Genomic DNA, 55,712 nt, shown 5'->3' with positions numbered 1-55,712 from the left:
CCAGATCTGCGCGGTAATCAGGTGCTCCTTGGAGGTACCGGCCTTGTCCAGCAGGGCATCGACGCGGGCCAGCACCTGTTCGGTCTGGCCGCGCATGTCCGCGGTGGGGTCGGTCGGCACCTGGCCGGCCAGATAGACGGTACCATTGTGCACGGTGATCTGGCTCATGCGGGCATTGCTGTCGTGATAGGTGACGGTCATGGCGTGGTCTCTCGTCGGGGTGTCAGTCAAGATGCAGTGTAGCCGCTCAGGAAGGCGGCCAGGTTGTCGCCCAGGTGCTCGGTGGGATAGCCACCCTCCTGCACCAGCACGGTAGGCAGCGCCACGGCGGCGAGGCGCTGACCCACGGCGATGAAGTCATCGGTCTCCAGGGCCAAACCGGCCAGCGGGTCGTCCTTGTGCGCATCGAGCCCCAGTGCGACCACTAGCGCTTGAGGGCGGAAGTCGATCAGGCGCTCGATCAGTTGATCCAGGGTGGCCAGAAAAGCTGCGCCGTCGCTGCCCAGGGGCAAGGGAAGATTGACGTTGGCCCCCTGCCCGTCCCCCTCGCCGTGCTCGTCGGCACCGCCCCAGAAGAAGGGATAGAAGTCGGCAGGATCGGCATGCAGCGAGCCGGTCCAGACATCGCCGCGGTGATAGAAGATGTCCTGGGTGCCATTGCCGTGATGGAGGTCCACGTCGATGATCGCCACCCGCTCGTGGCGCTCGCGAAGCACCGTGGCCGCCAGCGCCGAGTTGTTGAGGAAGCAGAAGCCTCCGGCCCGCTCGGGGCCGGCATGGTGACCCGGTGGCCGACACAAGGCATAGGACGAGGGCTCACCGGTCAACACAGCATCGGCGGCGGCCTCGGCGCTGGCGGCGCTGGCCAGGATGCCAGCAAAGCTGTCGGCGGTCATCGGGCAGGCCATGTCATGCATGTGCCAGCCCACCTGCCCCACCGGGTGGCGGGGATAGTGATACCCACCGCCGCAAGGATGGACGTTGGGCGCCACGATCTCCGCGGCGTTCGACAACTCCCTCCAGCGGCCATGGATGGTCTCGATGAAATCGAGATAGCGCGGGGCATGGATCCTGGCCAGGCGGTCTCTCAAGCGCGGACTGTCGACCTCGGTGGGCGGCGTCATGGACAGGCCCATGGAGGCCAGGCCCCGCGTCAGCAACTCGGCCCGCACCGGCCCTTCCGGAGAGTCCACCGGCCGGCCACGCAACAGGAAGGTCGGCGGCGCGTGGCGTTCTTGGTCGGGGTGGTAGAAGAGCTTCATGAAAGGGTTCCTTAACCCAGCAGGGAGGGGATCCAAGTGGAGAGCGACGGGAAGATAACCAGCAGCAGGATCACCACGATGAAGGCGACATAGAACGGCAGCGAGGCAATGATCGCCCTTTCGAAGGGCACATTGGCAATCCTCGCTGCCGTCATCAACGTCATCCCCACCGGTGGCGTGACGTTCGAGATATTGAGCACCACGATCATCAGGATGGCGAAATGCAACGGATCCACGCCCAACTGGATCATTGCCGGCACCAGCACCGGGGCCACCACTACCAGCGCCGGAAGCACATCCATGACGGTGCCGACCAGGATGAGCAGCGCGCAGACCAGCAGCAGTTGCAGGAAGGTCGAGTCGCTGAAGGTGGTGATCAGGCCCGCCGCGTCCCGGGCGATGCCGGAGCGGGTGACGAACCAGCCGAGCACCGCCGAGGTCGCCAGCAGGAAGAACACCACCCCCGAGAAGCGCACCGTCACCACCAGGGCGTGCCAGATCTTGCGCCAGGTCAGGCTGCGGTAGAAGACCACCCCGATGGCGATGGCATAGACGGCGGCGAACCCCGAGGCCTCAGTGATGGTGGTCAGCCCCGAGAGGATGCCGCCGAGGATGATCAGCGGCACGATCATTGCCGGCAATGCCATCAGGAAGGCCAGGGCCGCGGCCTTGAGGGGCGTGGGTGCTTGCTTGGGGTAGCCGCGTTTCCAGGCCAGGAAGAAGCTCACCGCGAGCAGCGCCAGGGCCATCAGCAGACCGGGGATGATCCCCCCGGCGAAGAGGTCGATCACCGAGATGTCGCGCAGCAGGGTCGCATAGACGACCATCACCACACTGGGCGGGATGATTGGCCCGATGATCGATGAGCAGGCGGTGATGGCCGCGGCGTACTCGGCGTCATAGCCCTGCTTCTTCATCTCCGGAATCATGATCTTGCCGATTGCTACGGTGTCGGTGATCGCCGCCCCGGTCAGGCCGGCGAAGAACACCGACACCGAGACGTTGACGTGCGACAGCGCCCCACGCACCCGACCGAACAGAGCGTTGTTGAAGGCGATCAGCTTCTGGGTCAAACCGCCCTGGTTCATCAGCTCGGCAGTGAAGATGAAATAGGGCACGGCAATCAGCAGAAAGCCCGAAACGCCGGCGAACATGCGATCGGCAATGATGCCGAGCATGCGCTCGCCGCCCATGGCGAAACCGCCGGCCAGCCCCGACATGGCCATCACCACGGCCACCGGGGCGCCAATCAGCAGAAGCACGACAAAGGCAATGATCGCAGGCGTCATGGGCGGTTCTCCCCGTCGGCGGTCTCGATGAGTTCATCGATCACGGTGTCGTCATCGATGAAGTGTTCCAGCAGGTCGAAGCCCTGTACCAGGTGCAGCAGGATGATGACCCCGCTGATCGGAATCACGATGGCGGTGAACTTGGCCGAGATCTGGATCTGGTCGGAGACCATGTAGACCTGGTTCGCCCCCTCGAAGAAGATCCAGCCGTACCAGACCAGCATCAGGCCAAACAGCGCGATGACGGCGAGACAGAGACCGGCCGCCACCGTCAGCAATACCCGCGGCAAGCTACGCACCAGCAGGGTCATGGCTACATGCTCGCCATAGCGCAACGAAATGGTCATGGAGAGAAAGCCAATCCAGGGCAGGAAGAGCCGGGCCAGGGAGTAGGTCCAGCTCAGGGTGCTGCCGGTGACCAGCTTGTAGACGAAGGCGGTGAAGGAGATGCCCAGCATGGTCAGGATACAGGCCACACAGAGCACGATGGCGACCTGATTGACCCCATCACTCAAACGACGAAGTGGTACGAGAAGACTCATGGATGACCCTCGGGGCACGCATCGTCCAACGGCACGCACCCGGCAGGTTGATGACCATCATGCCAGCGGGGAGACGCCGGCTTGCACCTCGCCTCCCCGTAGCACCATGTAACTGGATCTTCCGTGGCTTACTCACCGTAGCGGTTGACGTCCTGCTCGACCACCGCTTCGCCGACCCGCGCTACTTCCTCGAGAAAGGCATCGACCCTGTCGGCCTCGATGCCGAAGTCGTTGACGATCCAGTCCCTCCATGCCGGCGTAGCGATCTCGGCCATGCGCTGGCGCTCCGCGGGGGGCATGATGTAGCACTCTTCGAAACGCTCGCAGGACTCCTCCCAGCTCGCTGTGGCCAGCGCACCAGCCACCCCGTGGCCGATGGCGATGGCCTCGCGGGCGGAGGTCACGATCGCTTCCTGCTGCGCCTCGGTCAGGCTCTGGAACCACTCCTCGCTGACCAGCCAGGCGGCACTGTTGTAGACGTGGCCGGTCAGGGTGGTGTAGTCCGTCACCTCGTCAAAGTTGTAGGTAACGTTGAGCACCGGTGCGTTGAATTGACCGTCGGCCAGGCCGGTCTCGAGAGCGGTGATCACCTCACCCCACGGCAGCGGCGTAGCCGAGGCGCCCAGCGACTTCATGATGGCGACGTGACCCGGGTTCTCCTCGGTGCGGATATTGAGGCCTTCCAGATCCTCCACCGTCTTGATCAATCGCTCGTTGTTGGTGAAGGCGACGAAGCCGCCACCATCATCGAAGGTGCCCAGGTAGCGCATGTTGGTTTCTTCGATGGTGCCGGACATGAAGTCGGCGAACCATTCCCCGTCGAAGAAGGCCCAGGCCTGACGCCAGTTATCGAAGATGAAGGGGGCGGTCATCATCTGGTAATCGTCGTAGAAGGACGACATGGCGCCGGTGGTGATGATGGTGGACTGAAGGGTACGCCCACCCTGGACCTCGGAAGCGGTCTCCACCTCGGAACCCAACTGGCTGTTGCCAAAGATCGATACCGTGACCTCACCATCGGTGCGGGTCTCGACGAGGTTCTTGAAGTGTATCAGCGCCGGGTAGACCTCGTTGTTGCTCATGTTCTCGGGCAGGATGGTGGCGATGGCCATTTCCGTGGACTGGGCCTGTACCTGGGTGCTGGCGATGGCCAGGGGAAGTGCTGCCAGCGCCATGACGCCGGGGAGTGTCTTCGCTTTCATGGTCAACCTCTCGTCGTATTGTCATTGTCAGGAGTCTGTCTCGCTTTCCCTGAGGAGGACATAACGAGACAGCTGACCTTCAGACTAGGCCGACTCGGCTCCCTTCGCTTGCCCGGAACTGCGATGCTCTTGCCCGAGACTCGGCAATCCTTGGTCATCACAGCGCGCCCGGGAAGGCGAGACAGCGAAGCGTCGGCGGTAGGCACGTGAGAAGCTGCCCTGGTCGCGAAAGCCCACAAGGGAGGCGATATGACCAAGACTCAAGCCGCTGTGGACGACCAGGGCACGGGCGTGATCCAGGCGTCGCCGCTGAACATAGGTGAGCGGTGTCATGCCAGTCAGCTCGCGGAAACAGGCATGAAAATGCCCGGCGCTCAGGGCGCAGAGCGAGGCCAGCTGTTCGACACGGATCTCGTCGGCCAGGTGGTGATCGATCCAGACATCCAGTCGCGCCAGGTCGAGGCGCCCACTGAAGCTCGGGCTGGCGGCCACGCCGACATCCCCTGGCAGAGGCTCGGACTCGAGATGAAGATAAAGCGCTCGCAGCAGCAGTGCGGCAATCTCGCTATGCAGGGCCGGGCAGCACTCGAGCTGCTGCATCAGACTCGACGCCAGGCGGTTCAGGCGCGGCGGGACGGTAAAGAAGCGCGGCCGCTCGAACAGGCGCCCGATCGCCTCACCATCGCGCAGTGCCGGCAGGCTCGTCGCAGGAATGTCGAGCACGAAGGTGCGGTTGCGACCATCGCCCCGGTAGTCATGGTGGCGGCCACAGGGGATCAGGCAACCCCGTTTGCCGGTGATACGATCTCCCCGTCCCTCGATGGAGAGCTCGGTGGTCCCGCGGGTGGCGAGGATAAGCTGGTGGTGGTCATGGGCATGGGCGACATGCTCCTGACCCAGGGTGGCGGCACGAAGATCGAGCAATGACATCGGGAGTATCGCCTTCCAGTCGCCATTTACAGCGTCAAGATGGCGCGACGCATAGTTGAAAGCAAGCCGAGTGGCCAGCACCTCTCGACGATCCGAGGACCCCTCGATGCCCTCAACCACCTCGTCTCGCGCCACACCGTTTTGGTAATCGATGGCCTCACGACGAGGGGCCTGCTAGCTTCAATCGGGTGACTACCCATTGCCAACAATAATCGCCTCAACGGGGACAGCATCATGAAGACACCACTGGCCATCGCCATTGCCGCCGCGGCTATCACCGCTTCCTCCGCCTTCGCCGACGAGCCCAAGTACGGCGGCGTCATCGATACCATCATCCAACCCGAGCCACCGGGCCTAGTGCTGGGGATGATCCAGAATGCCCCGACCCGCACAGTCGCCGGTAACATCTACGAAGGCCTGCTGCGCTATACCACTGACCTGGAACCCCAGCCCCAGCTAGCCAAATCCTGGGAGGTCAGCGACGACGGTCGCACCTGGACCTTCCACCTGCGCGAGGATGTCACCTGGCACGATGGCGAGCCCTTCACCGCCGAGGACGTGGTGTTCTCCGCCGATGTCTTCCACCGCGAGCTCAACCCCAGTGCCCGGGCCGTGCTCCAGCATATCGAATCCATCGAAGCCGTCGATGATCACACCGTCGAGTTCACCCTGAGCGAGCCCTTCGGCCCCTTCCTGATCTCCTTCGAGGCCGGCACCTTCACCATGGTGCCCGAGCACATCTACGCAGGCACCGAGTTCCGTGACAACGATGCCAACAATCACCCCATCGGCACCGGCCCCTTCGAGTTCGAAAGCTGGGATCGCGGCACCGTCATTCAACTGGTGAAGAATGAGGACTACTACGAGGAGGACCTGCCCTACCTCGACGGCATCAACTGGCACATCATTCCCGACGGTGCCTCTCGCGCGGTCGCTTATGAAAATGGCACCGTCGACGTGCTGCCCTATGGAACCGTCGAGAACTTCGACATCCCGCGCCTCACTGAACTGGACAACACCTGCGTGACCCAGGAGGGCCACGAGTACTTCAGCCCCTTTGCCATGCTGTGGATGAACAACCGCGAAGGCCCCACGGCTGACAAGCGTTTTCGCCAAGCGGTCATGTATGCCATGGATCGTGAATTTGCACGCGACGTGCTGTGGAATGGTCTGGGCCAGGTACCGCTTGGCGCCTTCGGCTCCAACGCCAGGTTCCAGAACGAGGATCTCGAACCCTACGATCACGACCCCGAAAAGGCCCGTGAGTTGCTCGACGAGATGGGCTACGACGGTGAGGAGGTTCGCCTGCTGCCACTTCCGTACGGCGAAACCTGGACTCGCTGGGCCGAAGCAGTTCGGCAAAACCTGCAGGAAGTTGGCATCGACGTGACCATCGAAGCAACCGATGTTGGCGGCTGGAACCAGCGCCTCGGCGACTGGGACTACGACCTCGCCTTCACCTACCTCTATCAGTATGGCGACCCGGCACTGGGTATCTCGCGAACCTACCTTTCCGACAACATCGCGAAAGGCTCGCCCTGGAACAACGTCGAGGGTTACGAGAACGAGCGAGTCGACGAGCTGTTCAACCAGGCCGCGACGGCCTACCCGGAAGAGAAGCGCGAGGATCTCTACCATGAGGTACAGGAGATCCTCCAGGAGGATGTGCCGGTGGGCTGGCTGCTGGAACTCGGCTTCCCGACCATCTACCGCTGCGACGTCAAGAACCTGGTGACCTCGGGCGTGGGCGTCAATGACGGTTTCAAGGACGCCTGGCTCGACAGGTAAGCCGCGTGGGGCAGCCCTGGCGGCTGCCCCTGCGTCGTTCCACTGCATCTCTCGACGCCAGGGGGTAATGGCATGCTCTATGCCAGGTTGATCGTGTCACGGCTGTTCAAGGCCGTGATAGTGCTGTTCATGATCATCATCTTCAATTTCTTCCTCATCCAGATGGCACCGGGCGACCCGGCTGCCATTCTGGCCGGCGAGGCCGGGGCAACCGATGCGGAGTTCCTGCGCCAGCTAACCGAGCGCTTCGGCCTCGACCAGCCGCTCCATGTGCAACTCTGGCGCTATGTGTCCGGCGTGGCCATGCTCGATTTCGGCTTCTCCTACCGGCAGCAGGTGCCAGTGCTCGACCTGATACTGGCCCGCCTGCCGGCCACCCTGCTGCTCACCGGCACCGCCTTCGTGCTGTCGCTGGTGCTGGGCATCGTCGCCGGCTCGCTGGCCGCGGCCCGGGTCAAGAAGCCCTCGGGTTCTATCATCATGGCCCTGGCGCTGATCTTCTACGCCACCCCATTGTTCTGGGTCGCGCTGATGGCCGTGGTGCTGTTCTCGGTCTATCTCGAATGGCTGCCGGCCTATGGCATGTACACCGTGGGTGCCGGCCTTGAGGGTTTCGCCTTCGCCCTGGACGTCGGCAAGCACCTGATCCTGCCGGCCACCACGCTCGCGCTGTTCTTCATGGCCATCTACACCCGCATGACGCGTGCCTCGATGCTCGAGGCCGCCCAGCAGGACTTTGTCAAGACGGCGCGCGCCAAGGGCCTGAAGAACAGCGTCATCCAGCGACGCCACATCCTGCGCAACGCCCTGTTGCCGATCATCACACTGGCCGGGCTGCAGGCGGGCCAGATGGTCGGCGGGGCCATCCTCACCGAGACGGTCTTCGCCTGGCCCGGCATAGGCCGGTTGATGTTCGAGGCCCTGCAGCAACGTGACTACAATCTGCTGCTGGGTATCTTCTTCTTCTCTGCGGCCCTGGTGATCGTCTTCAACATCATCACCGACCTCGTCTACCGCCTGGCCGACCCGCGCATCAAGGAGACGTCATGAGCTTCTTTGCCCGCTTCGCGCAGAACCGTGGCGCCCTGGTGGGCCTGATCATCCTGATGGCGATCATCCTGATGGCCATCCTGGCCCCGCTGCTGTTTCCCGAATCGCCCTGGCGGATGGTCCAGCGTCCCTTCCTGCCGCCCCTCGAGACGGAAGGCTTCCCGCTGGGGACCGACACCATGGGGCGCAATGTCGCGGCTGGCCTAATGCATGGTGCCTGGGTCTCGCTGCTGATCGGCTTGGTCTCGACCACGGTAGCCTTGGCCATCGGCGTGCCACTGGGTGCCATCGCCGGCTACTACGGTGGATTGGTCGACGACGGCTTGATGCGTTTCACCGAGTTCTTCCAGACTATCCCCAACTTCGCTCTGGCCATCGTGCTCGTGGCGATCATGCAGCCCAGCCTAACCTCCATCGTGCTGGCCATCGCCATCGTCAGCTGGCCGCCGGTGGCGCGCCTGGTGCGCGCCGAGTTCATGTCACTGCGACACCGGGAGTACGTGGAAGCGGCTCGGCTGGTCGGCCAGGGCAACGCCACCATCATCCTGCGCCAAATCCTGCCCAATACTCTGTCGCCGATCATCGTGCTGGCCTCGCTGATGGTCGCCACGGCCATCTTGCTGGAGTCCGCCCTCTCCTTCCTGGGCCTGGGCGATCCCAACGTGATGTCCTGGGGCTACATGATCGGCGCGGCCCGCACGGTAATCCGTCAGGCCTGGTGGTTAAGCTTCTTTCCCGGTGTGGCGATCCTGCTGACCGTGCTGGCGCTCAACCTGGTGGGCGAAGGGCTCGACGACGCCCTCAACCCCAAGCTCGCCCGGGAACGCTAATGAACGGCGGCCAAGGAGAATCCCATGAGTGACACCCTATTGAGCCTTCGCCACCTGAGCATTGCCTTGCCCAAGGGGGCCGACCGGGCCCTTGCCGTGGAGGATGTCAGCTACGACGTGGCGCGTGGCGAGATCATGTGTGTGGTCGGCGAATCCGGCTCTGGCAAGTCGATGGCCGCCAATGCCCTCATGGGCTTGCTGCCCAAGGGGGTGCGGGCCACCGCGGGCGAGGTGGTCTTCGATGGCCAGGACCTGCTGCAGCTCACCGAGAAGCAGCATCGAGCCCTGCGCGGACTGCGTATCGGCATGATCTTCCAGGAACCGATGACCGCGCTGAACCCGCTGATGCGGGTCGGCGTCCAGATCGGCGAGGTCTTCGAGGCCCACAATCGGCTCACCAACGCCGAGCGCCAAGCACGCACCCTGGAGCTGCTGATTGAGGTAGGCATACCCCAGCCTGAGAAGGCCATCCGCGCCTATCCCTTCGAGCTCTCGGGCGGTCAGCGCCAGCGGGTAATGATCGCCATGGCCCTGGCGCTCGAGCCGGAGCTGCTGATCGCCGACGAGCCCACCACGGCGCTGGACGTCACCACCCAGGCGCAGATCCTCGACCTGATCGGCGACCTGCAGCGGCGCCACGGGATGGCGGTGATGTTCATTACCCATGATTTCGGGGTGGTGGCCGAGATCGCGACCCGGGTCTGCGTGATGCGCGAGGGACGCATCGTCGAACTCGGCGAGGCCCGAGAGGTGCTGGAGAATCCCCAGCATGCCTATACCCGGGCGCTGATCGAGGCGATCCCCAGCAACGCTATGCCCGCTGCACGCGAGGCCGACCAGACTGCCCCGTTGCTCGAGGTCCGTCACCTGCAGAAGGTATTCCGCTCCCGCGGTGGTCTCTTCAAGCCCTCGCGTGAGGTCCATGCCTTGGACGACGTCAGCTTCACCATGGCGCGTGGCGAGACGGTGGGCATCGTCGGCGAGTCGGGCTCAGGCAAGTCGACACTGGGACGCTGTGTGGTGCGCCTGGAGCGGCCTGACAGCGGTGAATTGCTGCTCGACGGCATAGATCTGACCAGCCTCAAGGGCGAGACCCTGCGCCGCGAACGCCGTCGGGTGCAGATGATCTTCCAGGATCCCTATGCCTCACTCAACCCACGCACCCGGGTCGGCTTGGCCATCGCCCAGGGACCTATCGCCAACGGCGTGAATCGGCAGGAGGCGCTCAAGGAGGCCGGCGATCTTCTCGACCTGGTCGGCCTCGGTGCCGCCTCGGCCGAGCGCTTTCCCCATGAATTCTCCGGGGGCCAGCGCCAGCGCATCGGCATTGCCCGAGCACTGGCACTCAATCCCGAACTGATCGTCGCCGACGAGGCCGTCTCGGCCCTGGACGTCTCCATTCAGGCGCAGATCCTCGAACTTCTGGAGGACTTGAAGCAGAAGCTTTCATTGTCACTACTGTTCATCACCCACGACCTGCGCGTTGCCGCCCAGATCTGCGATCACATCATCGTCATGCAGCACGGCCGCATCGTCGAGCACGGCACCGCCGAAGCGGTCTTCCTCTCGCCACAGGAGACCTATACCCGAGAACTGCTCAAGGCTATCCCCGGCAGGGCACACGTCCTTGCCACTGCCTGATCTACGCCATCCGGAGCCTGACCCTGTCATGGACGCCCTCTTGAAGGAGATTACTGCCATCGTCGGCGCGAGCAACGTCCTCACCGGCGAGGATGTCAGTGCCCGACGAGCTGACTGGCTGACCGGCGCGCCCTGCCGCGCCGGGGCCATCGTGCGTCCGGGATCGACCTCGGAGCTCGCCGCGGTGATGCGTGTCTGCCATGCTGCTCGCCAGCCGGTGGTGACCCACGGCGGCCTCACCGGCCTGATGCATGGGGCCGAGGCGGATCCCGACGAGCTGGCGGTATCGCTCGAGCGGATGACCGCCATCGAAGCCGTCGACCCAGTCAGTGCCACCCTCACCGTGCAGGCGGGTGCGCCATTGGAAAGCGTCCAGCAGGCCGCCGAGGCGGTGGGCCTGCAGTTTGCCCTGGACCTTGGCGCTCGCGGCAGCTGCACCATCGGCGGCAACATCGCCACCAATGCCGGCGGCATCCGGGTCATCCGCTACGGCATGATGCGCCAGCAGGTGCTGGGGCTGGAGGCGGTGCTGGCCGACGGCAGCGTGGTCAGCTCGATGAACCGCATGCTAAAGAACAATGCGGGCTTCGACCTCAAGCAGCTGTTCATCGGCAGCGAGGGAACGCTGGGCATCGTCACCCGGGCGGTGCTGCGCCTGCACCCGCCCACCCCGGATGTGCAGACAGCACTGGTCGCCTGCCCCTCCTTCGAGGATCTGACCGGCCTGCTGGGCCACTTGGGCCGCAGCCTGGGAGGCAGCCTGGCGGCCTTCGAGGCGATGTGGCAAAGCCACTATCGACTGCTCACCCAGGAAAGCGGTCGACACACGCCACCGCTGTCGCCCGAAGCACCCTTCTACGTGCTCTTCGAGTCACTGGGGAGCGACCCGGAGAGCCATGGCACCCAGTTCGCCCTCGCCCTGGAGCGCGCCCTGGAAGACGGGCTGATCAGTGATGCGGTCCTCGCCCAGTCCGACTCTCAACGCCAGGGCCTCTGGTCTATCCGCGAGGATATCGAGGGGCTGATCCAGGCCCTCTCGCCACTACTTGCTTTCGACGTCAGCCTGCCGATCCCCGAAATGCATCGCTATGTCGCCACGCTGGAGGAAGCGCTGGCCCACGACTGGCCTCAAGGGCGCATGGTCACCTTCGGCCATCTGGGCGACGGCAACCTGCATATTTCCATCACAGTCGGCACTGCCGATCCAGCGGCTCGCCGAGCTGTCGAGCATCTCGTCTACACACCGCTGGCAAAGCTTGGCGGCTCGGTGTCAGCCGAGCACGGTATCGGTCTGGAAAAACGCAACTACCTGGGCCTCTCGCGTACCCCCGAGGAGATCACGCTGATGCATACCCTCAAGCGAGCCCTCGACCCACACGGGCTACTCAATCGCCACAAGGTACTCGCCCCGAAGCAGGGCTGAACGCTCGATGGCACGCTTCCTCACCGACCGCCTGACACGCCTACTGGCCGCCAACCCGGCATTCGGTTCGCTGGCCTTGATCCTCGCCATCGGACTCTTCTGGGGGGGTAACTGGCCAGCGGTACGTTTTATCCTCCGTGATCTTCCGCCCTTCACCCTGCGAGCCATCGGCTTCACCGCCGGCGCACTGGTGCTGCTGGGTTGGGCCTACTGGCGCGGCCTGCCGCTTCGCGTGGCGGGCCGGGAGTGGCCGTGGCTCGCGGTCACCGGACTGTTCACCATCCTCGGCTTCAACCTTGCCACCGCCTTTGCCCAGCTGCGCATGCCGACCTCCCAGGCGGCGATCATCGCCTTCACCATGCCGTGCTGGGCATTGCTGATGGCCTGGGGACTGCTCGGCGAAGTTGTCAGGCCGCGCCAGTGGCTGGGCCTGGCCACTGGGCAACTGGGGCTTGTCGTGCTGCTCGGGCCCGCGGCACTGGCAGCGCGAACCGAAGACCTCATCGGGCCCGTTATCGTGCTCGGGGCAGCCGTTTCCTGGGCGCTGGGTACCGTGCTGATCAAGCGACGAGGTCACTGGGAAAGCCATCCGGTGGTGATCACCGGCTGGCAGTTCGCGATCTGTGCTGCACCAATGATCGGGCTCGCGGCATGGCAGGAAACCCCGCCCCTGCCCGGCGACTGGCTCGACACGACATGGCTGGCACTGGGTTACCATCTGGTGTTCTCGATCTGCCTGGCGCAGATGCTATGGTTTCGCAACGTCAACCGCCTCACCCTAGGCCAGTCCACCATCAGCACTCTGATCATTCCGGTGGTCGGTGTCGTCAGCGCCAGCCTACTGCTGGGCGAGCCGCTGACGCTGCAGGTCGTGGTGGCTCTGCTGCTGATCCTCGCGGCGATTGCCGTCGTCATGCTCGGCAAGCGGCGCCTTGACCACGACCCGCGCCTGGCCGACCGTGACACCATTCCCCCGGACCACACCTGACTGGGAGTTCACGATGCCCCGCTTTCCCGACCACTTGACCGGCGACGGTCCGACCAACCCCTTCCCCGGGATCCGCGTACTGGAGCGCCGCCTGGGCCGCGAGATCCCCCATCGCCTGGGTTCCAACGAGGGGCTCGACATGCCCCACCGTGCCCTGCGCGAACACTTCGGCGACGCCATGGTCGAGCATGCCTACTGCTACGGGGATTCGGAGGCACTGGGAATTCGTCAGCGGCTCGCTGAGCAGCAGGGCATCCCGCTCGAGGCCCTGCTGGTCGACGCCGGGGCCGACAGCCTGATCGCCCTCACCCTGCGCACCGTGGCCGAACCCGGCACTAGCGTGGTGGCCACCGGCGGCACCTACCCCACCTTCGGCTACTTCGCCCGGGGCCAGGGCTGCCGGCTGGTCGAGGTGCCCTACGACGAGGCGCCGGGCCGCCTCGCCCCCGACCTCGAGGCCCTTTCCACCGCTGCCCGGCGGGAGCAGGCCCGGCTGGTCTACCTGGCCAATCCCGACAACCCCGGCGGCCATCTGCACGACGACGCGGCCGTTCGCCGCCTGCGCGAGACGCTGCCCGACGACTGCTGGCTGCTGCTCGACGAGGCCTACCACGACTTCCGCGACGATGCCGAGTCGCCCTTCGCTCGTGAGGTCCTGCCCGGCGTGATCCGCCTGCGCACCCTCTCCAAGGCCCACGGCATGGCCGGGCTGCGAGTCGGCTATGCCATCGCGGAGCCCGAGACCCTGGCGATGATGATGAAGGTACGCATCCACTATGCGGTCTCGACGCTGACCCAAGCCGCCGCCGAGTTGGTCCTGGACCATCCCGACGAGACCCACGAGCACATCGCCGCAGTACTCAAGCGTCGCGAACGACTGGCCGAGCACTTCCGCGGGCTCGGCGCCGAGGTGCTGCCCAGCGCCACCAACTTCATCGCCATCCGGCTGCCCAGCGCCGAGCTCGCCGAGCGAGTCAACCGGGAACTGCTCGAGGACGGACGACTGATTGCCCGTCCGGCTCACCCGAACCTCGGGCACGTGCTGCGCATCACTGCCGTGGAAGATGCCCTGGTGCCGGGCCGGCTGGCGATCCTGGAGCGCGCCCTGAAGGAGGGGTGAGGCTAGAAGGAAACACTGAGATGCACCATCGCTGAATGGCACGCATGCACTCAGCGTTTCCTCGACAGCGCCCCTGCCTTCACAGGTCAGGCGGGCAGAGGTCGCCATGGCGATAGCGGTAACCGACCCCTGTCACCGTCTCGATGCGGCCCGCCTCATCCCGCAGCTTGCGCCGCAGTCCCACCACCACGGCATCCACCTTGTTGCTCCAGCCCGTATAGTCGCTCTGCCATACCTCCTGCAGCAGCCGCTCACGGGATACCGCTTCGCCTTCACGATCCAGCAGGTACGTGAGCACGCCGAATTCCAGCGGCGTCAGGGCAATGCGGCGGTCATGGTGGATCAGCTCGTGCGCCTGTCGATCCAGCCATTCGGTGGCGCCCTCCAGCCCTAGCTCCGCGGCAGCCAGCCGAGCCAGCCAGCCGTCCACCGAACGCGGTCCGAAGTCGAGCATCGCGGAGGCATGCTCGACTCCGTCCAGGGTGACGCGAGTCGGTAGCGGCCGGAACCCCAGCGTCTCGGCGACCGCCGCATAGGGGGAAAGGTCGGAGAGCACCAGATAGACGCGGCGCAGGGCCGGCCGCATCTCCATGTAATCGCGCTTGAGGGCCAGCCAACAGGCGGCCTGGACCTCGCCCGGGCGTTCGCCGTCGTCGCGTCCCAACCAGCGGCGAATGAACAGCACCCGCTCGCCGTCGGGCAAGGGCGAGGCCTTCAGCGCCTTGCACCAGGCCGCGGTGACGGGATCCTCGGCCAGGCACCTGGGCGACGCCTGGTGGGGATCGAAACGGCAACACAGGCCCTGGCACCGGCCTCCTGTATCGCGCACCACGAAGAAGGCCTCGGGCATCGCCTGCCACCATCGCCACAGGGCCCGCGCTCCTTCGGGACCTTCATGGCGATGGATAATGTCCTGAAGCGTGGGCACGTCACCCGGGTGTGCCGGCTCCACCACCAGCTCGGGACGGTCCGACGGGAAGAAGGCTTCGCGTACGACGGGGTTCTCGACCAGATAGAGCAGATCGGCGGTGTAACGCCACAACTCGCTGCGCCCCGATCCGGCGACCTGCCTCGCCAGGGCCTGCCAGGCCCGACGGCGATAGCGCCCGTGACGCTGCGGGTCCCGGGCGAGAAAACTCCGCTCCAGCGCCTCGCGCACCATCTCATGCAGGCCCAGGCCGTCTGGCAGGGCCTCGACGAGGTCGAGCGTGCGCAGGCGAGCATAGGCATCATCGGGCGAGACCTCGGGGAACATGGCCTCCAGCAGCGGTTCGGTGATACGGCGCACCACGCTGGCCCCCTCCAGCAAGCGACGCTGGAGCGGATCGGTGATATCCGCCAGGTAAAGCTCGGTGAGTGCGTCCATGAGCTGCTGCAGGGAGGCCTCTGGCAGCCGGAAGCCGGGGCGTGCGGGCAAGGTGGCAGCGGCCAGTTGGATCGCCAGCGGATTACCGTGCAGCCGCCTTGCCAGGGCCGTCGCCTGCGCACCGGAAAAGCCCAGGCTTTCCAGCAATCGCGTCGCATCGGAGATGGCCAGGGGAGCCATCGACAGCACTCGCACCCCCCGCCCCTCCGGCCCGCCGTGCCAGCGCGTTGCCGGCCGATGACGCCCGCTGAGCAGAAGCCGCACGCCATCGGGCAACTGCGGCACCAGCGAAGAGCGCAGCCAGGTGTCCAGCAGATGCAAGGCCTCGACGCCGTCCACGGCGATGATCAACAGCCGGCGCTGCTGCCCTTCCAATAGCCCCTCCAACAGGCCTTCCAGATCAGGCAAGGTCTCGAGGCGGGTCTGCACTGCCTCGCCCAGGGCGGTCAGGAAACCCTCGGGCGTAGGCTCGATACTGCCTCCTTCCAGGAACAGACAGCGAACGCCGCCACGCTCGGCGTTATGCACGAAACGGCCCACTAGGACGCTCTTGCCGATGCCCGCGACCCCGTGGACCCACATCACCCTCGGCCCCGCCTCGTCCAGCAGGGTCAACAGTTGCTCCAGCTCCGCTTCCCGGCCTGCCAGCGTACCGGCAGGGCCAGGGACCCATCGTTCCAGGCCTGCCATCGGTCCGTCCCGCTTGCAGTGACTCTCCTTCAGCCTAATCCAAGCTCACCACGTCGTCGCCTCGATATCGATTCTCATGGAATTCTCATCGCCTTCTCGAGAGCGGCACCCGACAAGGCGCTATACGTGTAAGACACGGATGGGAATGACACGACATCCAGTGACGACTCTCACCCACAGACAAAGACCCAGAGGAGATTCGATCATGACGACACAATGGCGAATCGAGGGCACCTACTTCGAGGCCTGCAACTGCAAGGGAGCCTGTCCCTGCCTGTTCGGCGAGGATCCCACGGAAGGCAGCTGCGACGCCCTGGTGGCATGGCATATCGATCGTGGGAGCATGGATGGCACCTCCCTCGATGGGCTGAATCTTGCCATGGCCCTGCATGCCCCGGGAAACATGACCGCCGGCGACTGGAAAGTAGTGGTCTACGTCGACGCCAGCGCCAACCAGCAACAGCATGACGCCCTGGTACAGATCTTCGGCGGCAGTGCCGGGGGGCATCCGGCCACCCTCGCCGGCTTCGTCGGCGAGATCCTGGCGGTCGAGTCCTTGCCGATGCGCTACGACATCGAAAGCCAGCACCAGCGGCTCGAAGTGGGCGAGATCGCCGAGGCCTCGCTGAATGCCATCGCAGGACAGAACGGCGAGGAAGTCACCATCAGCGGCCATCCTGTCGCGATTGCGCCAGGCAATACCGGGACGGTGGCGCAATCGGAGCAGGTCTCTCACCGCGGCTACGGCCTGGACTGGAGCTTCGGCGGCCGCACCGCCTTCTATTCTCCTTTCCAGTATCAGGCGGCGTAAGGACAACAGCAGGAGCGCGAGATGCGTGCCATTTCCCTGCACACGCTACGCCACGATCGTGCCCTGCTGGTGGGCTGTCTGGCGCTGGCCACCGTGTTGAGCTGGTGGTATCTGGTACGCATGGCCGGAGGCATGCCGGGCATGGAGGCCCCCATGTCCTTCCGGCCCTGGGCCACCTTCATCATGTGGATGGTGATGATGGTCGGAATGATGCTGCCGGGGGCCGCGCCGGGCATCCTGATGTTCGCCGCAGCGCGGCCCCAGCTCAGAACGGGGGCGTCGCTGCCCTACCTTTTTGCGCTCGGTTACCTGCTCGCCTGGGCGGGTTACGCGGCCCTGGCCACGACCAGCCAATGGGGGCTCCATGCACTGGGCCTGTTGTCGTACTCCCGAGCACTGAATGACAGCGTCCCGGCCGGTTTGCTGGTGCTGGCCGCCGGCGCCTTCCAGTGGACACCGTTGAAGCACGCCTGCCTGTACCGTTGCCGCAGCCCACTGGGCATGGTCGCCGAGGGGTTCCCTGCCAGCCGAGTTCGCGCCCTGCGGGCCGGCATCCTGCTCGGTCTGTACTGTGCGGGCTGCTGCTGGGCGCTGATGGCACTGATGTTCATCGGTGGGGTGATGAACCTGGCATGGATGGCCCTGCTCACCCTGGTCATTCTGCTGGAAAAGCTGGTCTCCCCCTGGAAGTGCCTGGCCGATGGGCTCGGCCTGGCCCTGGTGGCCTATGGTGGCTGGCTGCTGCTCATGGGGCTCGGGAGATGAGCGCAACCCTGACGCAAAACCCATCACGCCCGGCCTCCGTCGCCTAGGATGGCGGCCGGGTAACTGTCTCGGGACAGCGACAGTGGCAAGACGTGGATGATCGCGCGATAGTGGCTTGTCATTAGTCTGCAAACAGGTCTCTCCCCGAATGGATGCGCTTCGCCGCCACACCCTGCTGATCATCGTCCTGGGCAGCCTGGTCATCTCGTTGGCCATGGGCCTGCGCCATGGTTTCGGCTTGTTCATGGAGCCGATGAGCAGTGACCTGGGCTGGGGGCGTGAGGTCTTCGCCTTCGCCCTGGCCCTGCAGAACCTGATCTGGGGGCTGTCCCAGCCCTTCAGCGGGGCCCTGGCCGATCGCTTCGGGGCTGCGCGAGTGGTGGCGGCGGGAGGGCTGCTCTATGCCCTGGGGCTGGCCATGATGGGAGGGTCGGACTCGGCCCTGGGCATGTCGGTGAGTGCCGGGCTGCTGATCGGCCTGGGCCTGTCAGGCACCACCTTCTCGGTGATCCTCGGCGCCGTGGGGCGCGCCGTGCCACCCGAGAAGCGCAGCCTGGCCATGGGCATCGTCAGTGCCGCGGGCTCCTTCGGCCAGTTCGCGATGCTGCCCGGCACCCTGGGGCTGCTGGAGTGGCTCGGCTGGTCCGCCGCCCTGCTGGTGATGGGCGGGCTGGCGGCATTGATGGTGCCCCTGGGCGGGATGCTGCGCGACCGCCCCTCGCCCCGACAGGCCAGCGACCTATCGTTGCGAGCCGCACTCGACGAGGCAGCCGGCCATCGCGGCTTCTGGCTGCTCTGCCTGGGCTTCTTCGTCTGCGGTTTCCAGGTAGTATTCATCGGCGTCCACCTGCCTGGATATCTCGTCGATAACGGCATCGCCGTGCAGGTGGGTGGCACCGTCCTGGCACTGGTGGGGCTGTTCAACATCGTCGGCACCTACACCGCCGGCTGGCTGGGCGGCTTTCTCTCCAAGCCGCGACTGCTGACCTGGCTCTACCTGATCCGCGGCGTGGTGATCACCATCTTCCTCGTCGTCCCCCTGAGCCCGGCCAGCGCCTACCTGTTCGGTATCGCAATGGGCCTATTGTGGCTCTCAACCGTGCCGCTGACCAACGGCATCGTCGCCTCGGTGTTCGGCGTGCGCCACCTCTCCATGCTCGGCGGCATCGTCTTCCTCTTCCACCAGTTGGGCTCCTTCACGGGCGTCTGGCTGGGCGGCTACTTCTACGACCTCTACGGCGACTACGCTGTGGTGTGGAAGATCGCCATCCTCCTCTCGGTGGCGGCAGCGGCCCTGCACTGGTTCATCGACGAGGTGCCGGTGAAGCGCCAGGCCAGCACCGGGGCCGAGGCGTGAGCCGCACCCGACGGCAACTTCTCGCAGGGCCTGCCCAAGCGCAAGCAGGATCAGCCGCAGGCCTTCACCATCCCCTGCGGGGCAGGTAATCTCGACTCGAGACGCCCTTCGGCGAGTTTCCAACGACATCACCCCCGGTTGACACCAATCAAGGCAGACCACGCTGCCGGGGTGTGAAGTGTCGGAAACATGTCGCACTCGATGCTGGACGGGGAGACGAGTCCCATGCCACTTGCGCTGATCATCCTTCTACCGCTGACGGGCGCCTGCCTGCCCGCCCTGATGCAGGGTCGATCATCGCGCCTGCTGGCCTCGGTCTCGGCGATTCCCGCCCTATTGAGCCTGCTTCTGCTGCTGAGCTGGTTGCCACACGTCATGCACGGCGGCGAAGCCATCGTGCAGCAACTGACCTGGCTGCCGTCGCTGGGCCTCAACGTGGCCTTTCGCCTCGACGGCCTGGGTCTGCTGTTCGCCCTGCTGATCACCGGCATCGGCTGTCTGATCCTGCTGTATGCGCGCTACTACTTCGAGGGTAACGATGCATCGGCGCGCTTCTTCACCCTGATCCTGCTGTTCATGTCGGTCATGCTGGGCATCGTGCTCTCCGAGAACCTGCTGTTCCTGCTGGTCTTCTGGGAGCTGACCAGCCTGATCTCCTTCCTGCTGATCGGCTACAATACCGACCGCCAGGGGGCCAGGCTGGGCGCGCGAATGTCACTGGTGATCACCGGCGGTGGCGGGCTGGCACTGCTCGGCGGCCTGGTGCTGCTGGGCCAGGCCGCCGGCGGCTATGAGCTCTCCACGGTGCTGGCGGCGGGCGATCGCATCCGCGCCGACGAACACTACGGCCTGATGCTCAACCTGATCCTGCTGGGCGCCTTCACCAAGTCGGCACAGTTCCCCTTCCACCTCTGGCTGCCCCACGCCATGACGGCGCCCACACCGGTCTCCGCCTATCTGCACAGCGCCACCATGGTCAAGGCGGGGCTGTTCCTGATCGCCCGGCTGCACCCGGCACTGGGCGATTCCCCGGAGTGGTTCCATCTGGTGACCCTGACCGGCATGCTGACGCTGATGGTGGGCGCCTTCGTGGCCATGTTCATGCATGACATGAAGGGGCTGCTGGCCTACTCCACGGTCTCGCACCTGGGGCTGATCATGCTGCTGCTGGGATTGGGGACCCCCATGGCGCTGGCGGCGGCGCTCTTCCACCTGGTGTGCCATGCGCTGTTCAAGGCGCCACTGTTCATGATGGCGGGCTACGTGGATCGCGCCACCGGCACCCGCGACATGCGCCAAATCAACGGCATGTGGCGCTTCATGCCGGCACTGATGGTGCTGTCCGGCATCTCCGCCGCCGCCATGGCCGGCCTGCCTCTGATGAGCGGCTACCTGAGCAAGAAGATGCTGTTCACCGAGAGCCTGCTGGTGACGGCACCCGACTGGGCCATCGTGGTGATTCCCGCCTGGGTGACCCTGGCCGCGCTGTTCTCGGTGGCCTACTCGATCCGTATCTTCCACAACGTCTTCTTCAACGGCCGGCCGATCGATCTGCCGACCTGGCCGCCCAAGTCACCGCGAACGGCCGCGCTGTCGCCCATCGCGCTGCTGGCCTTGTCCACGCTGCTGGTGGGGCTGGTGCCGGAGCACGTCTACTCCGCCCTGGTCCAGCCAGCCTTCGCCGCCGCACGTCAGGTGCTTGTCGATCCCTATGATTTCTCGACGCTGGGCGGCAGCGTGCCCATGGTCATGAGCCTGATGGCCCTGGCCGGCGGCGCACTCTTCTACCACATGCGCGACCCGCTGTTTCGCCTGCACGCTCGCCTGCCGGAGGTGGACGCCAAGGAGATCTTCGACTGGCTCATGCGCAGCGCTATCGCCCTGTCCCAGCGCCGCGTCTTCCAGCTGGAGAACGGCTCGCTGCAGCGCTACCTGGTCTTCATCCTGCTCACCGTACTGGTGCTGGTCGGCCTGGAACTGCTGGCCGTCGACCACTGGCACGGCGGAGTGGCGCTGGCACCCCTCGACCCCTTGACCCTGCTGGCAGCCATCCTGCTCTGCCTGGCGGCGATCGGCGTGGTGGTCTACCACCATCTCCGCCTGCCGGCCTTGCTGTTGCTCGGCGTGACCGGGCTCTTCGTCACCGTCACCTTTGCCCGCTTCTCGGCGCCGGACCTCGCCCTGACCCAATTGATGGTGGAGGTGATGGCCGTGGTGATCATGATGCTGGCGCTCTCCTTCCTGCCGCAGACGTCACCCCTGGGATCGACACCCTTCCGGATGGGGCGCGACCTCGCCATCGCCGTGCTGATGGGCATCGGCGTAACGGCCTTCAGCTTCGCCATCCTCACCCGCCCGCAGGAGACGATCTCCGACTTCTTCCTGGCTAACAGCGTTCCCGGTGGCGGCGGCACCAACGTGGTCAACGTCATCCTGGTGGACTTCCGCGGCTTCGATACCCTGGGCGAGATCACCGTGCTCGGCATCGCCGCCGTGGCGGTGTTCGCCTTCACTCGCGACCTGCACCTCAAGGAGCGCGTGGTGGATACCAACCCCGGGCACTGGGTCGCCGAGCCCCATCCGATCATGCTCAGCACCGTGGCCCGCCTGGTGTTGCCGATCGCCCTTCTGGTCTCGGCCTATATCTTCCTGCGCGGCCACAACCTGCCCGGCGGCGGCTTCATCGCCGGGCTGATCACCGCGGTGGCGCTGACCCTGCAGTACATGGCGGGCGGGCTGGTCTGGGCCCAGGAACGCATGCTCTCTCCCTTCCGGCCGCTGATCGGCGCCGGGATCCTGATCGCCGTGCTGACCGGCCTGGGCAGCTGGCTGTTCGGTTACCCCTTCCTCACCTCCGCACATGGCCACATGCACCTGCCATTGATCGGCGAGTTCGAGCTGGCCACCGCCATGCTCTTCGACCTCGGGGTCTACGCCACCGTGGTCGGGGCGACGCTGCTGATACTCGCCAACCTCGGCAAGCTGATGACCGTGGCCGGCCCCGGCAAGGAGATCGGCTGATGGAACTCCTCTACGCGATCACCCTCGGCGTGCTGACCACCTGCGGGGTCTACCTGCTGCTGCGGGCGCGCACCTTCACGGTCATCCTGGGGCTGACGCTGCTCTCCCATGCGGTGAACCTCTACCTGTTCGCCTCGGGACGCCTGGTCGCCGGAGCGCCGGCCATCGTCGGCCTCACCGGGCGCTCGGCGGACCCGCTGCCTCAGGCCCTGGTGCTCACCGCCATTGTCATCGGCTTCGCGATGACTGCCTTCGTCGTGGTGCTGGCCCTCAAGGCGGCGGTAGAGCTGCGCAACGACCACGTGGACGGTGAGAATCCCGACGAGGACCGCGCATGAACCACGCCCTGATCCTGCCGATACTGCTGCCGCTGATCACCGGTGCCGGGCAGCTGCTGTTCTACCAGGCGCCCTTCGCCCTGCAGCGCCTGCTGGGGTTCGCGAGCACCTTCTGGCTGGTGCTGCTGGGGATCTGGTGCCTTCAGATCGCCGGCAGCGGCGAGCATGTTCTCTACCACGCCGGCGACTGGCCGGCACCGTTCGGCATCGTGCTGGTCCTCGACCGGCTCTCCGCCATCATGCTGGCGCTGACCGCCGTGCTGGGTTTCTGCTGCCTGCTCTATGCCAGCAGCGGCAGCGACAAGCGGGGGGCACACTTCCATGCCCTCTTCCAGTTCCAGCTGGCCGGCCTCAACGGCGCCTTCCTGACCGGCGACCTGTTCAACCTCTTCGTGTTCTTCGAGATCCTGCTGATCGCCTCCTATGCCCTGCTGCTGCACGGCGGGGGACGGGCCCGCAGCCGTGCCGGGCTACACTACGTGATCATCAACCTGGCGGGCTCGGCGCTGTTCCTGATCGCCCTGGGGACCCTCTATGGCCTCACCGGCACCCTCAACATGGCCGACCTGGCCCTGCGGGTGGCGGATGCGCCGCCGGGCGATGCGCCGCTGCTCGCCGCCGCCAGCCTGGTCCTGCTGGTGGTATTCGGCATCAAGGCCGCCATCCTGCCGCTGCTGTTCTGGCTGCCGCGCGCCTATTCGGCCGCAAGCGCACCGGTCGCCGCGCTCTTCGCCATCATGACCAAGGTCGGCATCTACGCCATCCTGCGAGTCTTCCTGCTGGTCTTCGCGCTGGGCGAGACACCGGTCAGCGAGACTGCCTGGGGCTGGCTGTGGCCGCTGGCGCTGCTGACCCTGGCGCTGGGCGGCGTCGGGGTGCTGGGCTCGAACAGCCTGCGCACCCTGACCGCCTACCTGGTGATTCTCTCGGTGGGCACCCTGCTGGCCACCATCAGCTTCGCCACCGAGGCAAGCCTCGGTGCCGCGCTCTTCTACCTGATCCACAGCACCGGCATGACCGCCGTCTTCTTCCTGCTGGCCGACCTGCTCGGCCAGCAGCGGGAGGAGGGCTACGACCGCTTCTCGGCGACCGGCCCCATCGGGCATCGCTGGCTGCTGGGCAGCCTGTTCTTCATTGCCGCCATCGCCATGGTCGGCCTGCCCCCTTTCAGCGGCTTCGTCAGCAAGGCGTGGATCCTGCAGGCCAGCGCTCAGGAGCCCCAGGGGTTCTGGCTGTGGGGCGTGCTGCTGGCTGCCGCACTGCTGACCCTGATCGCCCTCAGCCGCACCGGCAGCAGCTGGTTCTGGCGCCCCGGCGAGATGGCCAGCCCCTATCCGCTCGAGCGGGGCCCGCTGACGCTGGTGTCCTTCATGGTCGGCCTCAACGGGCTTCTGGCGGTGTTCGGCGAACCGGTGATGGGCTACCTCGAGCTGACCGCAGAGCAACTGCTAAACCCGCAGGCCTACATCACCGCCGTGCTGCCGGAGGCCACCGCTGCCGGCCAGGAGATCTCACCATGACACCGTCGTTCCGCTCCCGGCAGTTCTGGCTACCGCATCCGCTGTTCTCGCTGTTCCTGGCGCTGCTCTGGCTGTTGATGGTCAACGACTTCAGCGTGGCTCATGCCCTGCTGGGGCTGGCCCTGGGGGTAGCCATTCCCTTCATGACCCACGCCTTCTGGCCCGAGGAAGCCAGGATCAAGCGCCCTCTGCCGCTGCTGCGCTACCTGCTGGTGCTGCTGGTGGACATCCTGCGCTCCAACCTGGTGGTGGCCCTGCGCATTCTGCGCCCCACCCGACATCTGCAGCCGGGATTCTTCATCTATCCGCTGACCCTGGACGACGACTTCGCCATCACCATCCTGGCCAGCACCATCTCGCTGACTCCCGGCACCGTCTCGCTCCACTACGATGCGAAGGCCAATAGCCTGCTGGTGCATGCCCTGCATCTGGAGGACGAGAACGAGGCCATCGCCACCATTCGTGAGCGTTACGAGCATCCGCTCGAGGAGATCTTCCGATGATTGCCGTCGTCATACCCATCGCCATGGCGCTCTTCGCCGTCGCCGCCTTGCTCAACCTCTACCGCCTGGCCATCGGCCCGGATATCGTCGACCGGATCCTGGCGCTGGACACCCTGATGATCAACAGCATCGCGCTGATCGTACTCTCAGACATCTGGATGGGGATCGGCATGCTCTTCGAGCTGGCCCTGCTGATCGCCCTGATGGGCTTCATCAGCACCGTGGCCATGAGCAAGTACCTGCTTCGGGGGGACGTCATCGAATGACCAGCATCGACATGCCGTGGTACCTGCAAATCATCGTCGTCGCCTTCCTGCTGTTCGGCGCCCTAGTCGCGCTGATCGGCTCCTGGGGGCTGGCCAAGCTGCCCGACTTCTACACACGACTTCACGGCCCCACCAAGGCCAGCACCCTGGGCGTCGGTTGCACGCTGATCGGCTCGCTGCTCTATTTCAGCCTGCAGCAGGACGGTGTCTCGGTTCAGGAAGCCCTGGTGACGATCTTCCTGTTCGCCACTGCCCCGGTCAGCGCCCATATGATGGGCAAGGCCGCCCTGCGCCGGCGCCTCAAGGGCGTGCCGGGAACCCGCAACATGCCCGATCGGTAGCGGGTGCCATTCAGGCGTTGTAGACCACCCGCCCCAGCTCACTGACCTCGTAGCCGCCCAGCGCTTCTGCGCGCTCGGCGAAGCGTGCCTCCCGAGCGAAGGCCAGCAGCCGTTGGATCGGCGCCTCGAAATAGCTGCGCCGCCGCAGGGCCAGGTCGAAGGCCTCTTCATGCAGCGGCACGAAGGCGAGTCCCTGGCGGCGAGCCGCCGCCTCCACGCCCAGTCCCGCATCCGCCTCGCCCTGGCGGATCGCCAGCGCCAGGTCATCCTCATTGAGCGACGGGTGCTCGGTAAAGTGCAGCCGGGCGGCATCGATATCCACCCGGGCCAGCAGCCATTCCAGCAGACGGTGGGCACCGGCATCCGGCTGGCGATGGGCGAGGCGCACCGCGTCCCCGGCCAGGTCCTCCAGCGACCCGATGCCCAGCGGGTTGTCAGGCGCCAGTAGCAGCCCCTGCCGCCGGGTCGCCCAGCGCACCATCACCAGGTCGCGCATCCCCCCGAGCCCCAGCGCCTCGGGCCGGTTGTAGCCGCCGCTGTGCGCGTCCAGCAGGTGCATGCCCGCCACCATCGCCTCGCCGGACAGCAGGTGTCGCACCCCGTCACCGCTGCCGTGGCAGAGCAGTGCCAGCCCCGCACCGCTCTCGCGCACCGCCCACTCCAGCAGCGGATCCTGGCTGCCCGCCAGCACCACGGGTACGGGCGTGCTGCTCGCCCGGTCACCTTCCAAGTGATTCATCAGCCACAGATCGATGCTCTGGCGAGGGAACAGCAGCTTGCCGGTGACGCGCACGCAGGGCATCGCCCCCTGGCGCACCAGGTCATACACCTTGCGCTCCTTGAGGCGCAGGTAGTCGGCCACCTCCGTGGTGGTCAGATAGGCGTGGGAACCACTCTCCCGATCCATTGCCATCGTGCAAGCCCCCTGTGACGAAACGACTGTCGTTATCCTGCACCGTACTGCATGAATTACTGCGTTGGATGCGCTGCAGAGATTTAACGCACATGATGCAGGAAGACCTAGGAGAGCCCGATGCCCGACGACGCCAATGCCTTCCAGACTGCCCTGGCCCTGATCATGGGGGGTGATCCCGACCTGCTCGGGATCGTGATGCTGTCGCTGCAGGTCTCGCTGACCGCCGTGCTGATCGCCGCCTTGATCGCCCTGCCACTCGGCGCGGCCCTGGCGCTGTGGCAATTTCCCGGCCGCGGGGTGGCCATCGTGATGCTCAATGCGATGATGGGGCTGCCGCCGGTGGTCGCCGGGCTGGCGGTCTACCTGCTGCTATCCCGGGCCGGGCCGCTGGGCGAATTCGGCCTGCTGTTTACCCCCGGCGCCATGGTGATCGCCCAGGTGATCCTGGTGCTGCCGATCATCGCCGCCCTGACACGCCAACAGGTCGAGGAGCTCCATAGCGAGTACCGCGAACAGCTCTCCTCGATGGGGGTGTCGCGGTCGCGGCGCATCCCCACCCTGCTGTGGGATGCGCGCCTCGGGCTGACGACCGTGATGCTGGCCGGCTTCGGCCGCGCCAGCGCCGAGGTCGGGGCGGTAATGATCGTCGGCGGCAACATCGACGGCGTCTCCCGGGTGATGACCACCGCCATCGTTCTCGAAACCAGCAAGGGCAACCTGCCCCTGGCGCTGGGGCTGGGCATCGTGCTGCTCGTGCTGGTCGCCCTGATCAACGCCGCTGCCCACCTGGTGGGCGAAACGGCACAGAGGCGGCTGGGATGAACGACCTCAGGCGGCTACCCGTGACGGCCATTCCTTCGCTCGCCCTCGAGGGCGTCGGCTTCGCCCATCGCGGCCAGACCCTGCTGCAGCCCCTGGACCTGCGCCTCACGGGCTGCCAGCGCACCCTGGTGATGGGTCCCAACGGCGCCGGCAAGAGCCTGCTGATGCGCCTGGCTCACGGCCTGCTCGTTCCTTCCCGTGGCCGAGTGAGCTGGGAAGGCCGCCCGCCCCGCCAGGCAATGGTCTTCCAGCGCCCGGTGCTGCTCAAGCGCTCGGCACTTGCCAACCTCACCTACGCCCTAGCGATCAACGGCACGCCCCGCCGTCGTCGCAAGCTGCTGGCCCGTGAGGCGCTGGAGCGCTTCGGCCTGGCGGCCCTGGAGAAGCGCCCGGCGCGGGTGCTCTCGGGGGGCGAGCAGCAGCGCCTGGCCCTGGCCAGAGCCTGGCTGGCCGAACCCGAAGTGCTGTTCCTCGACGAGCCCACCTCGGCGCTCGACCCCGCCGCCATCCAGGCAGTGGAGGATGCCGTTCTCGACTTCCATCGGCGCGGCACGCGCATCCTGATGACCACCCACGACCTCCAGCAGGCCCGCCGCCTGGCCGACGACATCGTGCTGCTCTACGGCGGGCGGCTGGTCGAGCACAGCCCGGCCAGCGATTTCTTCACGACTCCTGCTTCGGCCGAGGCGCGGGCCTTCATTCGCGGCGAGCTGGTCTGGTAGACCGCTCACGCACCAATCCCCGAAGCCCAAGCCGCAATGAACGCCCAATCCCCAAAGCAAAGAAGGAAGCGCACCATGAAAAAGACCGGGCTCACCCTCGTCGCCGTCGGCCTGACGGGCCTCTCGCTGGGCGCCTCGGCCCAGGACGAGGCCGGCTTCATCACCCTGGCCTCGACGACCTCCACCGAGAACTCGGGGCTCTTCGATGCCATCATACCGCTGTTCACCGACAAGAGCGGGATCAAGGTACGGGTGGTCGCCGTGGGCACCGGCCAGGCCTTCGAGATCGCTCGGCGAGGCGATGCCGACAGCCTGCTGGTCCACGACACTGCCGGCGAGAAACATTTCGTCCAGGAGGGCTACGGCACCGAGCGCGCCGACGTGATGGTCAACGACTTCGTGCTGATCGGCCCCGGCGAGGATCCGGCGGGCCTGAGCGAGGCCGAGACCGTGGAACAGGCCTTCGGCCGCATTGCCGACGCCGAGGCGCCCTTCGCCTCGCGCGGTGACGACAGCGGCACCAACCGCGCCGAGCTGCGCCTCTGGGAGGCCGCCGGGGTCGAGCCGGGTGGCGATTGGTACCGGGAGCTGGGCAGCGGCATGGGCCCGACCCTGAACACCGCCGCCGGCATGGATGCCTACGTGATGGCCGACCGCGCCACCTGGGTCGCCTTCGACAACCCCCAGAACCTTGAGCTGCTGTTCGAGGGCGACGACGCGCTGTTCAATCAGTACGGCAGCGTGCTGATCGACCCCGAGCGCCATCCCCACCTCAAGCATGACCTGGCCGAACAGTGGCATGAGTGGCTGCTCTCCGAGGAAGGCCAGCAGGCCATCGCCGACTTCGAGGTCAAGGGGCAGCAGCTGTTCTTCCCCAACGCCGCCGAATAACCCTCAGGCGTCAAGACTCACAGGGGCCGGCTCCCCAAGCACGCTCAAAGGTCCGGCCCCATTCCTTCCAGCAGGCCCGCCAGTTCGTTGCACAGGAAGCGCGACTCGACGCATTCGTCCAAATGCCCCTCGGCGAAGCGCAACAGTCCCAGCGCTGCATGCGGCAGCCGCCGGTCGCGGCGAACGATGAACTGCCAGTGGCTCTCGATAGGCAACCCCGACACCGGCAGGATGACCAGGTCCGGATGCTCCGGCGGCAGCACATGCTCGGAAAGCACGGCAAGCCCCATCCCCGACGCCACCCCGACCCGGATCGCCTCGTTGCTGGCCATCTGCAGGGTCGGCCCCAGGCTCAGCCCCTGCTCCTGCAGCCAGCTCTCGAAGAGCATCCGCGTGGCCGAACCGGGTTCACGCAGCAGGAAGCGTTCGCCCAGCAGCTCGCTCATCGCCACCCGGTCGCGGCCCGCCAGCGGATGGTCCCGTGGTGCCACGACCACCAGGGGATTGCGCAGGAAGCGGCCGGCCCGGGCATGGGCCAGCGAGGGCGGATGGCTGAACACGTAGAGATCGTCGTCCTGGCGCTCGAAGCGGGTCAATACCTGTCGCCGGTTGCCGATGTGCAGGGTGACGTCCACTTCGGGAAAGGCCCGGCTGTAGGGGCCGAGCAGGCGCGGCAGCACGTACTGGGCGGTATTGACCAGGGCGATGGAGCAACGCCCTCGCTCCCCGCCACGCAGCGAGGCCAGGTAGTCCTCGACGTCATCGAAGCGCCCCAGCACCTCGCGGCTCGCCCGGTAGAGCTCACCGCCCGCCTCGGTGGGCACCAGGCGTCCCTGCCGACTCTTCAGCAGCGGCTCGCCCACCGTCTCGGCCAGGCGGCGCAGCTGCTGGGAAACCGTGGGCTGGGTCAGGTAGAGCCGTCGCGCCGCCTCGCTGACCGAGCCGGCGCGCACCACCGCCACATAGACCTGCAGCAGGCGGAAGGTCAGGTGTCGGATGTTCATCGCCGCGGTGCCTCCAACTAGCCATAGATGATCATCTATGTTGCAGTGCTAAAGAGTTTATTGGAATCAATGCCCATGGCTTCGCAGAATGCGGGGCGCTTTCCTTCCGCTACCCGAGACCTTCCGATGCCCGATATCGTGGTGATGTTCTTCCTGCTCGGCCTGCTCGCCGGGCTGGTGAAGTCCGACCTGACCATTCCCAAGGCCGCCTACGACACCCTGAGCCTGCTGCTGATGCTGACCATTGGCCTCAAGGGCGGCATGGCCCTGCACGGCAACCTGGGCTGGTCGATCGTGCCCGAAATGCTCGCCGTGGCGGCGCTCGGCGCGCTGATCCCGCTGGTGCTGATGCCGGTGTTGCGCCGTCTGGTGCGCCTCTCCCCCGCCGACAGCGCCAGCCTGGCGGCCCACTACGGCTCTGTAAGCGCCGGGACCTTCGCCGTGGCGCTGGCCTTCGCCGAGGGGCGCGGCCTGCCGGTCGGCGCCGAGGTCACCCTCTATCTGGTGATGATGGAACTGCCGGCGATCATGCTGGCCATCGCCCTCTATCGCCGCTACCGGGGCTCGGAGCCCGGTGAGGCGATCAGCGGCCTGTGGCACGAAACGCTGACCAACCGCGGCGTCATCCTGCTGGCCGGCGGCGTGGTGATCGGCACCCTCTATGGCCCGGCCCAGGGGGCCAACGTCACCGACCTGCTCACCGGCGCCTTCCATGCCGTCCTGGCGATCTTCCTGCTCGAAATGGGCCTGACCGCCGCCGAGACCCTGCGCCCACTGCCCTGGCGCCACTGGCGCCTGCTCACCTTCGCCCTCGTCGCCCCGCCGCTGCTGGCCCTGAGCGGGCTGGCCGTCGGCCTGGCGCTGGGCCTGCCCACCGGCTCGCTGCTGATCCTCACCGCGCTCGCCGCCAGTGCTTCCTATATCGCCGCGCCGGCCGCCATGCGCACCGCCATTCCCGAGGCCAACATCGGCCTGGCGATGCTCGCCTCCCTGGGCCTGACCTTCCCGCTCAACGTGATCGTCGGCATTCCGCTCTACCACCAGCTGATCACCTGGCTGGCAAGCTGAGTCACCGCGGGGCAACCGTCTGCCCCGCTTGCTCCTTACTCCTTGCTCCTCACCCTCTTCTACATTCGTCGAAATCGTGAAAAGCTGCACTTTACGTTAACGTCAACCTCGCCTAATCTTGTGCCATCTGCCATCTTGATGGCACCACTCTGCCTGTAGCGCCACCGCTCGAACGGTCGGCGCCTCAACTGACAAGAACAGGAGCCCCGCCATGCACACGCCCTACAAGCCCCTCGATTTCGGCCTCGACGACGAGCTGAACATGCTGCGCGATCACGTCAGCGCCTTCGCCCGCGACGAGATCGCACCGCGCGCCGCCGAGATCGACGAGAAGAACGAATTCCCCAACGACCTCTGGCAGAAGTTCGGCGACATGGGCCTGCTTGGCATCACGGTGCCCGAGGAGGACGGCGGTAGCGGCATGGGCTACCTGGCGCACTGCATCGCCGTGGAGGAGATCTCCCGGGCCAGCGCCTCCGTGGGTCTCTCCTACGGCGCGCACTCCAACCTCTGCGTCAACCAGCTCAAGATCAATGCCAGTGCCGAACAGAAGGCCAAGTACCTGCCCAAGCTGATCAGCGGCGAGCATGTCGGCGCGTTGGCCATGTCGGAGCCGGGCGCCGGCTCCGACGTGGTCTCAATGAAGCTTCGCGCGCGCAAGGATGGCGACAAGTACATCCTCAACGGCAACAAGATGTGGATCACCAACGGCCCGGAAGCCAGCGTGCTGGTGGTCTACGCCAAGACCGACCCGGAAGCCGGCTCCAAGGGCATCACCGCCTTCATCATCGAGAAGGGCATGCCCGGCTTCTCAACCGCCCAGAAGCTCGACAAGCTCGGCATGCGCGGCTCCAACACCTGTGAGCTGGTGTTCGAGGACTGCGAAGTGCCGGAAGAGAACGTCCTGGGTGAGGTGAATCGCGGCGCCAAGGTGCTGATGAGCGGCCTGGACTTCGAGCGTACCGTGCTCGCCGCCGGCCCCATCGGCATCATGCAGGCGGCCCTGGATATCGTGGTGCCCTACATCCACGAGCGTAAGCAGTTCAACCAGTCGATCGGTGAGTTCCAGCTGGTGCAGGGCAAGATCGCCGACATGTACACCACCCTGAATGCCTGCCGCGCCTATCTCTATGCCGTGGCGGCCGGTTGCGACCGCGGCCAGACCTCGCGCAAGGACGCCGCCGGCGTCATCCTCTACTGCGCGGAGAAGGCTACCCAAGTAGCGCTGGACGCCATCCAGCTGCTCGGCGGCAACGGCTACATCAACGAGTACCCGACCGGGCGCCTGCTGCGCGACGCCAAGCTCTACGAGATCGGCGCCGGCACCAGCGAGATCCGCCGCATGCTGATCGGCCGCGAGATCTACAACGAATCTGCATAACCCAAGCCGCAATCTATAAGCTGTAAGCTTTAAGTACCTGCCAAACGGGGTTTTCTTACAGCTTCAAGCTTACGGCTTACAGCTCCCCGGAGGGGTACATGGCAATCCTGAACACCCAGATCAACCCGCGCAGCGACGTCTTCCAGGCCAACGACATCGCCATGCGCCATGAGGTCGGCAAGCTGCGCGAGCTGACCGCGACCATCGCCCAGGGCGGCGGCCAGAAGGCCCGCGAGCGCCACGAGTCCCGCGACAAGCTGTTCGTGCGCGACCGCATCGACCACCTGATCGACGAGGGCTCGCCCTTCCTCGAGTTCTCATCGTTGGCCGCCCACGAGGTCTACGAATCCGCCGTGCCCGCAGCAGGCGTAGTCACCGGCATCGGCCGCGTCTCCGGGGTCGAATGCGTGATCGTCGCCAACGACGCCACCGTCAAGGGCGGCACCTACTTCCCGCTCACCGTGAAGAAGCACTTGCGTGCTCAGGAGATCGCCCGCAAGCACCGCCTGCCATGCATCTACCTGGTCGATTCCGGCGGCGCCTTCCTGCCCCGCCAGGATGAGGTCTTCCCGGATCGCGATCACTTCGGCCGCATCTTCTACAACCAGGCCACCCTCTCCGCCGAGGGCATTCCGCAGATCGCCGTGGTCATGGGCTCGTGCACCGCGGGCGGCGCCTATGTGCCGGCCATGGCCGACGAGTCGATCATCGTCAAGGAACAGGGCACCATCTTCCTGGGCGGCCCGCCGCTGGTGAAGGCCGCGACCGGCGAGAGCATCAGCGCCGAGGACCTTGGCGGCGCCGACGTCCACACCAAGAAGAGCGGCGTGGCCGACCACTACGCCGAGAACGATGCCCACGCCCTGCAGCTGGCCCGCGCCTGCGTGTCGCGCCTCAACTGGCAGAAGCGTGGCCAGCTCAAGATGCAGAAACCCAAGCCGCCGCGCCTCGACCCCAACGAGATCTACGGCATCGTCGGCACCGATCTCAAGAAGCCCTACGACGTGCGCGAAGTGATCGGGCGCATCGTCGACGACTCCGACTTCGACGAGTTCAAGCGCTACTACGGCGACACCCTGGTCACCGGCTTCGCCCATATCCAGGGCTATCCGGTGGGCATCGTCGCCAACAACGGCGTGCTGTTCTCCGAATCCGCGGTCAAGGGCGCGCACTTCATCGAGCTCTGCGCCCAGCGCAAGATCCCCCTGGTGTTTCTGCAGAACATCACCGGCTTTATGGTGGGCTCGAAGTACGAGCACGAGGGCATCGCCAAGCACGGCGCCAAGCTGGTCACCGCGGTGGCCTGCGCCAAGGTGCCCAAGTTCACCGTGCTGATCGGCGGCAGCTTCGGCGCCGGCAACTACGGCATGTGCGGCCGCGCCTATGACCCCAACCTGCTGTTCATGTGGCCCAACTCGCGCATCTCGGTGATGGGCGGCGAACAAGCGGCCGGCGTGCTCTCCCAGGTCAAGCGCGAGCAGATCGAACGCGAGGGCCGCGAGTGGACGCCGGAGGAAGAAGAGGCCTTCAAGGCGCCGACCCGCGATCAGTACGAACACCAGGGCCACCCCTACTATGCCAGCGCCCGGCTGTGGGACGACGGTGTCATCGACCCGCTGCAGACCCGCGAGATCCTCGGCCTGTCGCTGGCCGCCGCCATGAATGCCGAAGTGGAAGAGACCCGCTTCGGCGTGTTCCGGATGTGAGGTCGAGATGACGCAGACATATTCCCGACTGGCGATCGACGACCGCGGCGTGGCCAAGCTGACCCTGGATCGCCCGGACGTCCACAACGCCTTCGACGACAGCCTGATCGCCGAGCTCAATGACCACCTGCTCCAGCTCCACGAGGCCGCCCGGCATGGTGAAGTGCGGGCGGTGGTGCTGGGCTCCGAGGGCAAGAGCTTCTCCGCCGGGGCGGACCTGAACTGGATGAAGCGCATGGTCGAGTACGATTTCGATGACAACCTCGCCGACTCGCGCAAGCTCGCCGCGCTGATGCACGGCCTGGACACCCTACCCTGCCCCACCGTGTGCCGCGTGCAGGGCGCCACCTTCGGCGGCGCCGTGGGCCTGGCCGCCTGCTGCGACCTGGTCATCGCCTCCGAGAAGGCCAAGTTCTGCCTCTCCGAGGTGAAGATCGGCCTCTCGCCGGCGGTGATCAGCCCCTACGTGCAGCGGGCCCTGGGCGAGCGCCAGGCGCGCCGCTACGCGCTGACCGCCGAGGTAATGGACGCTCCCACCGCCCTGGCGCTGGGCCTGGCCCACCGGGTCGTCGCGCATGACGAGCTCGACGACGCCGTGACCGCCATGCTCGATACCCTCTTGGCCGGCTCGCCCCAGGCCCAGCGCGCCACCAAGGCGCTGCTCGCCGAGGTCGCCCGCGCCCCCGACAGCAAGACCACCCGCGAGCATACCTGCCGGGTGATCAGCGAGCTGCGGGTCAGCGCCGAGGGCCAGGAGGGCCTGGCCAGCTTCTTCGAGAAGCGCCGCCCGGCCTGGGTCGAAGAAGGCCCGGCCCGGAACGATAGCGACAACAACGCCGCGGAGCCCCGCTCATGAATCCTGACGTGAATACCTTCGACACCCTGCTGGTCGCCAACCGCGGCGAGATCGCTTGCCGCGTGATGCGCACGGCGCGTGCCATGGGCCTGCGCACCGTCGCCGTCTACTCCGACGCCGATGCCAACGCCCGCCACGTGCGCGAGGCCGACGAGGCCATCCGTCTCGGCCCCGCCGCGGCCCGCGAGAGCTACCTCAAGGTCGAAGCCGTAGTTGAGGCCGCACGCCGCAGCGGCGCCGGCGCCATCCACCCCGGCTATGGCTTCCTCTCCGAGAACGGCGCCTTCGTCGAAGCCCTGGACAAGGCCGGCATCGTCTTCGTCGGCCCCCCCGCCTCGGCTATCGCCGCCATGGGCGACAAGTCCGCCGCCAAGGCGCGCATGGCCAATGCCGGCGTGCCGCTTGTACCGGGCTACCACGGCGACGAGCAGGACGACGCCCTGCTCAAGGCCGAAGCCGACAAGATCGGCTACCCGGTGCTTCTCAAGGCCAGCGCCGGCGGCGGCGGCAAGGGCATGCGCGTGGTGGAGTCTACTGAGGGCTTCCAGGCCGCCCTGGACGGCTGCCGCCGAGAGTCCCAGGCCGCCTTCGGCGATCAGCGCATGCTGATCGAGAAGTACCTGACCCAGCCGCGCCACGTCGAGGTGCAGGTGTTCTGCGACAGCCATGGCAATGGCGTCTACCTCTTCGAGCGCGACTGCTCCGTGCAGCGCCGCCACCAGAAGGTGCTGGAGGAGGCCCCGGCCCCGGGCATGACCGCCGCGCTGCGCCGCGAGATGGGCGAGGCCGCCGTGCGCGCCGCCAAGGAGATCGGCTATGTGGGCGCCGGCACGGTCGAGTTCCTCCTCGACGTCGATGGCTCCTTCTTCTTCATGGAGATGAACACTCGCCTGCAGGTGGAGCACCCGGTCACCGAGATGATCACCGGCCAGGACCTGGTCGAATGGCAGCTGCGCGTGGCCATGGGCGAGGCGCTTCCCCTCACCCAGGACGAGCTGACCATCACCGGCCACAGCTTCGAGGCGCGGCTCTACGCCGAGGACCCCGAGCAGGACTTCCTGCCCGCCACCGGCACCCTGACCCGCTTCGCCATGGACCTGGAAGGCGCCGGCCTGGATCCCGCCAAGGTCCGCCTGGACAGCGGCGTGGAGACTGGCGACGCCGTCTCCATGCATTACGACCCGATGCTCGCCAAGCTGATCGTGCACGGCGATGACCGCGCCCAGGCACTCTCGACCCTCAACCGCGCCCTGGCGGCGCTGGACGTGCAGGGCGTGGTCACCAACCGCGCCTTCCTGCAGCGGCTTGCGACGCATGACGCCTTCCGAAAGGCGGACCTGGACACCCGCTTTATCGAGAAGAACGAGGAGACGCTGTTCGCGCCGCGCCGCTACAGCATCGAGGAGTATGCCGGCGCCGCCCTGGTGGGCCTCAACCAGCTCTCCCGCGAGTGCGAGAGTGACTCCCCCTGGGATCGCCACGACGGCTTCCGCGTCAACGCCCCGCGCACCATTCGCATCTCCCTCTGCGACCCGGCCCATGCCCAGGACGACGACGACTCCGAGGCCGTGGTGGTGGTCGAGGGTACCCGCGAGGACAACAGCGGCCCCTGGCACCTGACCATCGGCGGCGAGACGCTGACCGCGCGCCTCGACCCGCTGGCCGGCGACGCCGTGGCCATGACCCTGGACGGCCACCGCCGCCGCCTGCAGGCGCGCCGCGACGGCAACGTGGTGGTGATGGTCGACCCACGGGGCGAGACCCGTCTCTTCTGGCGGCGCATCGACGCCATCGACCACGGCCACCACGAAGCCGAGTCCACCCTCACCGCGCCCATGCATGGCACCGTTGTCGCCCTGCTGGTCGAGGCCGGTGTGCGCGTCGAGAAAGGAATGCCGCTGATGGTCATGGAAGCCATGAAGATGGAGCACACGATGTCCGCCCCCGCCGACGGCCACGTGGCAAGCTTCCACTTCCAGGCCGGCGACACCGTCGGCCAGGGCGACGTGCTGCTCGAGTTCGCCCCCGACGAGTGACACCTCAGCGCCAAGCTTCAGGCATCCAGCTAAGCGGCGCCGGGGAAAGGTCGTAGAGGGGGTCCTATGCCATGGATGGCATCGGTAGCGTACAGGGAAGTATTTACAGCCCCCCTCAGAGACCTGTCCCCGGGAAAGCCGCGGCTAGTCGTCACCTCATCGGTTAGCCCTGAGCAAGACAGGAGATAATCCATGGCATTTCCCAAGCAGGTGCGCCTGGTCGAAGTCGGCCCGCGCGACGGGCTACAGAACGAGCCCGAGCCGATCAGCACCGCCACCAAGCTCGAGCTGATCGCCCGCCTCGGCGCGGCCGGCATCCGCTACATCGAGGCGGCGAGCTTCGTCTCGCCCAAGTGGGTGCCGCAGATGGCCGACCACCGTGAGGTGATGACAGGCCTCAAGCGTATCGACGGCGTCACTTATGCTGCGCTGACCCCCAACCTCAAGGGGCTGGAAGGCGCGCTGGAATGCGGCGTGGAGGAAGTCGCCGTATTTGGCGCCGCCTCCGAGGCTTTCTCGCAGAAGAACATCAACTGCTCCGTTGCCGAATCCCTGGCCCGCTTCGAGCCGGTGCTCGAGCGGGCCCAGCAGGCCGGCGTGCGGGTGCGCGGTTACGTCTCCTGCGTGCTGGGCTGCCCCTACGAAGGCGAGATCGCCCCCGCAAAGGTCGCCGAGGTGGCAAAGGCACTGTACGAGATGGGCTGCTACGAGGTCTCGCTGGGCGACACCATCGGCACCGGCACCCCGCTCAAGGCCAAGCGCATGATCGAGGCCGTGAGCTGCGACATCCCCATGGACAAGCTCGCCGCCCACTTCCACGACACCTACGGCCAGGCGCTCGCCAATCTCTACGCCGTGATGGAGGAAGGCATCGCGGTGGTGGACAGTTCCGTCGCCGGCCTCGGCGGCTGCCCTTACGCCAAGGGCGCTTCCGGCAACGTGGCAAGCGAGGATGTGGTCTACCTGCTCGACGGCCTCGGCATCGAGACCGGCATCGACCTCGACAAGCTGGCCGCCATCGGCACCTGGATCACCCAGACCATCGGTCGGCCCAACCGCTCCAAGGTGGGGGTGGCCCTGGCCGCGAAGTAAACGCCGAAGCGCACCGGTGGCTTTGACGCAGCGAAGCGGAGGAAAAAGCATCAGTGTGACGAGCCTGGTTAGCTGCTCCCCAGCATGTACGCACGAAGCTGTCGTTCCTCTCGCATAACATAGAGGACGAGAATCCGCCTCTCATCTTGACGATAAAAAATGCGACACGGTGGAACCACTACCTCCCTGTATACCGAATCAGGGAGCTCTGGAGGAATCCGTCCTGATTGAGGAAAACCTTCCAAACGCTCGATTTTATCGAAAACTTCATGGACAAGACGAATGGCGGCAGCAGGATTATCCAGAGCAATGTACTCGGCGATTGCATCCAATTCTTGAAGGGCCGGCTCAGTCCAGATTACTTCAGCCATTTACTCATTTTCTCCCTGGCCTCACCTTGGCTGTACGTTCTTCCCTCAAGTACAGCACGCTCTCCACGTGAGAGCCCCTCAAGCAGCTCAAGTCGACGCTGCATGAACTCGTAATCCTGCACATCAACAAGATAAGCGGATGGCTGGCCATGTTCAGTGATCAGTACCGGCTCTTTGGTTTGATGCAGGTCTGCCAGGATTTTCGTGGCTTGACGCTTGAGGTTTGTAACAAGCTCGACTTTCATGGGCTCACCCTGATCCGGACAAAAAGTGGCACTATAGTATCACTTTGCAGGTGAGGCAATCACGATGCGATGACCCCCGCCAGCCATGCGATAGTCCCTGCGTGCCGCGCTATGTGACTCTCCTGACCTTCTATTGAAGCCTTGGTGATTGAGCCTATGCGAGGCCTTGCCGGGTTGCAAAGTCGAGTCTGGTCGTAGCGGTGCTATGGTAGGGCGTTACCAAAGCCATGATGGAGGGAACCCGCGTGAAATACCTCGGAGCCCATGTCAGTGCCGCCGGCGGCCCCAACCAGGCGGTGTTGCGCGCCGTGGAGATCGGTGCCGATGCCTTCGCCCTGTTCACCAAGAATCAGCGCCAGTGGCATGCCAAACCGCTGACCGACGAGGCCGTCGAAGCCTTCCGCACGGCCTGCGATAAACACGGCTTCGGCCCGGGGCAGATCCTTCCCCACGACAGCTACCTGATCAACCTCGGCCACCCGGAGAGCGCCGGGCTCGAGAAGTCCCGCGCGGCCTTTCTCGACGAGTTCCAGCGCTGCGAGCAGCTCGGCCTCACCCTGCTCAACTTCCATCCCGGTAGCCACCTGAAAAAGATCAGCGAAGGCGAGTGCCTCGCCCGCATCGCCGACTCCATCAACCAGGTACTCGCCGAGACGCGCGGCGTGACGGCGGTGATCGAGAACACCGCCGGCCAGGGCACCAACCTCGGCTGGCGCTTCGAGCACCTGGCCGAGATCATCGACCAGGTCGATGACAGAACGCGAGTCGGCGTCTGCATCGACACCTGCCACGCCTTCGCCGCCGGCTACGACCTGCGCACCGCGGAGGCCACCACCGCCACGCTGGATGAGTTCGACAAGGTCGTGGGCCTTGAATACCTGCGGGGCATGCACCTGAACGACGCCAAGAGTGAATTCGCCAGCCGCGTCGATCGCCATCACAGCCTGGGTCAGGGCAACATCGGGCTGGACGCCTTCACCACCTTCATGCGCGACCGGCGAATCGACGCGATCCCCATGGTGCTGGAGACCGTCGAGCCGGCGATCTGGGGCGAGGAGATCGCCTGGCTACGCGCTCAGGTCGTAGAAACTTGAGTGACGACGCCAACTGACGCTCCCCTGTCTCGGCGCCAGCCCTCAGTCATGCCCACCACGCCCTGACGCCGGCTTGACCAGCACCGGCTCGGCCTCGTCATTGATGTCGTCGCCGATGAAACCGCCGGACTGTCGCCGCCACAGGGCGGCATAGAGGCCGCCCCGGGCCAGCAGCTCGCCGTGGGTGCCGCTCTCCACGATCTGGCCCTCGTCGATCACCACCAGGCGGTCGAGCATGGCAATGGTCGAAAGCCGATGGGCGATAGCGATCACCGTCTTGCCCTCCATCAGCGTATAGAGCTGCTCCTGAATCGCCGCCTCCACCTCGGAATCCAGCGCCGAGGTGGCCTCGTCCAGCACCAGAATGGGCGCGTTCTTGAGCAACACCCGGGCGATGGCGATGCGCTGTCGTTGGCCGCCGGAGAGCTTGACGCCGCGTTCACCCACATGGGCATCCAGGCCACGGCGTCCCTGTAGATCCACCAGGTCGTCGATGAAGGTGTCGGCATGGGCGCGACGCACCGCCTCGCGGATCTGCTCTTCGCCGGCCTCGGGGCTGCCGTAGCGGATGTTGTCGCGCACCGAGCGGTGCAGCAGGGAGGTATCCTGGGTAACCATGCCGATATGCCGGCGCAGGGACTCCTGGGTCACCTCGGCAATGTCCTGGTTGTCGATCAGGAGGCGCCCGCCCTTCAGGTCATAGAAGCGCAGCAGCAGGTTGGCCAGCGTCGATTTGCCGGCCCCGGAGCGGCCGATCAGCCCCACCTTCTCGCCGGGGGCGATGGTCAGGTCGAGGCCATCGAAGACGCGAACGCCCTCCCCGTCCGGGCGCGCATAGCCGAAGCGCACTGCTTCGAAGCGTATCTCGCCCCGCGGCACCAACAGCGCCCTGGCATCGGGCGCATCCTTGACCGCCGGTTCCCGGGCGATGGTGTTGATGCCGTCCTGCACCGTGCCGATGTTCTCGAACAGGCTTGCCACCTCCCAGAGGATCCAGTTGGACATGAAGCGGATGCGCATCACCAGGGCGATGGCCACGGCGATGATGCCAAGGGAGATCGCCTCCAGGTACCAGGCACCGATGGCCATGGCCGCCACGCCGGCCAGCAGCAGCGTGTTGAGCAGGGTCAGGCTCACGGTGAGCCCGGTGGCAAGGCGCATCTGCCGGTAGACGGTGGCCATGAAGCCTTCCATGGCATCCCGGGCATATTCCTGCTCGCGGCGGGTATCGGCGAAGAGCTTGATGGTCTGGATGTTGCTGTAGCTGTCGACGATGCGCCCGGTCATCAACGCCCGGGCGTCGGCCTGGGCCATGGAGACTGCTCGCAGACGCGGCACGAAGACCCACATGATCGCCACGTAACCGGCCAGCCATAGCACCAGCGGCAGCATCAACCAGGGCTCGGCCTGGCCCATCAACAACATGGCGCCGGTGAAGTAGACGAGCACATAGACCATCAGGTCCATCAGCTTCATCACCGTCTCGCGGATGGCAAGCGCGGTCTGCATCACCTTCTGGGAGACCCGCCCTGCGAACTCGTCCTGATAGAAGGCCAGGCTCTGGCCCAGCATGTGGCGGTGGGCCAGCCAGCGGCCGATCATCGGGTAGTTGCCGAAGATGCCCTGGTGGGTCACCAGCGCCTGCAGCAGGGTCAACAAAGGCAGGCCGATCACTACCAGTGCTGCCATTCCCGCCAAGCGCCAGCCATGCTCGGCGAAGAAGCCCTCTCTTTGGGCATCGGAAAGCCAGTCCACCAGTTCACCCATGTAGCTGAAGAAGAGCACCTCTACCGCCGAGACCAGGGCGGTAAGCAACGACATGACCACCAGCAGCCATAGCACAGGCCGGGAGAAGTGCAGGATGAAGGCAAACAACCCCTTGGGCGGTGTTCCCAGGTCTTCCTCTGGGTAGGGGTTTACCAGGGTCTCGAAGGTGCGAAAAAGAGCGCGAAACATGACAGCAATCCGGTTGCATGAGGTGACTCAGGCTCGACGTTCTCGAGACCCGTAGAGGATAGCCGAGACGCAGACAAGCTTGCCGCCCACTTCCACGGCACCTACGGCCAGGTGCTCGCCAACTTCTAGGAAGTCAGAGCGGGCGGCTCTCTTGAGCTTTTAAGCTTCGGTCGGACGCAATATGCCCAAGGCCAGAAACATCTGCAGTAGAAATTCCACTTCCGACCAGCGAAGTTGTTCCTCGACGCCTGCGGCGGTTGCCGCATCACGGGCGGTGAAGGGCTCACGGGTATCCAGCAACCATACTACTAAGGGTTCGTGCTGCGGGCTCAGGCTAATCTGGTGACCGGCGGTTTGGATGCGTAACACTGGCTCACCAAGCTCGGAGATGTAGCTACAGGTCGCTAGCAAACGCCGATCGCGGGTCAGGCTCTCGTCCGGGGCAACAGGATGCAGGGCCCCGGGAGCCAGGAGTGGCCCCTTGGGCGTGTTGACCTCGTTGCGCCAATAGACCCAGAGATCATCGACGGTCAAGTCTTGTGCAAAACCGCGTAGCTCATGTAGCAGGTGTTGCAGGTATTCTCGGGCCGTGTCCGGGACTTCGGCGCCTGGCACCTTGGCGGGATCCAGCATCGGCATGAGCTGATCCTTGGGCCAACCGCGGCCGAAATGCCAGTCATTCAGGGCCATCACGAGGGGCTGGTTGTGCAACCCCTTGGGGCCGAGGGTAATCCCCAGGCTGGCGCCCTCGGCCTGGGCGTGATGCCAGGTGAAAGCCGGCAGGTATAGCACGTCGCCTGTCTCCAGCAGGCAGTATTCCAGCTCGTCACGTTCGGGCTTGCAATCCCAGGCACTGCTGAGCGCCGTCGGGATGGGACGAACGGGTTCGCGTGCATACCACCAGTGCTTGGCCCCTTGCAGCTGGACCAGGAAAATCGGTTGAGCGTCGTAGTGGACGTCGAAGCCAGAGCCATGCGGGGAAAGATAGGAATTGAAGCGCATGTCCGGCACGCCGAGAGCCAACCGTATGCCTTCAGCAAAGGCCGCCAGCTGCGGAATCGCATCGGATAGCGCGGTGCAACACACCGTCATACCGGCTCGGTACAGCGGGCGCAGCTGCTCAGGGCCAATGTGCATGTATTGCTCGGTTTCGCCGACAACGTTCAGCATGGTCTTGAGGCGTTCGTACTCGGCGGGAAACCGCTCGGCTGCCTCTAAAAAGCGCTCCTCATCCATGTCGAGATGGGCAAACTTGTCGGGCTGGCCCTTGATCAGCAGTGCCTGTTTGCCAGCATATTCAGAGACGAACTCATCGACGCCGACCGGGCCCAACAGATGGCGCAGCTCGTTCCCCGTTGGATGCTGATGGGCGGCTCTCGAATCCATTTGTAGGTTTATCCTTGCGCGGCCAACGAGATAACCGCGTTAAGTTGATCAGAACACAACCAGCGACGGGAAGGCCTTATAAGGTCCCCGTCGCCGGATGTTATTTGACATCCCCGAAAGTCACCTATATCTCGGCACACCTATGCGAAGCATTCCAATGCGAAGCATTACAGTGCTGCAGTACGCCTACTATACGTACTTTCCGAGTCAGAAGTTGTCGGAGGTTCTCTCGCCCCCGCTGGAGTTATTTCGGGAATCTGACACCGCCCTTGGACATATTTTCAGGATCAGTGACCAACTCCTTTTTGCCAGGAGATGAGCCCTTGACGAAGGCGCTGTCGGGAAAGTTCGTGAGGCCTGATGGACCGGACTCACCGTTTGTGATGCTCGGAGTGCGGGACTTCCCGAAGGTAGAATCGGGGAAGCTCTTCGGGTCGACCCTGTTAATCCCTTCGGCGGTGACGCTGGCTTTCCGCTCCGTCGAATGCCGCATGTCGTTGGAATGGGCTGTCGATGCGACACCGACAGATGCGCTGAGAATAGCTGAGGTTCCTATCCACAATGTTGTTTTCTTTAGATTGTGTGACATATCAGTGTCTCTCTCTGGGTGGTGAAGTCTAAAAACCACATAACAACCAAGCCTTGCTTTCGATCACTTGTCAACCCGTATGGCGGCTTTATTGCTGCACGGCAAACGTCTCGCTAACCCTTTGTTCTCCATATTATAGTAGCCCATTCGGCTGACGTTTCGTCCTGAGAAATTACCCTCGGTGACCTATATACGTTGACGAGGCCCCATGGCATCCCGGGCATATTCCAGCTCGCGGCGGGTATCGGCGAAGAAGCCCTGGCGTTGGGTCGACTATCAACCCAGGATGAAGATCACACAGGCGGCGGTGAGCGCACCCATCACGCCGTTGAAGATCCGCCAGGCACGTGGGGTGTCGAGCCAGCGGCCGATGGCCGTACCGAAGCCCGCCCAGAGCGCGATGCAAGGAAAGCCCACCAGCTCGGCGAAGCCGGCCAGCAGGAGGGCATTGATCAGGATATCGCCCTCCGCCGGCAGGAAGCCGGCCATCAGCGCCAGCCCCATCACCCAGGCCTTGGGGTTGGCAAACTGGAAGGCCGCCGCTTGCCAGAAGCTCAGCGGCCGACCCTCGCCACGCAACCGCAGGTCCTGCGGCGGCGCCGTGGCGATGCGCCAGGCCAAGTAGAGAAGATAGCCGCTGCCCACCACCCGCAGAGTGGTCTGCACCAGCGGGTAGCGCTCGAAGAGCACTCCCAGCCCCAGGGCGATGCCGGCGAACAGCAGGAAGCAGCCGCCCAGGATGCCGAGCATGTGCGGCAGGGTCCGCAGGAAGCCGTAATTGGCCCCCGAGGCGGTGAGCATCACGTTGTTGGGACCGGGGGTGATGGTCATCGAGACCATATAAAGGGCCGCTGGCCCCAGGAATGCCAAGGCTTCCATGTCATTAGTCCATTCGAGGGGTGGTCGGATCGATCGCGATTGCGACGCTGCTCGGCACGGGAGATTGCCCTGCCGCCTCGGCGATTCTATCGGCGCAGCGCCAGCACGGGAAGAGACCTCTGACCCTGTCTCGTCGGCGGTGTTCGTAGCAGCTGGTCAGGATCACACCAACAAGATTGGCGAGACGAGAAAATGAAACAGAGGCCATTTAGCTTGACACTTACTGATCCTTTAGCTGAATGGAGATATCACCGCTTCTCTCGTAATAGGCCGTTACTATGTCTTCAACCTGGGCTCCGTTACCCTGCATGCGGATTGCTTCATACAAGTCCATTTCAGATATATTATTTTTCTTCATATTTTCCCATTGGATCTCGCCATCCTTTATCAGAATCTGGAAATGCCCTTTTACAAGCACGCCAATTAAATCCCACTTCATGGAAGTAAAGGCAATCAGCCAGTGCAGGAAAACAAGGGTAAACGCTGCAATTATTGAGGCAAGCAAGGGTGCATTTGCAGTAACAGCTCTTCCCAGAACGGAGCCGAGTACAATTCCTAATACTATATCGAAAGCAGTGTGTTTGCCGAAAATTCTTTTTCCGCTAAAGCGCACCAATATCAAGGCGATAAAGAAAACGATAGCAGTCCGGATTATCACTTGCCACCAAAGAATGGTATCCGCATCACTTCCGATAAGAATTTTAATAGTTTCCATATTAATATAATTTAATCCAATCGCGGTAAGATCCGCTATGCCGGCGACATAGACCTCAGCCAAGGGATAACGACCGTAACCCTGCCCGATGAGACTTTTCCTGATGCCTCTTCGCGCCGTACCTGCGACCAGGTGACGAGATACGGATGGCATCCTACCGAAAAATGCTTCCTTGGAGTTCTGTGTCTAGCGGATCCACCGTATTTCGTCTTCAGGTACGGCAGGATATTGCCGCTGTCGGGAACGCTCTGTGACTGATCAACGATGAATGGAAGCTTGCCTCTCGGCCCCTTGAACGCAAGGGTATGACAAGGCCCTAGTGCGGTAGAGGTGCTCTGAGGCACGGCGGTCATCGTGCAGTCAGGTGGAGGCGATGTTTATGCGACTCATCCGAACTTGCACTCTTGAAGCTGAGCGTCGTACCGGCCTCCAGCATCGAGGCATCGATCCAAAACCCAGAGCTCGTCGTGGCCTGTCCGCCACCACAGCACACTACTCAGAATGATGCATCCTATCCCCACGGCGAGCAGCTGATACTGACGCCGCCGAAACCCGGCAAGGGCAAGCACAACCCCGAGCGGTATCAGCAGTACGGCAAGGCCGATAATGCCGAATTCGATCAGGATCTTGGGCATCATTGTGAGTCGAATAACCCGAGGCCATTCACCCGCAAGGTACCGCGCGGGGGAACGGCTCGGTTTGGTGAGACCATATCAGCCAATACAACATTCAGAAACAGCCTACTACCTGGACCACTTGATCTGAAATTCGACCTCTTCTTCATCGTCCGAGCGCTCGTGTTCAATGCTGAATTCAGCACGCACCGGCACATAGATTCGCTCGCCTTGAATCTGAATATCAAAACGCTCTCCGTTCTCTATGGCATCGGCCAGACGCCGCAGCTTGGCCACAAAGTCGGCCTTCGGATACCCTTTTTCTACATCACGTTCTGGCTTATCGCTCATGCTTTCTCCGCTCGTATGGTGTGAAGTTCGACAGTCGGCCGTCTCGAGTTCCAGACACCGCAATAGGGGCCTCTCGTGGCCCTCTACCGGACCTTACACTTATCGAGTGCTCGAGGACACGCTCAGCGCCGTCACCGTGACCAGAATCAGGCCCATGCCGGCAAGCTGGATCGCGCCCAGGCTTTCATCGAGCACCACGACCCCGAACAGCGACGCCGTGACCGGCTCGACCATGGCCACGATGGAGGCCACCGCCGGTGCGGTGTAGTTCAGCCCGACGATATAGAGAACGAACGACAGGCCTGCGCCAAGCACCCCCAGCGTGACGAAGAGCGGCCAGCTCGGTGTGCTAAGCACCGCCAGGGTCTGATCGGCATCGCCCATCGAGAACAGGATGAGGGCGAGTGCCGCGAAGGCGATGACGAGAATCGCCTGGGGGCTCCCGTGCGGCGCCGCATACTTGAAGCCGAAAATGAACACCGCATAGGACAGGCCGGAAAGCAGCCCGGCGACCACGCCGATGGGGGTGACACCGCCCGGCTGGACATCGTAGATGCGCGTCAGCAGCACGATGCCCACCATGACCATGGCGATTGCGGCCCACTTCAGTGGCGTGGGGCGTTCAAGCCTGAGGGCGAAGGAGACGAGATAGACGAATACCGGGGCGCAGTACATCAGCGTCGCCGCCACCGCGACACTGCCCTCGGAGATGCTAATGAAATAGAAGGTGAAGTTGCCGGCCACGCCGAGACCGGCAATCACCGACCAGAACCATAACCGGCGACTGGCCAAGCCACTCCCGCCGGGGCGTAACGCGAGCCAGCCAAGTACGAACACCAGTCCGATCGCGCCACGGTAGAACGACACCACCAGCGAGTCCCAGCCTTCGGCGATGAGCACTCCGCCGATACCGCCGGATAGCCCCCAGCACAGGGCCGCCAACATCACGAACAGCGTACTCAATTTGGCCATGAGATTTCCTGGGGGCGACGGAACGCCCCTCGCTTCGATCAGCAATCACGACGCATGATGGTTACCGCCTCTCTACGGTAGCTGCGTTGTTCGAGGTCGCGCCACCCCAACTGCCGGTATAGCGGTTGCTGGTCCGGCGTGTAGAGGTAGAAATGATCGTGGCCATGGGCCCGGGCTTCTTCTTCCACACGTTGGACCAGCCGCGAGGCGATACCTCGGCCACGCCACTCGGGGCGCACGAAGACAGAGGCCAGCCAGGGAGTCAGATCAAGGCGGTCGCTCATGTCGTCGGCCACCAGGCTCGCCGTACCCACTGGAGTATCGCCATGGAAGGCAGCGAACACCGACGGCACACCTCCCGCACCGCATTCGTCACGCAGCAGGGCAATGGCAGTGTCCAGGCTTCTTCCCGGGTGCAGATGCCCCCAGGTGTCGTGAGCCCACTCGGCCAGGATGGCGACATGGGGCGAGTCGCCGTCGAGGCGTGCAATGCGGACTCTTGCTGGCATGCTGATAAGCTTGCTCTTCTGGTTTTCCCGATCGCTGAGTTTTATCGGCGGCTTCCCCCCGCTGATCGAGATTCGCCCCTACGCCAATAGTCTGGCATGTGGGCATCATGGGAGAGGACAATAACTATCGACTACAGCATATCTACGCCTCTGATACTTCCAGCCTGGCCCTGGCGGCACGCGCGGCATGCAGCTTCTGGTAGCTCTCGATCAGGCGCTGGTGCTTCTCCAGCCCTTCCAGCGCCATGCTGGTGGGCGTGAGGCCGTAGAAGCGAACGGTGCCATTCACCGAGCCCACTACCGCTTCCATGGTCGCCTCGCCGAACATGCGCCGGAAGTTGTACAGGAAGTCATCCAGCTCGAGTTCATCATCGAGGATGATCTCCAGTACCACGCTCACCGCACGATAGAAGAGGTTACGTTCCACGGTATTGTCGTTGTACATCAGGAAGATATCGACCCGCTCCAGCGCTTCCTCATGCTGGCCCAGCGCCAGGTTGATCAGCAGCTTCAGCTCGAGGATGGTGAGCTGGCCCCATACGGTGTTCTCGTCGAACTCGATGCCGATCAGGGTAATGATGTCCTGGTGGTCGTCGATCTGGCTCGCTTCCAGGCGCTCCAACAGATCGGCCAGCTGCGCGTCGCTGAGCTCGTGCAGGTGGAGGATGTCCTCGCGGAACAGCAGGGCCTTGTTGGTGTTGTCCCACACCAGGTCGTCCACCGGGTAGACCTCGGAGAAGCCCGGCACCAGGATGCGACACACCGGCGCGCCCAGGTCCTCATGGACGGCGATGTAGGACTCGTAGCCAAGCTCATCGAGGATGCCGAACAGGGTTGCCGCCTCTTCCGCGTTGCTGTTGGAGCCGCTGCCGGAGAAGTCCCAGTCGCAGAACTCGACATCCGAGCGGGCACTGAAGAAGCGCCAGGAGACCAGCCCGGAGGAGTCGATGAAGTGCTCGACGAAATTGTTGGGCTCGGTGACGGCCAACGAGTTGAAGGTCGGCGGCGGGAAGTCGTTGAGGCCCTCGAAGCTGCGGCCCTGGAGCAGCTCGGTGAGGCTGCGTTCCAGCGCCACCTCGAGGCTCGGGTGCGCGCCGAAGGAGGCGAAGACGCCGCCGGTCCTGGGGTTCATCAGGGTGACGCACATCACCGGGAACTGCCCGCCCAGGGAGGCATCCTTGACCAGCACCGGGAAGCCTTGGGCCTCCAGCGCCTCGATGCCCTCGACGATGGCGGGATAGCGCGCCAGCACTTCCTGAGGCACGTCGGGCAGCGCCAGCTCCTCCTCGATAATCTGCTTCTTCACCGCCCGCTCGAATATCTCCGACAGGCACTGCACTTGGGCCTCGTGCAGGGTGTTGCCGGCGCTCATGCCGTTGCTGAGGTAGAGGTTCTCGATCAGGTTGGAGGGAAAGTAGATCACCTCGTCATCCGACCGGCGCACGAAGGGCAGCGAGACGATACCGCGATCCACCCGGCCGGAGTTGGTGTCGATCAGGTTCGAGCCGCGCAGCTCCCCTTCGGGGTCGTAGATTGCCCGACAGTGGTCGTCGAGGATCTCCGCCGGCAGTTCGTCGTTTGGCCCCGGCTGGAACCATTTCTCATCGGGATAGTGAACGAAGGCGCTATCGGCTATCTGTTCGCCGAAGAACTGGTCGTTATAGAAGAAGTTGCAGCTCAGCCGCTCGATGAACTCGCCCAGCGCCGAGCATAGCGCGCTCTCCTTGGTGGCGCCCTTGCCGTTGGTGAAGCACATCGGCGAGGCGGCATCGCGGATGTGCAGCGACCACACATGGGGCACGATATTGCGCCAAGAGGCGATCTCGATCTTCATGCCGAGATCGGCCAGGATCGCGGTCATGTTGGCGATGGTCTGCTCCAGCGGCAGATCCTTGCCCTCGATCCAGGTGCCTTTCTCGTCATTCGTTCCGCCCTGCGGCGATCCCAGCACTTTACCTTGCAACAGGGCCTGGGCGTCCTCGTCGATGTTCTCCACGGTCTCGATCTGGAACTCGGGGCCGGTCTGCACCACCTTCTTCACCGTGCAGCGGTCGATGGAGCGCAGGATGCCCTGGCGATCCTTGTCGGAGATATCCGCCGGGAGCTCCACCTGGATCTTGAAGATCTGGTTGTAGCGGTTCTCCGGGTCGACGATGTTGTTCTGCGAGAGCCGGATGTTCTCGGTGGGGATATCCCGCGCGTTGCAGTACACCTTCACGAAGTACGCCGCGCACATGGCCGAGGACGCCAGGAAGTAGTCGAACGGCCCCGGCGCCGAGCCATCACCCTTGTAGCGGATGGGCTGGTCCGAGATGACCGTGAAGTCGTCAAACTTGGCCTCCAGCCGGAGGTTGTCGAGATAGTTGACCTTGATTTCCATGGAGGGGCACCGGACGTGGGAGCTTCGGCGAAGCGAATGCGAAAACCCGCCATTATCCAGCTTTTCCCGGCAGGCGTCATGAAGGGGTTACAAAAATCCACGGCATGAAGCTCGCCTGAAAGTGACGGCTCGCCTCCATTGCGTCATCGGTTCGGCGAAGTTGCGGGCTCAACAGTGGCCGCTCATGATGGTAGGCCAAGCTTCCTCACCGGCCAAGGCCGCCACGGAGGGTAGATGTCGCACCTGATCGACTTTCAGCATTCGGAAGAGGCGCCACGCTGGCGGGCCATCAACGACGACGTGATGGGCGGCGTTTCCCGAGGCAGACTGCACGAAGAAAACGGTACCGGCGTCTTCAGCGGCGAGCTCTCGCTGGAGCATGGCGGCGGCTTCGCCTCGGTGCGCCGCGAGCCCGAGGATTTCCAGCTGGGCGCTTTCTCGGGCCTGATGCTTTACGTGCGCGGCGACGGTCGCCGCTACCAGCTACGCCTGCGCAACGACCAGCTGTTCGATGGCGCAGCTTACCGGGCGCTGTTCCAGCCCCCTGCCGGCGAGTGGCAGCGTGTCGCCCTGCCCTGGAACGAGTTCGAAGCCGTCTTCCGCGGCCGCCGCCTGGAGGATGCCCCGCCCCTCGACCCCGATGCGATCCAGCAGGTGGGGCTATTGATTGCGGATCGGCGGCCGGGGCCGTTTCGGCTGGAGGTGGCGTTGCTCGCAACGCTTAGCAGCTGACCTTTTTCGGACTCGATCAGGCAGCCCAGCCTGGCCGCGCGATCACGCATCATCCTCGTTGTGGTGATACGCTCAAGTAGCGGGATGGCAGTCGCCTGATCGGGACAGCCGATCAGCCAGACTTATCCTCGCCTCCTCGACACCCAGCTGTCGCGGATGACAAGCCCGTTCACAGGAGGCATGACCGTGATCATCAAGGGACTCGCACTCAGTTTTATCCTCTTCGGTTCCGTCGGCCTGGCCAGCGCCGATTACGCCGAGGGCATGCGCTACTACGAACAGCAGGAGTATCGCCAGGCACTACAGGAATTCGGCGCAGCGGCCAGGAGTGGCGATGCCGATGCCCAGTACATGCTGGGCCGCCTGTACGAGTCCGGCAACGGGACTGTCCAGAACTTCGTGCAGGCTCACAAGTGGTACAACCTGGCCGCCGCCCGCGGTCACAGCCATGCCGCGGAGGCTCGCAACTCGCTGGCCGAGCGCATGACGGCCGGACAGGTTGCCGAGGCACAGCAGTCGGCGCGTGGCTGGCAACCGGAAGAGCAGAAAGAAGAAGCGTCTTCTTCGCAGGCGACTCAGCGACCGCGGCCCGATATCGAGAACCTGACGGACCGACAAGGCATCGCGGAAATACAGCGAGAGCTCAATCGGCTCGGCTATGACGCCGGCCCGATGGATGGCGCCATGGGCAACCGGACCCGCAGTGCGATACGCGAGTATCAGGCCGACATGGGCATTGCCCGCAACGGTCGCGCTTCGGCTGACCTGCTGAAGCGCCTGCGCCAGACGGAGCGACAGGAAGCAGCGGCACCCTCCGAGCTCGAACCCGAGTCTCGGGTTGTTCTGCAGGATGATTTCGACGACGGCGACTTCCGTCGCAACCCCTCCTGGACAGTGCTCGGCGGCGACTTCGAGGTCGACGAGAACGGCCTGCGCAGCATCGTGGAGATGCAAAGAACGACCGATCGCGAACCCCGCAGGCTCAGCGCCGAGCGACCGGAAGAGATCGGCCTGGCGATGCTGGAGCTGATCCTCGAGCAGACGGGCAATGCCGGACAGGGCGAGGTCCCTACCCCCGTCGATCCGGCGCACATCTTCGTCAATGCGACTGTCGACAACGCCTTCCGGATGGAACTGGAAGTCGCCTCCCGGCAGCGGCCCGGCAGCCTGGAACTGGGGCTCTTCCAAGGCAACCGACCCAGCGGCACCGGTTATCGTCTGGTCTACTCTCCCGGCGCGAGCCCCGGGCTCAGCCTGGTCAGACTGATTTCCGGAAGCGCCGAGGTGGTTGCCCGCCACGAAGGCAGTCTCGACCTCGAGGACGGCCGGTTCCATCGTATCGTCTGGACCCGTGACGAGAACGGCCAGATGCAGGTCCGCGTGGATGACCAGCGCCTCTTGAATGTGCAGGACACTGGCTTGCGCGATCCCTTCCAGGGCTTCGTGATGGCAAACCAGGGGGGCGACTACACCCTGGGCCGAATCAAGCTCGAGGAGTAGCCGACTGGGTGACCCGCCCCAGGCGGTGTCACCACAGGCAGAACCCCATGCAGAAAAGATGCAGCCGATTCCAGGGAATCGGCTGCGCCACCTTATGGACCCGGCGCTGGACTTGGTACTCGAGACCGCCGACCGTTCCAGAATAGATAGATGATGGATTATAACTGCCAAGGGTTTGCTCCGGACCCAGCGACCGTGCGGTTAATGAGGTGCCATGGCTACAACGCTTCTTATCTGGATCACCAGAGTGCTGGCGCTGCTGTTGGTCACGGTGAGCGTCCTGCCGATGATACCCAGCGGTCATTGGTGGGTTCGGCTGTGGGAGTTCCCGCGGCTTCAGTTGACTTGGGCGCTGGTCCTGCCACTGGTGTTGCTGGCATTGCCTGCGTGGTGGAATCGGCCACGGACAGAACACGCAGCTTGGGTGGCGGTGATACTCGTGGCAGGAGGATTGCAGCTGTCGCATATCCTGCCGTACACGCCGATCTGGCCAACCGAGGTTCCAGCCGCCGAGGTTCAACCCGCCGAAGAACAGACGACCCTGAAAGTGTTGACGTCGAATATCACCTACACCAACGACCACTACGCCGAGCTGCTGGCATTGGTTCAACGTGAGGATCCGGACATTCTGCTGCTGATCGAGGTCGATAACGCCTGGGCCGAGGAACTGGCGCCGCTGGATCAACACTACGCACATCGGGTCGGTGAGGTCCGTGGCGAGGGCCTGGGGGTCATGCTCTGGTCACGGTTCCCGCTGCTGGAGCAGGAGATCAAGCATCTGGTCTCCGACCGCCGGCCATCGGTCTTCGTGACCCTGGATATACCGGGGATCGGCCCGGTACGCTACATCGGCACCCACCCCGTCCCGCCGGGGCTGAAGGGCCAGATCGCCAGCATCGGCGAAAAGACCGATCGTCGCGACAGCCGTGTCCGTGACGCCGAACTGATGCTCGTTGCCCGCCACGTCCAGAAGGACTCGGACAATCGCTGGATCGTCACCGGGGACTTCAATGATGTCGCGTGGTCCGACACCACCCGGCTGTTCGCCGACCTGAGCGACCTGAAAGACCCACGACGAGGCCGGCGGCTGCTGACCTCCTATCCCGCGGATCGGCCACTGTGGCGATACCCGATCGACCACCTGTATGTATCTGACGGTTTCCACCTGCTTGACCTAGGCCGTTTGAGAGTGCCCGGCTCCGACCATTTCGCCGTCACCGCGACACTGGCCGTCGCAAGGAAGGACCACAAGAAGCCGCAGGCCTCTGCAGAAGAGAAGAAGCAGGCTCAGGAGATGGTCGAGGAAGGTGCCGAAGATGCCGCCGAACACGGCGTCAGTTCGACGCAGCATAGTCAGGAAGGGCCAGAATCAGAAGAGTCGGGCCCCTAGCCCGGAAATTGCACCAGAAATGCAAAAAGCGGCTGTAAATCGGTTATAATTCAAGAGCCTAACCAAGAATCTACCGATACAGCCGCCATGACAAAATGTACCACGCCCACTGCCTCCTTTCCACGCTGTAAAGGCCGCCAGGTCACCGCCGGTTTCGACGGTGGCGAGATCACCTCCGATGGCGGCGCCCTGCTGCTTCGCCAACTGAATCACGAGATGGGCCTGACCCGCAGCATCGCTCGCCGACTGGATGACGCCCGTGCCTCTCGCCGTTGTCAGCACCGGGCTGAAACCATGCTCCGACAGCGCGTGTTCGGTCTCGCCTTGGGCTATGAAGATCTCAACGATCATCATGCCCTTCGCCGCGACATCGCCCTCCAGACCGCCGTCGATACCGACGGCGTGCTGGCCAGCCAATCGACCCTGTGCCGCTTCGAGCAGCAGGCCAGTCGCCAGTGGGCGGTGGCCATCCAGGAAGAGATCGTCGAGCAGTTCATTCGCTCCTTCCGTCGGCCGCCAACGAAGCGCTTGATTCTCGATTTCGACGCCACCGACGACCCGGTGCATGGCGAGCAGCTCGGCCGGCATTTCTCCGGCTTCTACGACGGTTACTGCTTCCTGCCACTCTATGTCTTCTGTAGCCAGCAGTTGCTGGTCAGCTACCTGCGACCGGCCTATCGCGATGCGGCCCACCATGCCGGCGCCATCCTGGCGTTGCTGGTGCGGCGGCTGCGCCAGGCCTGGCCCGAGGTGAAGATCGTCTTCCGTGGCGACAGTGGCTTCTGCCGACCGCTGATTCTCGACTGGTGTGAGCGCCATGGTGTCGAGTACATCGTCGGCCTGGCCACCAACAGCCGCCTCGAGACGATGTCATTGGACATTCGCTATGAGTCGGCCATCCGCTGGGAGGCTGAACGCACCAAGCAGCGCCACTTCGGGCGCATCGACTATGCCGCCCACAGCTGGAAGTGCCCTCGACGCAAGGTGGTGGTCAAGGCCGAGACCAGCCACCGAGGCTTCAACACCCGCTACGTGGTGACCAACCTGCGCGGCAGCCCCCAGTGGCTCTACGACAGCCGCTATTGCCCGCGTGGGGATATGGAGAACCGCATCAAGGAGCAGCAGTGGCTGTTCTCGGACCGCACCAGCTGCCATGAATGGTGGCCCAACCAGTACCGACTGCTGCTGGCCGGCCTGGCCTACCTGCTGCTGGAGCGGCTGCGTCGGGTTTACCTCAAGCGCACGGCATACGCCACGGCCCAGGTCACCACCCTGCGTCTGAAGTTGCTGAAGATCGGTGGCGTAGTGATCCGCAATACCCGGCGCGTCCGCCTGATGCTGAGTAGCCACTATCCTGACCAGGTCCTCTTCCTCAAGCTGGCTAAGAAACTGGCGCCGGGATAACCTGGCACGGTGCTGTCCCCGGCACGATATAAACAATGGGGGTAGGGGGCAGTGAGTCTTGAAGGCAGGAAATCGATCAAAAAGTGAGCAATTCTCGCTCCATCCAGTATGACGAGTGGACCTGGTCACCAAACAGGCCGCACTGCCGACACTGGTGCAATATTCAGGCTAGCAGACTGCCGCTCAGTACGGTGGCGAAGCGCAGTATGTCGCGAGTCCGAAAGGTGATGCTCACGGTCACGCTATTCGGTGCCTGACCAGCTCTCCTCCGTCTCCACCTGCCCTCGCAACTGCATCCAGCGCATCGCGAGCCAGCATAGTGCCGCCCAGGCGGCCCCGGCCGTCCAGCCGGCAAGCACATCCGTTGGCCAATGGACCCCGAGATAGACACGGCTTATGCCCACCAGCAGCGTGAGCAGTATTGCCAGCGCAAGGATGTAAGCTTTCAGCCTCAGCTCGGGCTGTACGCGGGTGAGCAAAGCGGCAAAAGTAAGATAGGTCACCGCAGACATCATCGCGTGGCCACTGGGGAAACTTGCGGTGTAAACGAGGGAGTCATGAGGAACAAGATCGGGTCGCGGGCGATCGAACCCAACTTTCATCAAGGAACTGAGCAGTATACCGCCGGGTACCACGACCGAGGCAAAGAGTGCCGCGCGATAGCGTCGGGCGAGTAGCAGATAGCCCAGGGCACCCAGCGATACCAGCACCAGTACGCCCACACCACCGAGTGCAGTAAAGTCCCGACCTAGCAGGCTGTCGGGTTAAGGGGCTCGAACCGCAGATGCAGCGTCCCCTCGTTGGTTTTTCCGCAGGGTAATTGGTCATGCGGCTGGAAAGACGCTGTTGACCCTCCCTGCGCCGATTCTGGCCCCGTTATGCGGGGCCAGATGAGGGGGTTTCCCTCACCCTGCCGTCAGGCGGTGCATCCGCTTGATGTTCCAGGCCATGGTGGCCAAGCGCCATTCACCGCTGACCTTGTCGAGACCGCGCAGCGAGACCTGCCGGAACCCCATCACGTGTTTGATGATGCCGAAGACCGGCTCCACCGTGTGCTTGCGCAGCGCATACAGCGCTCGTCCTGCTCG

The 55,712-nt window shown here is 64.5% G+C and carries 53 protein-coding genes (1 of these 53 running past the window's edge); 30 read left to right on the top strand and 23 right to left on the bottom strand.

Annotation, left to right across the window (positions count from 1 at the left end; translation table 11 throughout):
- The 6 genes from BMY30_RS09785 to BMY30_RS09760 all read right to left on the bottom strand — a co-directional run.
- Positions 1 to 201, bottom strand: partial view of a RidA family protein gene (locus BMY30_RS09785; RefSeq protein WP_089713118.1) — the 5' portion only. Its footprint begins 156 nt before the window's first position; the window shows 201 of its 357 coding nt (coding positions 1-201); its start codon is at positions 199 to 201; its stop codon lies beyond the left edge, outside the window.
- Between the two features lie 26 nt (positions 202 to 227).
- Positions 228 to 1,262: a histone deacetylase family protein gene (locus BMY30_RS09780; RefSeq protein ID WP_089713115.1), complete on the bottom strand. Its 1,035-nt coding sequence runs from the start codon at positions 1,260 to 1,262 to the stop codon at positions 228 to 230.
- Between the two features lie 11 nt (positions 1,263 to 1,273).
- Positions 1,274 to 2,551, bottom strand: coding sequence for a TRAP transporter large permease (locus BMY30_RS09775; protein ID WP_089713113.1), 1,278 nt, complete (start codon positions 2,549 to 2,551; stop codon positions 1,274 to 1,276).
- A complete protein-coding gene (locus tag BMY30_RS09770; RefSeq protein WP_089713110.1) occupies positions 2,548 to 3,093 on the bottom strand; it encodes a TRAP transporter small permease in 546 nt (181 codons plus the stop codon). Before BMY30_RS09770 ends, BMY30_RS09775 begins: the two co-directional genes overlap by 4 nt.
- Before the next feature lie 128 nt (positions 3,094 to 3,221).
- Positions 3,222 to 4,295 carry a TRAP transporter substrate-binding protein DctP gene (gene dctP, locus BMY30_RS09765; RefSeq protein WP_089713107.1) on the bottom strand — a complete coding sequence of 358 codons (1,074 nt, stop codon included), beginning with the start codon at positions 4,293 to 4,295 and terminating at the stop codon, positions 3,222 to 3,224.
- 84 nt (positions 4,296 to 4,379) lie between these two features.
- Positions 4,380 to 5,225, bottom strand: a complete 846-nt coding sequence (locus BMY30_RS09760) for a helix-turn-helix transcriptional regulator (RefSeq protein WP_089713103.1) — start codon at positions 5,223 to 5,225, stop codon at positions 4,380 to 4,382.
- Positions 5,226 to 5,459: 234 nt separating this feature from the next.
- On the opposite strand from BMY30_RS09760, the gene BMY30_RS09755 reads away from it, so the two are divergent.
- The 7 genes from BMY30_RS09755 (at position 5,460) to BMY30_RS09725 (ending at position 14,065) form a co-directional block, all read left to right on the top strand.
- Positions 5,460 to 7,013, top strand: a complete 1,554-nt coding sequence (locus BMY30_RS09755; RefSeq protein WP_089713100.1) for an ABC transporter substrate-binding protein — start codon at positions 5,460 to 5,462, stop codon at positions 7,011 to 7,013.
- A gap of 72 nt (positions 7,014 to 7,085) precedes the next feature.
- A complete protein-coding gene (locus BMY30_RS09750) occupies positions 7,086 to 8,063 on the top strand; it encodes an ABC transporter permease (protein ID WP_089713097.1) in 978 nt (325 codons plus the stop codon).
- Positions 8,060 to 8,893: an ABC transporter permease gene (locus tag BMY30_RS09745; RefSeq protein WP_089713094.1), complete on the top strand. Its 834-nt coding sequence runs from the start codon at positions 8,060 to 8,062 to the stop codon at positions 8,891 to 8,893. The genes BMY30_RS09750 and BMY30_RS09745 overlap by 4 nt, the downstream gene beginning before the upstream one ends.
- A gap of 24 nt (positions 8,894 to 8,917) precedes the next feature.
- Positions 8,918 to 10,534, top strand: a complete 1,617-nt coding sequence (locus BMY30_RS09740) for an ABC transporter ATP-binding protein (protein WP_089713091.1) — start codon at positions 8,918 to 8,920, stop codon at positions 10,532 to 10,534.
- A 28-nt stretch (positions 10,535 to 10,562) separates the two neighbouring features.
- Positions 10,563 to 11,957, top strand: a complete 1,395-nt coding sequence (locus BMY30_RS09735; protein WP_089713088.1) for an FAD-binding oxidoreductase — start codon at positions 10,563 to 10,565, stop codon at positions 11,955 to 11,957.
- Between the two features lie 7 nt (positions 11,958 to 11,964).
- The gene (locus tag BMY30_RS09730; RefSeq protein WP_089713085.1) at positions 11,965 to 12,945 is read left to right on the top strand and encodes a DMT family transporter; all 981 of its coding nucleotides are present in this window, start codon (positions 11,965 to 11,967) and stop codon (positions 12,943 to 12,945) included.
- Positions 12,946 to 12,958: 13 nt separating this feature from the next.
- Entirely contained in the window at positions 12,959 to 14,065 is a 1,107-nt protein-coding gene (locus tag BMY30_RS09725) for a pyridoxal phosphate-dependent aminotransferase (RefSeq protein ID WP_089713082.1), read from the top strand.
- Positions 14,066 to 14,144: 79 nt separating this feature from the next.
- On the opposite strand, the gene BMY30_RS09720 is transcribed toward BMY30_RS09725, so the two are convergent.
- Positions 14,145 to 16,121: a winged helix-turn-helix domain-containing protein gene (locus tag BMY30_RS09720; RefSeq protein WP_089713079.1), complete on the bottom strand. Its 1,977-nt coding sequence runs from the start codon at positions 16,119 to 16,121 to the stop codon at positions 14,145 to 14,147.
- Between the two features lie 205 nt (positions 16,122 to 16,326).
- On the opposite strand from BMY30_RS09720, the gene BMY30_RS09715 reads away from it, so the two are divergent.
- The 9 genes from BMY30_RS09715 (at position 16,327) to BMY30_RS09675 (ending at position 25,043) form a co-directional block, all read left to right on the top strand.
- Positions 16,327 to 16,932: a DUF1326 domain-containing protein gene (locus tag BMY30_RS09715; protein WP_089713076.1), complete on the top strand. Its 606-nt coding sequence runs from the start codon at positions 16,327 to 16,329 to the stop codon at positions 16,930 to 16,932.
- A gap of 21 nt (positions 16,933 to 16,953) precedes the next feature.
- The gene (locus tag BMY30_RS09710) at positions 16,954 to 17,697 is read left to right on the top strand and encodes a DUF2182 domain-containing protein (RefSeq protein ID WP_089713072.1); all 744 of its coding nucleotides are present in this window, start codon (positions 16,954 to 16,956) and stop codon (positions 17,695 to 17,697) included.
- 148 nt (positions 17,698 to 17,845) lie between these two features.
- Entirely contained in the window at positions 17,846 to 19,054 is a 1,209-nt protein-coding gene (locus BMY30_RS09705) for an MFS transporter (RefSeq protein ID WP_089713069.1), read from the top strand.
- A 225-nt stretch (positions 19,055 to 19,279) separates the two neighbouring features.
- Positions 19,280 to 22,075: a monovalent cation/H+ antiporter subunit A gene (locus BMY30_RS09700; RefSeq protein ID WP_089713066.1), complete on the top strand. Its 2,796-nt coding sequence runs from the start codon at positions 19,280 to 19,282 to the stop codon at positions 22,073 to 22,075.
- A complete protein-coding gene (locus BMY30_RS09695; RefSeq protein ID WP_089713063.1) occupies positions 22,075 to 22,413 on the top strand; it encodes a Na+/H+ antiporter subunit C in 339 nt (112 codons plus the stop codon). The genes BMY30_RS09700 and BMY30_RS09695 overlap by 1 nt, the downstream gene beginning before the upstream one ends.
- Positions 22,410 to 23,933, top strand: coding sequence for a monovalent cation/H+ antiporter subunit D (locus tag BMY30_RS09690; RefSeq protein WP_089713061.1), 1,524 nt, complete (start codon positions 22,410 to 22,412; stop codon positions 23,931 to 23,933). Before BMY30_RS09695 ends, BMY30_RS09690 begins: the two co-directional genes overlap by 4 nt.
- Complete coding sequence (locus BMY30_RS09685; RefSeq protein ID WP_089713058.1) at positions 23,930 to 24,436, top strand: Na+/H+ antiporter subunit E; 507 nt, start codon at positions 23,930 to 23,932, stop codon at positions 24,434 to 24,436. The genes BMY30_RS09690 and BMY30_RS09685 overlap by 4 nt, the downstream gene beginning before the upstream one ends.
- On the top strand, positions 24,433 to 24,702 hold the full coding sequence (locus BMY30_RS09680) for a K+/H+ antiporter subunit F (RefSeq protein WP_089713054.1): 270 nt from the start codon (positions 24,433 to 24,435) through the stop codon (positions 24,700 to 24,702). Before BMY30_RS09685 ends, BMY30_RS09680 begins: the two co-directional genes overlap by 4 nt.
- A complete protein-coding gene (locus BMY30_RS09675; protein WP_244516173.1) occupies positions 24,699 to 25,043 on the top strand; it encodes a Na+/H+ antiporter subunit G in 345 nt (114 codons plus the stop codon). Before BMY30_RS09680 ends, BMY30_RS09675 begins: the two co-directional genes overlap by 4 nt.
- A 10-nt stretch (positions 25,044 to 25,053) precedes the next feature.
- Here the strand turns inward: BMY30_RS09675 and BMY30_RS09670 are convergent, their stop codons facing one another.
- Complete coding sequence (locus tag BMY30_RS09670; protein ID WP_244516172.1) at positions 25,054 to 25,956, bottom strand: helix-turn-helix transcriptional regulator; 903 nt, start codon at positions 25,954 to 25,956, stop codon at positions 25,054 to 25,056.
- A 120-nt stretch (positions 25,957 to 26,076) separates the two neighbouring features.
- Here BMY30_RS09670 and BMY30_RS09665 point away from each other — a divergent pair, with 120 nt between their 5' ends.
- From BMY30_RS09665 to BMY30_RS09655, 3 genes are all read left to right on the top strand, one after another.
- Positions 26,077 to 26,781, top strand: a complete 705-nt coding sequence (locus tag BMY30_RS09665; RefSeq protein WP_089713050.1) for an ABC transporter permease — start codon at positions 26,077 to 26,079, stop codon at positions 26,779 to 26,781.
- Positions 26,778 to 27,503, top strand: coding sequence for an ATP-binding cassette domain-containing protein (locus BMY30_RS09660; protein WP_089713048.1), 726 nt, complete (start codon positions 26,778 to 26,780; stop codon positions 27,501 to 27,503). Before BMY30_RS09665 ends, BMY30_RS09660 begins: the two co-directional genes overlap by 4 nt.
- Positions 27,504 to 27,578: 75 nt before the next feature.
- Positions 27,579 to 28,394: an ABC transporter substrate-binding protein gene (locus tag BMY30_RS09655; protein WP_089713045.1), complete on the top strand. Its 816-nt coding sequence runs from the start codon at positions 27,579 to 27,581 to the stop codon at positions 28,392 to 28,394.
- A 44-nt stretch (positions 28,395 to 28,438) separates the two neighbouring features.
- Here BMY30_RS09655 and BMY30_RS09650 read toward each other — a convergent pair whose 3' ends face one another.
- Positions 28,439 to 29,398: a LysR family transcriptional regulator gene (locus BMY30_RS09650; protein WP_089713042.1), complete on the bottom strand. Its 960-nt coding sequence runs from the start codon at positions 29,396 to 29,398 to the stop codon at positions 28,439 to 28,441.
- Between the two features lie 126 nt (positions 29,399 to 29,524).
- On the opposite strand from BMY30_RS09650, the gene BMY30_RS09645 reads away from it, so the two are divergent.
- The 6 genes from BMY30_RS09645 (at position 29,525) to BMY30_RS09620 (ending at position 37,537) form a co-directional block, all read left to right on the top strand.
- Positions 29,525 to 30,466, top strand: a complete 942-nt coding sequence (locus tag BMY30_RS09645) for a sodium-dependent bicarbonate transport family permease (RefSeq protein WP_089713039.1) — start codon at positions 29,525 to 29,527, stop codon at positions 30,464 to 30,466.
- A gap of 211 nt (positions 30,467 to 30,677) precedes the next feature.
- Complete coding sequence (locus tag BMY30_RS09640; protein WP_089713036.1) at positions 30,678 to 31,847, top strand: isovaleryl-CoA dehydrogenase; 1,170 nt, start codon at positions 30,678 to 30,680, stop codon at positions 31,845 to 31,847.
- Positions 31,848 to 31,945: 98 nt separating this feature from the next.
- Positions 31,946 to 33,553 (top strand): carboxyl transferase domain-containing protein, encoded by a 1,608-nt coding sequence (locus BMY30_RS09635; protein WP_089713034.1) that lies wholly within the window; start codon positions 31,946 to 31,948, stop codon positions 33,551 to 33,553.
- Positions 33,554 to 33,560: 7 nt separating this feature from the next.
- Positions 33,561 to 34,409 (top strand): enoyl-CoA hydratase/isomerase family protein, encoded by an 849-nt coding sequence (locus tag BMY30_RS09630; protein ID WP_089713030.1) that lies wholly within the window; start codon positions 33,561 to 33,563, stop codon positions 34,407 to 34,409.
- Positions 34,406 to 36,445: an acetyl/propionyl/methylcrotonyl-CoA carboxylase subunit alpha gene (locus BMY30_RS09625; protein WP_089713028.1), complete on the top strand. Its 2,040-nt coding sequence runs from the start codon at positions 34,406 to 34,408 to the stop codon at positions 36,443 to 36,445. Before BMY30_RS09630 ends, BMY30_RS09625 begins: the two co-directional genes overlap by 4 nt.
- A 192-nt stretch (positions 36,446 to 36,637) precedes the next feature.
- Positions 36,638 to 37,537: a hydroxymethylglutaryl-CoA lyase gene (locus BMY30_RS09620; protein ID WP_089713025.1), complete on the top strand. Its 900-nt coding sequence runs from the start codon at positions 36,638 to 36,640 to the stop codon at positions 37,535 to 37,537.
- Between the two features lie 68 nt (positions 37,538 to 37,605).
- Here the strand turns inward: BMY30_RS09620 and BMY30_RS09615 are convergent, their stop codons facing one another.
- Both BMY30_RS09615 and BMY30_RS09610 read right to left on the bottom strand, forming a co-directional pair.
- Positions 37,606 to 37,908 (bottom strand): type II toxin-antitoxin system RelE/ParE family toxin, encoded by a 303-nt coding sequence (locus BMY30_RS09615; protein ID WP_089713022.1) that lies wholly within the window; start codon positions 37,906 to 37,908, stop codon positions 37,606 to 37,608.
- The gene (locus BMY30_RS09610; RefSeq protein ID WP_089713019.1) at positions 37,896 to 38,153 is read right to left on the bottom strand and encodes a type II toxin-antitoxin system Phd/YefM family antitoxin; all 258 of its coding nucleotides are present in this window, start codon (positions 38,151 to 38,153) and stop codon (positions 37,896 to 37,898) included. The genes BMY30_RS09615 and BMY30_RS09610 overlap by 13 nt, the downstream gene beginning before the upstream one ends.
- A gap of 245 nt (positions 38,154 to 38,398) precedes the next feature.
- Here BMY30_RS09610 and nfo point away from each other — a divergent pair, with 245 nt between their 5' ends.
- Entirely contained in the window at positions 38,399 to 39,247 is an 849-nt protein-coding gene (gene nfo / locus BMY30_RS09605) for a deoxyribonuclease IV (RefSeq protein WP_089713016.1), read from the top strand.
- A 42-nt stretch (positions 39,248 to 39,289) separates the two neighbouring features.
- Here the strand turns inward: nfo and BMY30_RS09600 are convergent, their stop codons facing one another.
- The 10 genes from BMY30_RS09600 to BMY30_RS09550 all read right to left on the bottom strand — a co-directional run bounded on the left by BMY30_RS09600 (position 39,290) and on the right by BMY30_RS09550 (position 49,598).
- Positions 39,290 to 41,203: an ABC transporter ATP-binding protein gene (locus tag BMY30_RS09600; RefSeq protein ID WP_089713012.1), complete on the bottom strand. Its 1,914-nt coding sequence runs from the start codon at positions 41,201 to 41,203 to the stop codon at positions 39,290 to 39,292.
- 159 nt (positions 41,204 to 41,362) lie between these two features.
- Positions 41,363 to 42,589: a JmjC domain-containing protein gene (locus BMY30_RS09595; RefSeq protein WP_089713010.1), complete on the bottom strand. Its 1,227-nt coding sequence runs from the start codon at positions 42,587 to 42,589 to the stop codon at positions 41,363 to 41,365.
- Positions 42,590 to 43,454: 865 nt separating this feature from the next.
- The gene (locus BMY30_RS09580; protein WP_089713001.1) at positions 43,455 to 44,057 is read right to left on the bottom strand and encodes a LysE family translocator; all 603 of its coding nucleotides are present in this window, start codon (positions 44,055 to 44,057) and stop codon (positions 43,455 to 43,457) included.
- Positions 44,058 to 44,277: 220 nt separating this feature from the next.
- Entirely contained in the window at positions 44,278 to 44,925 is a 648-nt protein-coding gene (locus tag BMY30_RS09575; protein WP_089712998.1) for a DUF421 domain-containing protein, read from the bottom strand.
- Positions 44,808 to 45,125: a glutathione S-transferase N-terminal domain-containing protein gene (locus BMY30_RS18480; protein ID WP_139195502.1), complete on the bottom strand. Its 318-nt coding sequence runs from the start codon at positions 45,123 to 45,125 to the stop codon at positions 44,808 to 44,810. Before BMY30_RS18480 ends, BMY30_RS09575 begins: the two co-directional genes overlap by 118 nt.
- Before the next feature lie 33 nt (positions 45,126 to 45,158).
- A complete protein-coding gene (locus BMY30_RS18475) occupies positions 45,159 to 45,410 on the bottom strand; it encodes a hypothetical protein (RefSeq protein WP_089712996.1) in 252 nt (83 codons plus the stop codon).
- A gap of 105 nt (positions 45,411 to 45,515) precedes the next feature.
- Positions 45,516 to 45,737, bottom strand: a complete 222-nt coding sequence (locus BMY30_RS18470; protein WP_089712993.1) for an amphi-Trp domain-containing protein — start codon at positions 45,735 to 45,737, stop codon at positions 45,516 to 45,518.
- A gap of 99 nt (positions 45,738 to 45,836) precedes the next feature.
- Positions 45,837 to 46,709 (bottom strand): DMT family transporter, encoded by an 873-nt coding sequence (locus BMY30_RS09560; protein WP_089712990.1) that lies wholly within the window; start codon positions 46,707 to 46,709, stop codon positions 45,837 to 45,839.
- Between the two features lie 38 nt (positions 46,710 to 46,747).
- Positions 46,748 to 47,218: a GNAT family N-acetyltransferase gene (locus tag BMY30_RS09555; protein ID WP_089712987.1), complete on the bottom strand. Its 471-nt coding sequence runs from the start codon at positions 47,216 to 47,218 to the stop codon at positions 46,748 to 46,750.
- Positions 47,219 to 47,360: 142 nt separating this feature from the next.
- Positions 47,361 to 49,598, bottom strand: coding sequence for an OsmC domain/YcaO domain-containing protein (locus BMY30_RS09550; RefSeq protein WP_089712985.1), 2,238 nt, complete (start codon positions 49,596 to 49,598; stop codon positions 47,361 to 47,363).
- Positions 49,599 to 49,832: 234 nt separating this feature from the next.
- Here BMY30_RS09550 and BMY30_RS09545 point away from each other — a divergent pair, with 234 nt between their 5' ends.
- From BMY30_RS09545 to BMY30_RS09530, 4 genes are all read left to right on the top strand, one after another.
- The gene (locus BMY30_RS09545) at positions 49,833 to 50,330 is read left to right on the top strand and encodes a CIA30 family protein (RefSeq protein WP_089712982.1); all 498 of its coding nucleotides are present in this window, start codon (positions 49,833 to 49,835) and stop codon (positions 50,328 to 50,330) included.
- A 180-nt stretch (positions 50,331 to 50,510) separates the two neighbouring features.
- On the top strand, positions 50,511 to 51,830 hold the full coding sequence (locus BMY30_RS09540) for an SEL1-like repeat protein (protein ID WP_170840107.1): 1,320 nt from the start codon (positions 50,511 to 50,513) through the stop codon (positions 51,828 to 51,830).
- Between the two features lie 214 nt (positions 51,831 to 52,044).
- Positions 52,045 to 53,220 carry an endonuclease/exonuclease/phosphatase family protein gene (locus tag BMY30_RS09535; protein ID WP_089712976.1) on the top strand — a complete coding sequence of 392 codons (1,176 nt, stop codon included), beginning with the start codon at positions 52,045 to 52,047 and terminating at the stop codon, positions 53,218 to 53,220.
- Between the two features lie 87 nt (positions 53,221 to 53,307).
- The gene (locus BMY30_RS09530) at positions 53,308 to 54,624 is read left to right on the top strand and encodes an IS1380 family transposase (RefSeq protein ID WP_089712973.1); all 1,317 of its coding nucleotides are present in this window, start codon (positions 53,308 to 53,310) and stop codon (positions 54,622 to 54,624) included.
- A gap of 242 nt (positions 54,625 to 54,866) precedes the next feature.
- On the opposite strand, the gene BMY30_RS09525 is transcribed toward BMY30_RS09530, so the two are convergent.
- Both BMY30_RS09525 and BMY30_RS09520 read right to left on the bottom strand, forming a co-directional pair.
- Positions 54,867 to 55,334 carry a phosphatase PAP2 family protein gene (locus tag BMY30_RS09525; RefSeq protein ID WP_244516170.1) on the bottom strand — a complete coding sequence of 156 codons (468 nt, stop codon included), beginning with the start codon at positions 55,332 to 55,334 and terminating at the stop codon, positions 54,867 to 54,869.
- 195 nt (positions 55,335 to 55,529) lie between these two features.
- On the bottom strand, positions 55,530 to 55,712 hold a 183-nt coding region (locus BMY30_RS09520), incomplete at its 5' end, for a transposase (RefSeq protein ID WP_139195501.1).

This window comes from Halomonas daqiaonensis, from assembly GCF_900109725.1.
GTDB classification, from domain to species: Bacteria; Pseudomonadota; Gammaproteobacteria; order Pseudomonadales; family Halomonadaceae; genus Halomonas; species Halomonas daqiaonensis.
The sequence above is the reverse complement of the archived record's forward strand: the minus strand, read 5'-3'. Positions and strand labels throughout refer to the sequence as shown.

What these genes read in the sequence shown, in the direction of transcription:
- BMY30_RS09530 (WP_089712973.1), top strand. Translation starts at nt 53,308, where the DNA reads ATGACAAAATGTACCACGCCCACTGCCTCCTTTCCACGCTGTAAAGGC.
- BMY30_RS09780 (WP_089713115.1), bottom strand. Translation starts at nt 1,262, where the DNA reads ATGAAGCTCTTCTACCACCCCGACCAAGAACGCCACGCGCCGCCGACC.
- BMY30_RS09670 (WP_244516172.1), bottom strand. Translation starts at nt 25,956, where the DNA reads ATGGCAATGGATCGGGAGAGTGGTTCCCACGCCTATCTGACCACCACG.
- BMY30_RS09705 (WP_089713069.1), top strand. Translation starts at nt 17,846, where the DNA reads ATGGATGCGCTTCGCCGCCACACCCTGCTGATCATCGTCCTGGGCAGC.
- BMY30_RS09740 (WP_089713091.1), top strand. Translation starts at nt 8,918, where the DNA reads ATGAGTGACACCCTATTGAGCCTTCGCCACCTGAGCATTGCCTTGCCC.
- BMY30_RS09755 (WP_089713100.1), top strand. Translation starts at nt 5,460, where the DNA reads ATGAAGACACCACTGGCCATCGCCATTGCCGCCGCGGCTATCACCGCT.
- dctP (WP_089713107.1), bottom strand. Translation starts at nt 4,295, where the DNA reads ATGAAAGCGAAGACACTCCCCGGCGTCATGGCGCTGGCAGCACTTCCC.
- BMY30_RS09770 (WP_089713110.1), bottom strand. Translation starts at nt 3,093, where the DNA reads ATGAGTCTTCTCGTACCACTTCGTCGTTTGAGTGATGGGGTCAATCAG.
- BMY30_RS09640 (WP_089713036.1), top strand. Translation starts at nt 30,678, where the DNA reads ATGCACACGCCCTACAAGCCCCTCGATTTCGGCCTCGACGACGAGCTG.
- BMY30_RS09775 (WP_089713113.1), bottom strand. Translation starts at nt 2,551, where the DNA reads ATGACGCCTGCGATCATTGCCTTTGTCGTGCTTCTGCTGATTGGCGCC.
- BMY30_RS09720 (WP_089713079.1), bottom strand. Translation starts at nt 16,121, where the DNA reads ATGGCAGGCCTGGAACGATGGGTCCCTGGCCCTGCCGGTACGCTGGCA.
- BMY30_RS09660 (WP_089713048.1), top strand. Translation starts at nt 26,778, where the DNA reads ATGAACGACCTCAGGCGGCTACCCGTGACGGCCATTCCTTCGCTCGCC.
- BMY30_RS09750 (WP_089713097.1), top strand. Translation starts at nt 7,086, where the DNA reads ATGCTCTATGCCAGGTTGATCGTGTCACGGCTGTTCAAGGCCGTGATA.
- BMY30_RS09595 (WP_089713010.1), bottom strand. Translation starts at nt 42,589, where the DNA reads ATGGATTCGAGAGCCGCCCATCAGCATCCAACGGGGAACGAGCTGCGC.
- BMY30_RS09690 (WP_089713061.1), top strand. Translation starts at nt 22,410, where the DNA reads ATGAACCACGCCCTGATCCTGCCGATACTGCTGCCGCTGATCACCGGT.
- BMY30_RS09535 (WP_089712976.1), top strand. Translation starts at nt 52,045, where the DNA reads ATGGCTACAACGCTTCTTATCTGGATCACCAGAGTGCTGGCGCTGCTG.
- BMY30_RS09665 (WP_089713050.1), top strand. Translation starts at nt 26,077, where the DNA reads ATGCCCGACGACGCCAATGCCTTCCAGACTGCCCTGGCCCTGATCATG.
- BMY30_RS09580 (WP_089713001.1), bottom strand. Translation starts at nt 44,057, where the DNA reads ATGGAAGCCTTGGCATTCCTGGGGCCAGCGGCCCTTTATATGGTCTCG.
- BMY30_RS09545 (WP_089712982.1), top strand. Translation starts at nt 49,833, where the DNA reads ATGTCGCACCTGATCGACTTTCAGCATTCGGAAGAGGCGCCACGCTGG.
- BMY30_RS09555 (WP_089712987.1), bottom strand. Translation starts at nt 47,218, where the DNA reads ATGCCAGCAAGAGTCCGCATTGCACGCCTCGACGGCGACTCGCCCCAT.
- BMY30_RS09710 (WP_089713072.1), top strand. Translation starts at nt 16,954, where the DNA reads ATGCGTGCCATTTCCCTGCACACGCTACGCCACGATCGTGCCCTGCTG.
- BMY30_RS09610 (WP_089713019.1), bottom strand. Translation starts at nt 38,153, where the DNA reads ATGAAAGTCGAGCTTGTTACAAACCTCAAGCGTCAAGCCACGAAAATC.
- BMY30_RS09685 (WP_089713058.1), top strand. Translation starts at nt 23,930, where the DNA reads ATGACACCGTCGTTCCGCTCCCGGCAGTTCTGGCTACCGCATCCGCTG.
- BMY30_RS09635 (WP_089713034.1), top strand. Translation starts at nt 31,946, where the DNA reads ATGGCAATCCTGAACACCCAGATCAACCCGCGCAGCGACGTCTTCCAG.
- BMY30_RS09715 (WP_089713076.1), top strand. Translation starts at nt 16,327, where the DNA reads ATGACGACACAATGGCGAATCGAGGGCACCTACTTCGAGGCCTGCAAC.
- BMY30_RS09625 (WP_089713028.1), top strand. Translation starts at nt 34,406, where the DNA reads ATGAATCCTGACGTGAATACCTTCGACACCCTGCTGGTCGCCAACCGC.
- BMY30_RS09560 (WP_089712990.1), bottom strand. Translation starts at nt 46,709, where the DNA reads ATGGCCAAATTGAGTACGCTGTTCGTGATGTTGGCGGCCCTGTGCTGG.
- BMY30_RS09725 (WP_089713082.1), top strand. Translation starts at nt 12,959, where the DNA reads ATGCCCCGCTTTCCCGACCACTTGACCGGCGACGGTCCGACCAACCCC.
- BMY30_RS18470 (WP_089712993.1), bottom strand. Translation starts at nt 45,737, where the DNA reads ATGAGCGATAAGCCAGAACGTGATGTAGAAAAAGGGTATCCGAAGGCC.
- BMY30_RS18475 (WP_089712996.1), bottom strand. Translation starts at nt 45,410, where the DNA reads ATGATGCCCAAGATCCTGATCGAATTCGGCATTATCGGCCTTGCCGTA.
- BMY30_RS09695 (WP_089713063.1), top strand. Translation starts at nt 22,075, where the DNA reads ATGGAACTCCTCTACGCGATCACCCTCGGCGTGCTGACCACCTGCGGG.
- BMY30_RS09600 (WP_089713012.1), bottom strand. Translation starts at nt 41,203, where the DNA reads ATGTTTCGCGCTCTTTTTCGCACCTTCGAGACCCTGGTAAACCCCTAC.
- BMY30_RS09615 (WP_089713022.1), bottom strand. Translation starts at nt 37,908, where the DNA reads ATGGCTGAAGTAATCTGGACTGAGCCGGCCCTTCAAGAATTGGATGCA.
- BMY30_RS09550 (WP_089712985.1), bottom strand. Translation starts at nt 49,598, where the DNA reads ATGGAAATCAAGGTCAACTATCTCGACAACCTCCGGCTGGAGGCCAAG.
- BMY30_RS09540 (WP_170840107.1), top strand. Translation starts at nt 50,511, where the DNA reads ATGACCGTGATCATCAAGGGACTCGCACTCAGTTTTATCCTCTTCGGT.
- BMY30_RS09680 (WP_089713054.1), top strand. Translation starts at nt 24,433, where the DNA reads ATGATTGCCGTCGTCATACCCATCGCCATGGCGCTCTTCGCCGTCGCC.
- BMY30_RS09645 (WP_089713039.1), top strand. Translation starts at nt 29,525, where the DNA reads ATGCCCGATATCGTGGTGATGTTCTTCCTGCTCGGCCTGCTCGCCGGG.
- BMY30_RS09730 (WP_089713085.1), top strand. Translation starts at nt 11,965, where the DNA reads ATGGCACGCTTCCTCACCGACCGCCTGACACGCCTACTGGCCGCCAAC.
- BMY30_RS09655 (WP_089713045.1), top strand. Translation starts at nt 27,579, where the DNA reads ATGAAAAAGACCGGGCTCACCCTCGTCGCCGTCGGCCTGACGGGCCTC.
- BMY30_RS09575 (WP_089712998.1), bottom strand. Translation starts at nt 44,925, where the DNA reads ATGCCATCCGTATCTCGTCACCTGGTCGCAGGTACGGCGCGAAGAGGC.
- BMY30_RS09760 (WP_089713103.1), bottom strand. Translation starts at nt 5,225, where the DNA reads ATGTCATTGCTCGATCTTCGTGCCGCCACCCTGGGTCAGGAGCATGTC.
- BMY30_RS09620 (WP_089713025.1), top strand. Translation starts at nt 36,638, where the DNA reads ATGGCATTTCCCAAGCAGGTGCGCCTGGTCGAAGTCGGCCCGCGCGAC.
- BMY30_RS09675 (WP_244516173.1), top strand. Translation starts at nt 24,699, where the DNA reads ATGACCAGCATCGACATGCCGTGGTACCTGCAAATCATCGTCGTCGCC.
- BMY30_RS09745 (WP_089713094.1), top strand. Translation starts at nt 8,060, where the DNA reads ATGAGCTTCTTTGCCCGCTTCGCGCAGAACCGTGGCGCCCTGGTGGGC.
- BMY30_RS09700 (WP_089713066.1), top strand. Translation starts at nt 19,280, where the DNA reads ATGCCACTTGCGCTGATCATCCTTCTACCGCTGACGGGCGCCTGCCTG.
- BMY30_RS09650 (WP_089713042.1), bottom strand. Translation starts at nt 29,398, where the DNA reads ATGAACATCCGACACCTGACCTTCCGCCTGCTGCAGGTCTATGTGGCG.
- BMY30_RS18480 (WP_139195502.1), bottom strand. Translation starts at nt 45,125, where the DNA reads ATGACCGCCGTGCCTCAGAGCACCTCTACCGCACTAGGGCCTTGTCAT.
- BMY30_RS09735 (WP_089713088.1), top strand. Translation starts at nt 10,563, where the DNA reads ATGGACGCCCTCTTGAAGGAGATTACTGCCATCGTCGGCGCGAGCAAC.
- BMY30_RS09630 (WP_089713030.1), top strand. Translation starts at nt 33,561, where the DNA reads ATGACGCAGACATATTCCCGACTGGCGATCGACGACCGCGGCGTGGCC.